The organism is Streptosporangium sp. NPDC000095 (assembly GCF_042899335.1).
Classification (GTDB): Bacteria; Actinomycetota; Actinomycetes; order Streptosporangiales; family Streptosporangiaceae; genus Streptosporangium.
The window spans coordinates 347,740-404,276 of record NZ_JBIAZS010000006.1 but is presented as its reverse complement, the minus strand read 5'-3'; the positions used below and the strand labels follow the sequence as shown (position 1 = coordinate 404,276).

The following is a 56,537-nucleotide window of genomic DNA, read 5'->3' as shown; positions in this document are numbered from 1 at the left end:
CACGCGATCTCCCGCGCCTTGGCGAGGTCGTCGTGGTTGTCTACCTCGACCCACGGGACGTCGCCGATCGGAGCGACGGCGATCTTCTCACCGCGGGCGACGAGCTCCTGGTAGCCGTCCTCGTAGTAGAGCTGCGGGTCGCGCTCGAAGGTGGCCTGGAGGGCGTCGGCGAGGCGGTCGCCGATGCCGGAGCGGATGAGCGTGGCGCCGATGTACTCACCGGCGGCGGCGGCCGGGTCCATCAACTTGGTGATCAGCCGCAGGTGGCGGTCGTCGTCGAGGGTCACCTTCATCTCCTCGTCGGCGAGCTTCTTGACGTCGTCGACCGCGAGCAGGATGTCGCTGGTCACCGGCGCGGAGAGCAGCGTCTCCTCCACCGAGACGGGGTGCACCGTGTCACCGTTGACCAGGAGCACGCCCTGGTCGAAGTAGTCGCGCGCGCACCACAGGGAGTAGGCGTTGTTCCACTCCTCGGCCTTGTCGTTGTGCACGAGGGTGAGCTTCACACCGTGCCGCCGCTCCAGCTCGGCCTTGCGCTCGTGTACCGCCTGCGCCTGGTAGCCGACGATGACCACGACGTCACGAAGATCGGCCGCCGCGAGGTTGCGCAGCGAGATGTCCATGATCGTGGTGTCGCCGTCGACCGGCACGAGCGCCTTGGGCAGCGTGTCCGTGTACGGCCGCAGGCGTCGTCCGGCCCCGGCGGCCAGCACCATTCCCAGCAACGTGCACTCCTCATTCGGGTGAGAGCCTCTCGGCGGGCACTCCTAGGCCCCAAAGATTAGTTGCCTTCACGCCCTGATCGTGTAATTGGGCGTTTGCCGGGCGTTCTCAATCGTGGGCGCCGAGGTCGGCCGCGTCCACCCCGAACCTCGGGGCGGCCAGCCAGCAGGTGACACTTTCCCAGGAGAAGAGGCACCACAGGTAGAGCGCGAGCAGGGCGAACATCAGCGTGACCTGCCCGGCGAGCCCGCCGAGGGCGATGAGCAGCATCCGGCCGTCCCAGCCGAGGCCGGATGTGGCCAGCCAGGCGGGCGGGTAGACCCGCTGCCTCAGCCGATAGACGACGTCGTAGTGGTGGAAGGCCATCGCGCCGAGCAACATGAAGATCAGCCACGGCGGCACGTCGTGCGCGAAGCCCACCGAGGCCACGAAGCCGTACTCGGTGAGGCGCAGGATCGGCGGCACCAGCCAGTCGAGCCGGCCGTCGTGCGGATGGGAGCTGCCGGGACCGGCCAGCAGCAGCGCCACCGCCGGGGCGAACACCGCGGGTCCTTCGGTGCCGGCCACGCCGACGAGGAGCAGCACCCCGGTGACGAACATCCCGACGATCGCGGGCGGCAGCGGCGGGAGTTGCCCGGCCACCATGGCGCCCATGCCCCTCGACAGCACCCCGTCGTCCCGGTAGGCGACCACGGCGCTCCGCGGCACCGGCGCCATATGCACAGAAATCATGATCGCACCTGCTTCTTCCACTTACCTGAGGGTCGCCTGACGGGAGATCCGTCCGGGTGAGGAGAGACCCGAGGCGAGATTCGTCCCGGGTGAGGAGAGACCCGAGGACGGATTCGTCCCTCGTCCGGCGGGACATCCGTCCCCGCCGGTCATCGCGCCCGCGGCCTCCGGTCATCGGCTGAGCGATCTGCCGGTCCGGCCGAAGAGGACGTAGAGGGCCGCGATCCCACCCCAGACCAGCAGCGCGACGAAGGTCACCCGGGCGTTGAAGAAGGCCGCGGTCACCGCGATCAGGGCCATCCGTTCCCCGATGGGCAACACGATGATCTTCTTGAACCAGCGGGTGGGCGACGCCTTCTCCATGGTCCGCGAGAGCCACAGGATCGGGTTGCCGCCTCCTGTCCAGGCGTCGTCCGCGGCGGCCGCCCTGCTCAGCGAGTCCGTCCTCCCCAGCGAGCCCGCCGCCCTGGTCCAGGCCGCGCCCACCCGGCTCGCGTCGGCCCGCGCGCCCGCGTACGAGAAGTCGATCATATGGCGGAGCATCTGCAGGATCATCGCGGCCACCGCGAGCGCCCAGATGCCGTCAGGGCCGCCACCCGCGACGTCCGCCCCCGCCGCGTATCCGACGGCGAGGCCCAGGTAGACGGCGTACTCCTTGACACGGTCGAAGGTGGCGTCCAGCCACGCCCCGAGCGGCGAGAAGGTGCGGGTGTAGCGGGCGAGCTGCCCGTCGACGCAGTCGAGCACGAACGACAGGTAGAGCAGGACCGCCCCCGCGATCAGCCCCGGCCTGGTGCCCTCGGAGAACCAGACCGCCGCGAGCGCGGCGAGACCGACGGATATGCCGGTGACCGCGTTCGGGGTCAGGCCGAGCCCGGCGATCGGCTTCAGCAGGTGCCTGGACCAGGAGCTCACCGCGTACGTGGCGAAGAAGCCGTCGTCGCTCTTGACCGCGGCGTCCAGCCTGGCCTCGTTCTCGTCGACCTCGGCCAGCCGGGGCACGGCCACGTCGGCGTCCGCCTGCGCGGTCATCCGGTCGGCGTGGAGGCGGCCGAGTCTCGCCGCGCGCACCTGGACGCCGGAGCGGACGAGGCCGACCAGGAGCAGGCCGGGGACCTCGCCACCGTCCATCGGGCCGAAGCCGCCCGCCTCGGCGAGCTCGGCGAGCGTCTCGGTGGTCTCGGCGAAGCCCGCGAGGTCGGGCACGCCGACCTGGAGCGCGCCCCTGAAGGTGCCGTTGGTCTCGCCCACCTCGTGGAAGGAGGTGCCCGCGGCCACCACCGACCTGCCCTCGATCCTGACCGGCGGTCGCGTCGGCCCCGGCGGCTCGTCCTTTCCGCCCACCAGCGCGCAGGTGTCGCGGGCCGGGTGCTCCACGAGCATGGCCAGCGCCTCGGTGTGCGCCACCAGGTCACCGGCGACCACCAGCACCGGCCCGACGGACGAGCGGGCCGCCTTCGCGACCCTGCGCAGGTCGTCGGCGAGCCCTTTCGGCCCCTCCGTCCCGATCATGTGGGTGCCGCCCGGCACGTGGATGATGTCACTGGAACGGGCCATCACGTGCACATCCCGTACGGGAAGCGTGGCGAGCTGGCCGGTCAGCCTGTCGAGGAGCGTCCCCGCGGAACATCGCAGGTCGGACGCCTCGGTGGTGGCGAGCACGACCGCGACCGCCTGCGAGGCGTCGGACGAGACGGTGGCGCGAGAGTCAGGCAATCCGGGCTCCTTCGTATCCGACGGGATCACCGTACGAATCGGGGAGTGCGCACTCAGCGTAGCTAGATCTTGACGGGATAGCACGGGAGCACGCCGGACGATCAGGGACACACCCATTACGCTCGCCATACCCGAACTGTCAAAGGAATCCGATCGTGGCCGAACGTGAACCGCGTCCCCGAACCGTCGGTGTGGTCCTGGCGGGCGGCGTCGGCCGACGCGTCGGCCACGACACCCCCAAACAACTGCTGGAGATAGCGGGCAGGACGATCCTCGAACACACCCTCGCCCTGTTCCAGGAGGCACCGGAGATCGACGAGATCATCGTCCTGATGGCGCCCGGCTTCACCGGCGAGGTGGAGCGGATCGTCGAGCGCAACGGCTTCACGAAGGTCGGCAGGATCCTGGAGGGCGGCGCGAGCCGCCCGGAGACCACCTGGCGGGCGCTGCAGGCCCTGGGTACGCGGGAGTGCCACGTGCTGCTGCACGACGCCGTACGGCCGCTGGCGGACAGAAGGATCATCGCCGACTGCGTCGAGGCGCTGAGGACCTTCTCGGCGGTCGAGGTGGCGATCCCGAGTTCCGACACGATCGTGGTGACCTCGCCGGGGCCGCACGGGGAGATCGTCAGTGACGTCCCCGACCGTGCCCGCCTGCGTCGCGTCCAGACCCCGCAGTGTTTTCGGCTCTCGGTGATCCGCGAGGCGTACGAGCGTGCCTTCGCCGATCCCGGCTTCGGCGACCGGCCGGCCACCGACGACTGCGGCGTGGTGCTGCGCTACCTGCCCGACGTGCCGATCCACGTGGTGCCGGGCAGCGAGCGGAACATGAAGGTCACGCACCCGGTGGACCTCTTCGTCGCCGACAGGCTCCTCAGGCTCGCCGCGAGCGAGGTTCCCTCCCGCTCGGACACCGCCCTGCGCGAGGCGCTGGAGGGCAGGACCGTGGTGGTCTTCCGCGCGGACGACGGCGCCGGCGCCGAGGTGGCGCGACTCGCCGGAGAGTACGGCGCCCGGGTGTTCCCCTTCCCCGGATCACCGGCCCCCGGCGAAGTGCGCGTGGACGACCCCCGGGCGGTGGCCGACGCGCTCGCCCGGGTCGTCAAGGAGACGGGCGGTATCGACCACGTGATCAGCGCGGCGGGCACGCCACCACAGGGCAGGCTCGACGCGGTGGACGACGCCACGATCGCCGGGACCGTGAACGCGGACCACCTCGGTCCCGTCACCGTCGCCAGGGCGGCGCTCCCCCATCTCCGCGAGACGCGGGGACAGTTGCTGTTCCACTCCCCCTCTCCCGGTGGGGACGGGGCGGGCGATGGCCTGCGCTCCTTCGCGGGAGCCGCCGTGGCCGGGCTGACCCTCGCTCTCGCCAGGGAGTGGACGGAGTACGGGATTCGGGTCAACTGCGTGGAACCCGGACGGGCCGGAGCCGCGACGCCGACGGGCCCGTCCTTCTCGCACACCGTCGCCCGCACCTCACTGGACGTGCTCGCCTCCGGCGTCACCGGTCAGGTGGTCGACTCCCGTCCTTGATCAGCCACCCGCGTGGCCGGGCTTTCCCAGCCTTCTCGGGCTGGTGAGGAAACCCCAGCCCCACGACATGTGCATGGTGACGTAGACCAGCGGCAGCCGGACGAGCGCCGGGGTGGGCAGGCCGCTGCCGGTGATCGCGGAACCGGCGAGGATCGCCGCCAGGTAGCCGCCGGGGATCAACAGCCCCGGCCAGAAGAACGGGGAGACCACCAGGCCCGCCAGGATGGCGAGCACGGCGAGCGGAGGCGCCAGGTAGCGCAGGTTGATCGTGCCCTCGTGGGTGCGGGCGACCACCCTGCGCCAGCGGCCGTAGTGGAAGTACTGCTTGGCGAGGGCCTTGAGGTTGGGCCTCGGCCGGTAGGAGACGCGCATCCGGGGCTGGAACCAGACCAGGCCGCCCGACTCGCGGATGCGGTGGTTCATCTCCCAGTCCTGGGCGCGCTGGAAGTGTTCGTCGTAGCCGCCGACCCGCTCCAGCGCGGCGCGGCGGAACACACCGAGGTAGACCGTGTCGGCCGGGCCGGCGGTGCCGCCGGTGTGGAACCGGGCGCCGCCGACACCGATCTTGGACGTCATCGCGCGGGCCACGGCCTGCTCGAAGGGAGTGACGCCCTCGGCCGCCATCACGCCGCCCACGTTGTCGGCGCCGGTCTCCTCAAGGGTCTCCACCGCGACCTGGAGGTAGTCCTCGGGGAGCATCGCGTGGCCGTCCACCCTCGCGATGATCGAGTTACCGGACGCGGCGATCGCCGCGTTGAGCGCGTTGGGAGTGCGGCCGGTCGGGTTGGGAACGACGATCACCCGAGGGTCGGCGGCGGCGATTTCGTCGGCGACTTCCTGGGTACGGTCGTGGGAGGGGCCGATCGCGAGCACGACCTCGATCGGTCCCGCGTATCGCTGCGACAGCACCTGACGCACCGCCTCCCTCAGATGGCGCTCCTCGTTCAGCACCGGGATGACGATGGAGATGGGGGGCCAGACACGTGTCTCGGAAGACGACGCCGGCGAGGGCGAGTCGGGGAACTGCTTCATGGCGTCGCTCACGCTACTGTACGAACGGGTACCTCATCGACCCAGCTGGAGCCTAGGGGGCCATGCATGCGCGACCCGGAGGAGGATTCGGGTGTGCACGTGGGCGGTGACGCCTACGGAAGCGTCCGGGTGGACCCGAGGCGTGTTCGCAGGTCGGCGAGGGGCGCCCGCACCAGGCGGCGCGGCCTGGTGATCGCCGGCGCGCTCTCCTGCCTGGTCCTGGGCAGTTCTGGAGTGACCTGGGCGTTGACCAACTACGCCACGAAGAAGATCGAGGCGGTCGACGCCGGGGTCCAGGGATCGCGGTCGAGCAGCGGCGCGATGAACATCCTGGTGGTCGGGGTCGACAAGCGTGACAACCTCACCCGCAAACAGCAGAACCAGCTCAAGCTGGGCCGCGAGACCGGCGAGCGCACCGACACCATGATGGTGATCCACGTGTCGGAGGACCACCGCAAGGTCACCGTGGTCAGCCTCCCCCGCGACACCTGGACGGCGATTCCCGGCAACGGCGAGCACAAGATCAACGCCGCCTACCAGTTCGGCGGTCCGAAGCTCACGACGCGCACGGTGCAGGCCGTCACCGGCCTGACCATCCATCACTACGTCGAGGTCAACGTGCTGGGGTTCATCGAGGTGGTCGACGCCCTCGGCGGCATCTCGGTCTGCACCCCGGTCCCGATCAACGACCCGAAGACCGCGCTCAACCTGCAGCCGGGCACATACTCCTTCGACGGCGTCAAGGCGCTCGCCTACGCCCGCACCCGCGCCACCGCCCGCTCCGACCTCGACCGCATCGACCGCCAGCAGCAGGTGATCTCCGCGTTGCTGAACCAGGCGCTCAGCGGTGAGACGCTGACCAACCCGGTCAGGCTCGCCTCGTTCGTCGACACGGCTCTCGACACGATCCGGGTGGACGACGCGCTCCGCGGGGACCTGCTCGGCCTGGCCGACCAGCTCAAGGACGTCTCCACCGACGACGTGACCTTCGCCACGGTCCCGCTCGCGGACGTCGACTACAAGACGCCGACCGGTGAGTCCGCCGTCCTCTGGGACAAAGCGGCGGCCAAGGAGTTGTTCCGCAGGATCGCCGCCGACGAGACGCTCGTCAAGCCCTCCAAGCCCCCTAAGGCCACGCCCACCCCGACGGCCTCCCCCTCGGCTCCCGCGCTGACCGTCGCGCCCTCGCGGATCGCCCTCACCGTGCTCAACGGCACCACGATCACGGGGCTGGGCGCGCAGACCAGGGCGGACCTGCAGAGGGTGGGCTTCCTGGTGCCCGAGATCCCCGGCAACACCCCGCAGAAGGACTTCGACAAGACCGTCATCCGGTACGGCCCCGGCCGCGAGGACTCGGCACACACCGTCGCCGCCGCGCTGCCCGGAGCGGACCTGCGCCCGGTGGAGAGCCTCGGTGACAAGATCGAGGTGGTCGTCGGCCGGAAACACGAGCGGGCGAAGAAGGTCACCGTGCAGGAGACCGCCGCGCCTACAGCGGTCGCCACCCCTACCGCGACCCCGACGGCAAGAACAGCGACCGACAATATCTGCAAAAAGTGAGCTACGTGCATAACAACCTTCTGCCAGGGAAGCTGAGAAGGCACGGAGGTGATGATCGTGATCTCGACATTCGACGTTCAGACGTGGCGCAGTGGCACCTGTGTGGTCGTACAGGCGGCGGGCGAGCTCGACATGGCCGTGGCTCCGCGGTTGCGCGCGGAGATCGACCACGCCCTGGAGGACGCCGGAACCCCGAACCTGGTGCTGGACCTGACGGGCGTGCCGTTCTGCGACTCGGTGGGGCTGGGGGTCATCGTGGGCACGCTCACCCGGATCAAGGAGGCCCACGGTCACCTCATGCTGGTGGTGAGCCCCGGCATGATCACACACCTGTTGACGATCACGAATCTCGACAGGCACTTCGAGACGCGAGCCACCCTGCGCGACGCGCTCGACGCCATGGCCCCGAGCCATTCCGCGGGCTGACTCCGCCCAGCTCAGGCCCGCTTTCCCACCCGGCGCAGGACCCTCTCCCGCCACTCGGGAACCGCCCTGACGACCCTTCGGGGACACGGCTACAAAGCTGTTTCCTTGAATAGCTGGCACATATCCAGGTTGGCATCTACACTTCGCTTCGAAGCTACACGATCACGGAAAGCGATGGTTCGCACCGTTAGGGAGTATCGTGGCTTCAGATCGTCCATCCCCTCCGCGCCCGCACGACGCGGCCAGGGAGGCGGCGAGCTGAGGCCAGGCGTCCGAGCGACACCCCCTGGCCGGATACGTACATTCACGTCAGCCTGCAGGGAAGTGGGCGATGAACGCACTGCAACTCACGAGCGAGCACGCCGATGGCTTCGTGGTCATCACGGTGGCCGGTGAGCTCGACCTCGCCACCAGGCCGAAACTGTCGGTCTTCACCCAGGACGTCATCGACGCCCGCCCCGGTACGGTCATCATCGACCTGTCAGGCGTCACCTTCATCGACGCCTGCGGCCTGAGCGCGCTGATCGCCATCAGGCGGCACGCGCGCGAACGGGACACACCTCTGCTCCTGGCCGGAGCCCCGCCCGTGGTTCTCAAGCTCCTGAAGCTCACGAACCTCGACGCGTCCTTCACCGTGGTCTCCCGCTCGGGAGCGATGAGCCCTCCGCCGGGCTGTCCCGAGGCCGCCTCACATCCTCAGGCGGCCTCCCCTCTCGCCGACCGGTAGAAGCCGGCCCACACCGCCGCCCAACCGGAGAGGTTTTCCGCCCGGGATCGACTACTCCTCCCGGGCCGGGCGACTCCCCGTTCACCAGGGCCGGGTCGAAGATCCGCGAGGTCCGCGGATGGTCAGGGCACTCGATGTGGGTCGGCCCGCGGTCATGTCCTCAGCCCGACGGCGGACGGCGGGGAGCGGTGGGCGCCGACATGTGGATCACCTCGATCTCGCCGTCCAGGAGAAGCGGGCCGGCCGCGTACGGAACCAGCAGCGTGTCCCCCCTCCTGAGCGACAGGTCGTCCTTCCCGCCGGTCAGCCTTCCCACGCCCGACACCGCGACCAGGACGCCGAACCCCTGGTCCAGGCGGTCGCCGCCGCGCACGCGGCGTGCGGAGAAGAACTCGTCGGCGGCCTCGGGCAGCAGTCGCGCCGGAGTGCCCCGAAGCCCGTCCAGGCGCGACGGCGTCCACGCGCCGCGGTCGACGCAGCCCAGGGCGAGGTCGTAGTCGAGGCCGAGGTGGCCGTCCGACAGGCCGAAGCCCTCGTACTCCAGCAGTACGGAGAAGTCGGTCGGCTCCTGGATCTCGACCAGCAGGATGCCGTCGCCGATCGCGTGCGGCAGTCCTGCCGGGCAGAGGATCGCGTCACCGGCCGCGACCGGGACCTTGTTGGTGGCGGCGAGCATCCGCTCGGTCTCCTGGCCCGCCACCCAACCGGCCAGTTCGCCGGCCTCCACGTCCCGGGCGAAACCCAGGTGGACGTACGCGTCGGGCCGCGCGGAGACGATCACCCATGCCTCGGTCTTCCCGTAGGGCGAGGCCAGGTGCGCGTTCGCGAAACGGCGGTCGGGGTGCACGTGCAACGGCAGCCGCTGCCCGGCGTCGAGCAGCTTCACCAGCACGCCGGTGTCGGTGCGCCCGGGACCGAGCCACCAGGCGGGGTCGGCGGCGATCGCCTCGGCCAGCACCCGGCCGTCCCGCAGGGTGGACAGCCCGGAAGGGGCGAGCCCGAACCTGCTGGTCACCGAGCCCACCCAGTCCTCGGGGCGATCGGGCAGCGCCGGTGCACCGCGGAACTCCGCGATCCGGCCTGCACCGCGGTAGAACGTCTCCGGCTGGTTGGCGGACAGTATCTCGATGGTCATCGGGCCTCCTTACGAGCCGACGCGACGGGAGACGGTCATCGTTTTTCCATACGCGCCGGCGCGGCGAGAGATCGTCGGTTCTCCGTGCGCGCCAGCGCGGCGAGAGGCCGTCGGTTCTCCGTGCGCGCCGACGCGGCGAGCGATGGTCATCGGCGCTCCTCGCGGGCCAGCGCGGCGAGAAAGCCCCCGACGAACGTGTCCCCCAGCCCGACGGTCGTGGGGTTCTGGACGTCGAGCGAGAATCCCGGGACGCAGTGGACGGTGTCGCCCATCCGCTCGTGCAACGCCCTCGCGAAGGCGACGGACTCGATCCTTCGCGGTCGTCGGCGCAGCCGGTCGACGTCCTCGCCGGTGAAGTCGTCACCGTGGCAGTAGCGGGTCGCGGCCATCACGGTGCCGGTGTCGAGGGCGTCGGCGTACTCGCCCGCGCCTTCCCCGAACGCCGCCGCCCAGTACTTCGTGTGCAGCACCAGCGTCGGCACCGGGATGAGCGCGCGGACCGCCGTGAGCGCGGCTGCGACGTCCTCCGCCGAGAGCAGGTCGACCTGGCGTCCGAGGTACGACTGCATCTCGTCCTCGTTCAGCCCGTACACGTCGATCTCGTCGAGCAGCGCGTCCCTGACCCGGTGGCTGAAGGCGGGCTCGTGGTACGCCGCGTCCTCGAAGTAGGTCACCGCCCCCGGCGGCAGCCGCCGCATGTGCGAGCGCAGCTCGACAAGCCGCCGGTCGAGCTCCGCCTCGTCCTGCATCGCGTTGAGGCCCGAGATGAGAAAAACCTCCGCCTTGGCGAGCCGGTCGCCCAGGTCGTCGGTGAGCAGCATGTCGCCGTTGGCCGGGTCGTTGACGTAGATCAGCCGGTTCGGGAACGGCGCGGTGATGTCGAGGTCACCGCTCCGGATTCGCAGGCCCTGGTCGTACTGGACGATCAGGTGGGGGTAGAAGGTGTCCTCGACGCCGCTGGAGACGTAGTCGCCGTCCGCCGGCAGCAGCCGCCGGATCGTGTCGTTCACGCTGACCAGGTGGAGCGTCGACGGCACGCCCAGCCGGCTCATCAGGATCCCGGCCCGCACCGAGGTGCCGCCCAGGGTCGCCCGGTAGGGGAAACGGGCGGCGAAGGCCTCGAGCGCCGGGGCGGAGGCGACGAAGTGCTCGCCACCACGGCCCCGGGCCACGTATCCGAGAATGGACACCACGAGGTCCCGCTCGCCGGTCACGGTGGCCGGCGGCGACGCCGGTTCGGCGGCGGCGATGCCGTAGTCGGCGACCAGCCGCTCCAGGACGCCGGCGGTGAGCGTCAACTCGTAGTCGACGCAACCGCCAAGGCCGAGAACCACACGGGAGGCGTCGGCCATGTCAGTAGAGCGAGCCCTTGCCGGCGGCGCCGAACAGGTCGATCTTGTGGGCGGCGACCACCTTCATCGCCTCGACGCACGCGGGCTGGATGCTGTTCGGCTCGCGCAGCTTTCCGTCGGCGAGCATCTCGCGCATCTTGTCGTGGTACGCGACCTTGATGTCACTGGAGATGTTGATCTTGTTGATGCCGATCCGCGCGGCCTCGGCGATCTCGTCGTCCGGGTTGCCGGAGCCGCCGTGCAGCACGAGCGGAATCGGCAGCCGGCTCTTGATCTCCTTGAGCAGGTCGAGCTTCAGCTCGGGCTTCAGGTGCGCCGGGTAGATGCCGTGGTAGGTGCCGATCGCGATGGCGAGACTGTCCGCGCCGGTGACCTCGACGAAGGTGACCGCGTCGTCCGGATCGGTGTAGATGATCGTGTCGGCGCCCTCCTCGGCCTCGCCGTCGGTCGCGCCGATCGTGCCGAGTTCGGCCTCCACGGAGATGCCGAGGGCGTGCGCGGAGTCGGCGACCCGCTTGGAGATGGCGATGTTCTCGTCGAACGGCTTCAGCGAGGCGTCGATCATCACGGAGGTGAAGCCGTACTGGATCGCCTGCAGGATCTGCTCGTAGGTGGCGCCGTGGTCCCAGTGGATCGCGACCGGGACGCTCGCGTTGTGCGAGCGCTCGATGATGCCGGTGATCATCTCGCGGCCGATGTGCCGCGCCTCGTCGGGGTGGATCCCGACGATCAGCGGCGCGTTCTTCTCCTCGCTGATCTCCACGATGCCCTTGAACATCGCCCAGTCGCTGATGTTGAACGCGGGCACGGCGAAACTGTGCTCGTTGGCGACGTCCAGAATCGCCTTGCCGGTCGTCAGCATTTCGGTATTTCTCCTTATAAATGGGGGTGTGTCTGGTTACTGGGGGGTGTTCAGCGGCCCGGAGGGATCAGGCCTTGACGGCGCCGGCGGTGAGCCCGCCGATGAACCGCCGCTGGAAGAGAAGGAAGAGGATGAGAACGGGGATGGAGCCGAGGATGCTCATCGCCATCATCTGGTTCCACTCGTAGGAGTGCTGGCCCATGAGCAGCTGGATGCCGATCGGCACCGTGCGCATGTCGTTGGTGCGGGTCAGCGTGAGCGCGAACAGATACTCGTTCCACGAGATCATGAACGTGTAGATCCCGACCGCGATCAGACCCGGCACCGAGACCGGCACCAGGATCCGCCACAGCGCGGTCCAGCCGGTACCGCCGTCCACCTTGACCGACTCGTCCAGCTCTCGCGGCAGCGTGTTCAGGTACGCGGTGATCATGATGATCGCGTACGGGAGGGTGAACACCATGTGCGTGAGGATGAGGCCGGGATAGGTGTTGTACAGGCCGAGCCCGACGACGAGCCCGAAGTACGGGATGACGAGCGTGATCGGCGGCACCGCCTGGACGCTGACGATCACCGCGTTGATGGTCCGCTGGAACGGGAACGTGAAGCGGCTGAACGCGTACCCGGCCAGGATCGCCACCAGGAGCGTGAGGACCGTCACCGCGAGGGCGACGATGTAGCTGTTGAGGAAGAACCTCAGCTGCTCGCCGCTGCCCAGGATCTCGCGGTAGGCGTCCAGCGAGAAACCCTCGGTGATCAGCTGCGGCGGGCTCTGGAAGACCTCTCCGTTCCCCTTGAACGAGGTGGAGAGCATCCACAGGACCGGCAGGACGGCGAACAGCGCGCCGAGGACGAGGCCCGTGACGACCCCGGCCTTCGCGAGGGTGTGCCGCGTCTTGACGGTCATCCTGACGCTGCTCTTGAGGGTGGCCATCTCACCGCTCCCTTTGCTGGCGTACGTAGAAGAAGGCCAGGACCATCGTGAGCAGCAGTACGACCACGGCGGCCGCGGACGCGGTCGCGAACTCGTACTCGCTGAAGGCCTGCTTGTAGGTGTAGGTGCTGAGCATCTCGGTGGTGTTCAGCGGCCCGCCGCCGGTCATCATCCAGATCAGCGCGAACTGCTGGGACGTCCAGATCAGGTCGAGCACCGCCATGCCGATGATCACCGGCCGCAGCTGCGGGAGCGTCACGTTCAGGAAGCGCCGGAGCGGGTTCGCCCCGTCCACCGCGGCCGCCTCGTACAGGTCGGCGGGGATGCCCTGCAACCCGGCGAGCAGGCTGATCATGAAGAACGGATAGCCGGACCAGATGTTGACGAAGGTGACCGCCCAGAGCGCCGTGCTCGGGTCACCGAGCCAGTTCACACCCTCCTGGATGAGGCCCAGCGTCTGCAGCACATAGTTGACCACGCCGGCCGGGTCGAGCAGCAGCCGCCAGATGACCGCGATCACCGCGATCGTGAACAACCAGGGCAGGATGTAGACGATCCGGAAGACGGCCTTCGCGACCCCGCCCAGCAGCCGCGTGTTGAGCATCATCGCGAAGGCGAGGCCGAGGACGAGGTGGGCCACGGTGCTGACCGAGATGAAGATCGCGGTGTTCTTCAGCGCGGCCAGGAAGTCCGGGTCGGTGAGCACCTTGGCGTAGTTGGCGAACCCGGCGAACACCGAGTTCTCCTGGATGATCACGTTGTCCCGGAACGAGTAGCCGACCACCATGACGATGGGGACCACCATCAGGAGCACGATCAGCAGGATCGTGGGGGACAGATAGCCGTACGGGACCAGGCGCCGGGCCGGGGTGGAGCGGTCGCGGCCGGGGGCGGCCCGCCCTGGCGGCGGCGCGCTCTCCGGCGCGGTCATGGGTTCGACTTGCGCCGATGTCATCGCTGTCTCCTTGGTCAGGCGCCGCGCCGGCGGAGCGGCGCGGCGCCCGGGCGGACTACTCGATCACCGAGGACCAGGACTCCTGGGACTTCTGGAGGGCCTCGTCGACGCTCGTCTTGCCGGTCAGCACGAGCTGGAGCTGCTCGTCGAAGCTGCGCATCAGGTCCTCGGCCTTGGGCAGGCCGACGAACTCGTTGGCCGGGTAGCCCTGCTGGTAGATCTCGAAAGCGGTCTTGAACATCGGGTCACCGCCGCTGAAGTCGGGCTCCGCGTTCTTGTTGCCGGGGAAGCCGTTCGCGATCGTGCTGAGCTTCGCGTTCGCCTCCTGGCTCATCAGGTAGGACACGAACTTGAACGCCTCGGCCTTGTGCTCGGTGGAGTCGGAGATGCCGATGCCCCATGACGCGTAGGGGATGCCGCGCTTGCCGGTGTAGCCGTCCTCGGCGGGCAGGGCCGCGATCTCGAACTTCAGGTCCGGCTTGTTCTTCTTGATCAGGTTGATGTGCGCGAGCGAGTCGATCATCATGCCGACCTGGCCGTTGGTGAACTTCTCGACCTTGTCCTGCTCTTTCATGGTGAGCGAGCCCGGCGCGATGGCGTCGGCGTCGTTCAGGCTCTTCACGAACTCGACCACGCCCTTGACCTCGGGGCTGGTCAGGTTCGGCTTGCCGTCCTGCAGCATGCTGCCGCCCGAGGCCCACAGCCAGGACATGACGTCGTTCTGGATGCCGTTGGGCACCGCGGTGTCGAGCGGGAGCGCCCAGCCCTTGGCGTTGCCGCCGGTCGCACTGATCTTCTTGGCCGCGTCCAGGAACTCGGAGCGCGTACCGGGCACCTTCTCGATGCCCGCCTTGGTGAGCAGGTCCTTGTTGACGAAGAGCGGGTAGACGAAGTTGACCACCGGGATCATGTACGTCTTGCCGTCGAGCTGCACCTGGCTGGCGAGCTGGCTGTCGTCGTAGCCCGCCTCGGTCATCAGCTTGGACATGTCGGTGATCGCGCCCTGCTTGGCGAAGTCGTTCACCCAGGCGCCGTCGAGACCGACCACGTCGGGCAGGGTCTTGGACGCCGCACCGGTGAGCAGCTGCTGCTTGGTCGAGGCGTACGGCGCACTCAGCAGCTTGATCTTGATGTTCGGGTTCTGGGCCGTGAAGTCATTGATGATCTTGTCGAAATCCTCGGCCGGAAGCTCGGCCCCCCACCACTGCGCGAACTCCAGCGTCACGGTGCTGTCCGCACCGGCGTCAGCCGAGTCGCTTGTGCTGCCCGAGCCGCACGCCGCAACGAACGCGACCATCGCGGCCGCTGTCACCGCCCCTGTCAGTCGCCTCAGCCGGGCTGCGCGAATCGTCATGGCCAGCTCCTTCCACATCTAGATCTTTCTGTTTTCTGCTGTGTGGCGGTCACGTTAGCAGCGCATTACGAACGTAAACAAGAGAAGAACAGCAGAAAGCTGCGCACTATGGCAAAGTCTCGCGCCGCACGGCGAGGCATGTGTCTCGGCCACCTTCTTCGACCTGGAGATGAACAGGGAGATGCACGGCTTCGAGGACCCCGCCCACCCTTGCAGGTTTTCGCTGTTCTATGCTGCGATGCACGCGAGCGGGGTGCGTTTGTGGCATACTGCCGCACTACCGAAGGGAGATCAGTGAGCGGCGACAGGGACGATCGGCAGCGCCACCTACCTGCCGGACGCAAGGCCCAACTGGCCGCGTACGTCTCCGACACCGGGCAGGTCACGGTGAGCGAGCTGGCAGAGCGCTTCGGCGTCTCCATCGACACCGTGCGACGCGACCTCGACCAGCTGAGCGCCGACGGCATCCTCGTGCGCACGTACGGCGGCGCCGTCAGCCTGTCCACGATCTCCCGCACCGACCGCGCCGTCGACCAGCGACTCAACGAGCAGGAGAAGGAGAAGGAGAAGATCGCGGCACTGGCCGCGGCACTCGTCCAGGACGGCTCGACCATCATGATCAACGGCGGGACGACCACCCTCGCGTTCGCCCGCAGTCTGCGCCAGCACCGCGACCTCACGGTGGCGACGAACAACCTGCTGGTGCCCGGCGCGCTGCCGCCGACGGCGATCCGCGACATCTACATCTTCGGCGGCGCGGTGCGCTCGCTCACCCTCGCCACGATCGGCCCGGTCAGCTTCCGCACCAACACCGGCACCGAGCTGGACGTCAGCTGCGACCTGGCACTCATCGGCGTCGGCGCCGTCTCCGCGGACGCCGGCTACACGACGAGCAACCTCGCCGAGGCCGCGATGATGCAGGAGATGCTCGCCCGCGCGGCCCGCGTGGCGATCCTCGCCGACTCCTCCAAGTTCGGACGCCGGCTGTTCGCCCAGGTGTCGGAGCTCGGCGCCGCCGACTACCTCATCACCGACACCATGCCGCCGCCCGACCTGAGAGACGCCCTCGCCGCGAACGAGGTGGAGCTGATCACCCCCGCGGCTCCACCGAGGCCACGAGAGGCCAGGAGCTAGCCCGTTTCCCCCATGCGAAGGAGTAACGAATGGCACGTCCGGTGTCCGCCGGTTGGACCGGAGCGGTTCTCGCCGCTCTCCTGCTGACCGGTTGCTCCTCCGACCAGTTGGGCGATCGCGGCGGCAAGGAGAACGCGGCGCCGGACAAGGTGGGCGACGTCGACTACGTCGAGGTCTTCCGCAACGCCGACAATTTCCCCAACGTCGCCCGGATCTGCGTCGAGGGCCTCGCCTTCGCCAGCACGTCGAGCGGGGCACGCGGCGAGAGCGGTGTCGCCAACCCTGCGCTGCTCCGCATCCCCGAATGGGACACCACGTGCGCAAAGCACTCGAAAACCCCGCCGGCCCCCAGGACGAGCCCTTCTCCGGGCTGACCCGGGATCTGTGACTTCCTCGGCGGGAGTTCCGATCTCGAAGCACCTCGACGCCGGGGAACGAGGCTTTCAGATCGCCCCGACGTACACCCAGTCTCCCCCGTGCCGGACGAAGCGGCTGTGCTCCTCCAGGTGGCCCTCTTCGCCGTGCTCGACGTAGTGGGCGAGGAAGCGGACGGTGCCCTCGGTGTGGAAGGCGCTGCCGCCGGTCGTCTCCGTCACCTCCAGTCGCGTCCACCGCAGCCCGCCACCGAGGTCGACGGCGGGCGGGCGCGTCGACGGGTGCCAGGTGCGCAGGAGGTAGCCGGCGTCGCCGACGCTGAAGGCGCTGAACCTCGACCGCATCAACGCCTCGGCCGTCGTCGCTGACGCCTCCCCGCGGTGCAACCGCCCGCAGCAGTCCCCGTACGGCGCGGGCAGCCCGCACGGACACGAGGCGGTGGGCGCGAAACGGACTCGGGACCGTGGATCACGTCGTGGCACGCCCTCCAGTATGCCCGCGCCCTCCACCAGGCCGGTTCCCGACGCCGGAAACCGGCCGGATCCGTTCCGCGGGCATGCCGCGTCCCGTTTCCCCGACCTGCTCCGACGGGTCGTATCGCCAACGCGGCATCGGCCTCGGAGAAGATCCCGAACGTCGCCACAGTGGGCCGCGGGCGGCGCGTACGACCGCCCGCGGCCCGGTGGGAGCTCACGTCAGTTGCGCAGGCTCCACTGCTGGTTCGTGCCGCCGTTGCACGCCCACAGAATCATCCTCGTACCGTTGGCGGTGCCGGCACCGTTGGCGTCCAGGCACAACCCGGACTGCACACCGGTGATGGTGCCGTTGGAGTTGACGTTCCACTGCTGGTTGGTCTGTCCGTTGCAGTCCCAGATCACGACCTGAGTGCCGTTCGAGGTGCCCTGGCCGTAGGCGTCCAGGCACTTGTTGCCGAACACCTGCAGCTGCTTGCCCGAGGTGTACGTCCACCGCTGGCCGGTGCCGCCGTTGCAGTCCCACAGCTGCGCCTGAGCGCCGTTGGTCGCCGTGCCGCCGTTGATGTCCACGCATCGACCCGACTGACCGCCCACGATCGTGCCGTTCTGCTGGTTGCTTCCGCCGCTTCCCTGCCTGACGAGCGATTTCGACTCGGCCGACCGGTTCCCCTGGGCGTCCACGATGTAGAGCCGATATTCACCGTTCGACGTCGGAACGGCGATGGAGGTCGCGGTTCCGCTCGCCCTGGTCATCGTGTTGCCGGCGGCGAAGGACGTCGTACCCAGGGGGGCGAGCCAGACCGACTTGCTCGCGTCGCCGGCGCTGCGGATGGGAATCGACGTCGCACCGGCGCTGACGACGGTGCTGGCGGGCAGGACGTAATCCGGCAGGGAAAGATTGCTCTGCGGAATGATGTTTCGGTACGCGTCCTCAAGTCCGGAATTCACCGCGATGCTGTACGCCTGCGACGGCCAGACGTAGTCGGAGGACACGAGGATGTCGTGGACCGTGCTGTTCGGCAGGTTCTTGTTGGAGACCTTGTTGATGGGGCCGTACGTCTGCGTGATGCTCAGATCGTGCTTGCGCCCGAAGTCGTCGGAGTTGATGAGCCACGTGATGTTCTTGTCCACGCTCAGGAGGTTGTCGCGGAAAACCATGTTCCCCGAGCCCTCGTCCGGGTGGAGTCCGTACTTGTGGCCGGACGGGACGCCCTGCATGTAGTTGTTGGTGATCGTGGTTCCCGGCTGGTTGCCCAGCGTGTAGACGGGAGCCGTGTCGCTCAGGCGCTGCACCGTGTCGATGAAGTGGTTGTAGCTGATGGTGTTGTTCTTCGCCGTGGTGGTCGGCCGGTTGGGCGCGATCGAGCCTGACGATCCGTCGAAGTTCCACCATCCCCAGCCGAGCGTCACACCGGACCACGGGGTCTTCTCGATGCGGTTGCGCTGGATGGACAGGCCGTCGGCGAAGTACGCCGAGATGGGGCTGTGCCCGTTGAACAACACGGCGCTGTCGTAGATGTAGTTGTTCTTGATCTCGATGTTCTTGGGTGCGCCTTCGACCTGGGCGGGATACTTCTCGCGGTTCGTCGAGGTGTGGTCCCCGATGTACACGTGCTGGGGATGGCCCACGGCGATGGCGGATCCGGCGATGTCGTTCGTGTAGTTTCCGATCAGCTTCGTGTTCACCACGTCGTTGACCATGTTGATTCCGTCGACGCCGGTGTGCTGCACCCGGTTGTTCTGCAGGACGAGCCCGTCGGCGTTCTCGATCTGGATGATGCCGGGCGCCATGTCGACGTTGCGGTAGTAGTAGACGTGGAAGTTCTGCCTGGCGTACGCCTGCGCGCCGAGGTTGCCCTGCTGGGCCTGCTTGAGCACCGAGCCGGCCACGTTGAACAGGTTCCAGTCGGAGTGCTGGACCGTGAGGCCGGAGAAGGTGATGTTCCGGGCGCGACTGCTCGTGGAGGTGCCGGCGACCCTGAGGAGGGTGGACACGTTGTTCGGCGCGAAAACCGTCGCGGTGGTCATGTTCTCGGAGCTCGCCTTGTAGTAGTACAGCGTCCGGCTCGTCTTGTCGAAGAAGAACTCGCCCGGCGCGTCCAGGAACTCGTAGGCGTTCATGACCTTGTGGCTGCCGTTGATCTGGGCGTTGCCGTTGAAGGCCCCCTGGGCGATGGCCGCTCCCGGCTGCTGGAACTGGACGATCCGGTTCGCCCCGTCAGAGGTGACCTGCCGGGCTCCCACGATGGCCGTGGTCCAGGTCGTCCCCGTCTCGATTTCGATGTCGTCCTGATTGGCGGCGACGGCGGGAAAATCATTCAGGTTGTACTTCACCCCCGCGCACTGCGAACCCGATTCCCACGCCCAGGACGCCTGCCCTGCCGTGATGCTGTAGGTGCCGTAGCATCCCGCGGAGTTCATCGTCTTCGAAGCCATGAACGCTCGCTTGTCGTTGACGTAGAGCGCGCGAAGCTTGTTGCTGCGATTCAGCGGGGCTTTCCAGATGTTGCCGCTGTGCTGCGTCCATCCGGTCACCTGAACGCCTCCGCTGAGGATCGGCGTCTCGTTCTGGTACGCGGCGTATATGACCCGGTAACCATTCGTGCCGGAGTCGGCCGACGTGAAGTCGACGGTGCTGCCGATCGAGTAGTTGCCCCCGCGGAGATACACGTAGATGTCGTCCGTCATGTTGGCGTTCACCGTACGGACGACGTCCCGCGCGCGCTGCAGGGTTCTGAACGGCGACGTGATGGTTCCGGGGTTGGCGTCGTTGCCGTCGGGGGCGACGTAGTAGGTCGCCTGGGCCGCCGCCGAGGCCGAGGTATTACCCACGAAGGTCGGCAGCACCGCGGCGGCGAACACCGCGAGCGCTGCTAACACCTTCCCAGTGGTGGACGAGGCTGACTTCACGCTCTGTTCCTTTCGCTGATTCCGAGCAGAGTGGTCGCCGCGTGATCACCCGTCGCCGTAGAACTCATCGGGGTGTGCCGTCGCGCGGATGTGACGCCTGTCTTGCGGTTGAGGGCATCGATCGGAGGGCTGTGCACCTTTCCGGCCCGAGGGTCGGCCCGCCCGCACGCCATGCGCGGCGATCGCCGGCAGAGCGTGGGACTCGGCAGGCTCGTCGTCGGCGAGGCCGAATGTCCTTGTCGCGGGATGAGCGGTGCCCGCCGTCTCGTGGCATCGAGCATTCGCCCCAGGCGGCTCACGGGCTCTCCGGTACGCGAAGGACGATCTCGTCGGCGCCGAAGGAACCCTGGTCGCCCACCCCGGCGCCGCGCTGACGAGGGTCATCGCCGCCGGGGCGCGAGAGCTCTCCTCATAGCGCGCCCCAAGAATCCGTGGCAGACGCAGCGTTACTATTTCGTAACGTATGACGTATGCCGACTGATGTCTGGGTGTAATGTCCCATTAACAGGGATGTCTCGCAATAGTCCACGGAGCGGGTGAGGCGCACCTTTGTCCATCCCGGCGCCACGACATCAGATGATCTTCCACGACACGGTGGACCTCTCGCGGGGCGCGGCAGAGGCCTGTCGCTCATGTGCACGATGCGACCCGGCGGACAGTGAGTCCGATCTTGCAGGTCAGGAGCCGATGTCTCCGTCGTCGCGCCGGTCGCCGACGGCTGGGCGCAGTCCTCCACACGGCGCTCGCGACGCACCGGATCCCTGCCGGATCAGCCCGCGCTCCGGGCAGAGCGGGGGAGGAAATCACTTACTTCGGCAGTGGTGAATCACCGTCGCCGATGTAACTTTCATCGGCGACGGCGATCACGTCCGCCGGTTCGCTCAATCTTGCGGTAGGTGCCGAAGGCCACCCCGCACCGACCAGACCGAAACCCGGAGGCACACGCGAAACCCGGTCCACGGGCATGGTTCGGACCGGGTTTCCGCTGGTCGACGGTCTACTTGAAGAGCTGCCGAGCCATCACCATGCGCTGGATCTGGTTGGTGCCCTCGTAGGTCTGGGTGTTCTCCGCTGCACACTCAGACAACCAGGGCGTGGGGCCTTCCTAGGAGGACGGCCCGCGCCGGACTTCAGCCAATCGGTTCTGCGCTATCACTTCGCCGCCAGCAAGGCTGCGGCGCGGGCAGGGACCGCATCGACGTCGTCAAGCGTGTGCACCGCCGCGTCAAGACCAATGAAGACTTGCTCTGCCTCTGCATACGCGAACTCTTGCTGTGCCGTCTCTGGGGGCACTACGACAATCTGGAGATCCACGTCGGAGGCTACCTCGCTGACCGAGTCCTGCGCATCGATCAGGCGGGCCTCGTCGCCTCGCCGGAGTCGCTCTATGGCGTAACCCCATGCCTTGACCCGGGTGGAGAGGTCATCGATCGAGCTGATTTGGAAGGACCATGCTTGCGTGAGCTGAATTGCGGAGCCGTTGGCGACGGCGATGTCGATGAGAGAGTTCAGCCGATCCCCGATGTAGATCCGACATTTCGGCTTCAGTAGCGATCCTGGGATCTCCGCCCGGTTGTAGGCGTCTTTCAGGTCCTGGACTGCCCTGATCCTGCTTATCGACTGCTGGCGCAGAGGCAAGGCGGGATCGATCATCATACTGTCGAAGATCATCGCTAGCGCCTCTTCGGCCCGTCTCGCGATGACGGGAGCGGGCGCGCTGAGTTGAACGGTATTGCGATGGTCTCGGCAGAGTCGATCAAGCCACGCTTCCCCGAGTGGTTCTCCTCTGTCCGCCTCCACCGCAGCCCTGGCGTCGGCGATCTCGCCTGTCACGCGGGCCATGAAGCGTTCAGATACCTCTAGAACCGGCTGCGGAGCAAACCTGCGGATCCGCTCGATGTTGGACAGGCGGCGAACGGCCCAGTCCCCGGTGACCGGATCCCCAGCGATGACCCCGACGTTCACAAATTCACCTGTCTGCGGATCGGGGAGACAGCGGATGATCGAGTACAGGTAGCGGCTCATCGATCTAACCCTCCCTCCGGATCAGGTTGCGCACCCGGCCCGCTACGACTGGAGCGCGGTATTCGAGGAACCAGCCCAGTGTGGCCAGTTCTTCATCGGTTGCTGGCCATGATGCTGGCACGCCGCACATGATGTTGACGAGAACTTCGCGGTCAATTTTCTCAAGGGCATCCGCTACCAGAGCAACCGCCTCCGCGTTTAGCCCATTCCGGACGTCTGGCAACTCGTTTGGCTCGTCCTTCGCGTCACGCAGGACCTGAGGCGAGATCTCTCCCGTGTTCGGCGGGAGATAAAGACCGTGATCATGAGAGTAGACGGTGTAGTCGTCTTCCAAGTCGTGTAGCCATTGCGGATCATCCCCGTAGCACCAGTCATAGAGCGCGTAGAGACCGACGTGCCGGCTGCGGTTGTCGTCACGCCGCCTGTGGCCGAGTCTGTCCCGCACTTCGTCGGCGTGCCGGATGGTTCGGCTCCCGCAGTTCCTCTCTCATGAAACAGGGAGGAACGGTGATCGTTCAGGGTGCGAAATCGGACGCCGGAAACCCCGTCACCGAACTCCGGTGGGCGGGGTTTCCGGCGTCGACAACTACTTCAACAGCTGCCGAGCCATCACCATGCGCTGGATCTGGTTGGTGCCCTCGTAGATCTGGGTGATCTTCGCATCGCGCATCATGCGCTCGACCGGGTAGTCGCTGGTGTAGCCGTACCCGCCCAGGAGCTGGACCGCGTCGGTGGTGATCTCCATCGCGGCGTCGGAGGCGGCGCACTTGGCGGCGCTGGAGAGGAAGGTGAGGTCCTTCTGCGGTTCGCCGTGCATGGCGAGTTCCGACTTGGCGGCGGCGGCGTAGGTGAGCTGGCGTGCGGCCTCCAGCTTCATCGCCATGTCGGCGACCATGAACTGCACGCCCTGGAAGTCGGCGACGGCCTTGCCGAACTGCCTGCGCTCCTTGACGTAGCCGATCGCGTAGTCCAGCGCGCCCTGGGCGATGCCGAGCGCCTGGGCGGCGATGGTGACGCGGGTGTGGTCCAGGGTGGCGAGGGCGGTCTTGAAACCGGTGCCCGGCTCGCCGATCATCCGGGACGCGGGGATCCGCACGTTCTCCAGGATGACCTGGCGGGTCGGGGAGCCCTTGATGCCGAGCTTGCGCTCCTTCGCCCCGAAGCTGACGCCCTCGTCGCCCTTCTCCACGACGAACGCGGAGATGCCCTTCGCCCCGACGCCCGGCTCGGTGACGGCCATCACCGTGTAGTACTCCGACACCCCGGCGTTGGTGATCCACATCTTGGCGCCGTTGAGCACGTAGTGGTCGCCGTCGAGGACCGCACGGGTCTTCATGGCGGCGGCGTCGCTGCCCGCCTCGGCCTCCGAGAGGGCGTACGAGAACATCGCGTCACCCCGCGCGACCGGCGGGAGATAGTCCCGCTTGAGCTCCTCGGAGGCCGCGAGCATCAGCGGAACGGTGCCGAGCTTGTTGACGGCGGGAATCAGCGAGGACGAGGCGCAGGCCCGCGCCACCTCCTCGATGACGATCACCGCCGCGAGGGCGTCGGCGCCGGCGCCCCCGTACTCCTCGGGGACATGCACGGCGTGCAGGTCCGCCGCGACGAGCGCCTTGTAGACGTCCCAGGGAAACTCCCCGGTCTCGTCGGCCTCGGCGGCGCGAGGGGCGATCTTCTCGTCGGCGAGAGCGCGGACCGTCTCGCGGAGCATCTCGTGCTCCTCGGGCAGTGCGTAGAGAGGGTAGCTCATGGGAAAATACTAGGACGTCCAACAAAACATGGAGCGCTCCACCCCATGTGGTATGCCCTGCGGCGTTTGCGCAGGTGGCAAAGTGGGACCACAAGGTGCCGATACCCTGTCGGCAAAGAATTGGGCAGAACGAAGGGAGCACCAGTGGCCTACCGCCTCACGATGGTGGGAACCGGATATCTCGGTGCGACGACTTCCGCGTGCATGGCCGAGTTGGGCTTCGAAGTCCTCAGCCTCGACGTTGACGCGGAGAAGATCGACCGCCTGCGGGCCGGCGATCTGCCCATCTACGAACCGGGCCTGCAGGAGATCCTGCGACGCAACCTGGCCAACGGCCGACTGCGCTTCACCACCTCGTACGAGGAGGCCGCGGCCTTCGGCGACGTGCACTTCCTGTGCCTGGGCACGCCGCAGAAACCGGGAGAGTACGCCGCGGACGTGTCCTATCTGGACGCCGCGATCGAGTCGCTCGCCCCCCACCTGGACCGAGAGTGCCTGATCGTCGGCAAGTCGACCGTCCCGGTCGGCACCGCGCAGCGCCTCGCCGACAAGCTGGCCCGGCTCGCCCCCATCGGCGCGGGCGCCGAGCTCGCGTGGAACCCCGAGTTCCTTCGTGAGGGCTTCGCGGTGAAGGACACCCTCCACCCCGACAGGATCGTGCTCGGTGTCGCCTCCGACCGGGCCGAGAAGGTCATGCGGGAGGTGTACGCCTCCATGCTGGAGATGGGCACCCCGATGGTGATCACCGACTACCCCACGGCGGAGCTGGTCAAGGTGGCCGCCAACGCCTTCCTCGCCACGAAGATCTCCTTCATCAACGCGATGGCCGAGGTCTGCGAGGCCGCCCACGCCGACGTCAAGCAGCTCTCCCTCGCGCTGTCCTTCGACGACCGCATCGGCGGCAAGTTCCTCAACCCCGGTCTCGGCTTCGGCGGCGGCTGCCTGCCCAAGGACATCCGCGCCTTCATGGCCCGGGCCGGTGAGCTCGGCGCCGACCAGGCACTGACCTTCCTGCGGGAGGTCGACGCGATCAACATGCGCCGCCGCGCCCGCATGGTCGACCTCGCCCGCGAGCTGGCCGGAGGCTCCTTCCGCGGCTGTACGGTCGCGGTGCTCGGCGCCGCGTTCAAGCCCAACTCCGACGACATCCGCGACTCGCCCGCACTGGACGTCGCCGTCAAGATCAGCGAGCAGGGTGGCCGGGTCACCGTCTACGATCCCGTCGCCCAGGAGAACGCCCGCAAGGCCCACCCCGGACTCGCCTACGGCACCTCGGCCCTGGACGCGGCCAAAAACGCCCACGTCGTGCTGTTGCTGACCGAGTGGCAGGAGTTCGTCGCGATGGATCCCGAGGAGCTGGGTTCCGTGGTGATCTCCCGCAAGATCGTTGATGGTCGTAACGCCCTCGACGCCGAGACCTGGCGGGCCTCCGGCTGGCACTACCGCGCTCTGGGCCGCCCCTGAGCACAGCGCGTCATCCCGCGCGGCCGTCCCTTTCCGCCCCTCCCCTCGTCAGGGTCGTTCCGAGGCGACCCTGACGACACGGCCGGGCGTACATCCCTTTGCCGCATCTCTCCCGGGTCGAGGCATGTCGCCCTGAAGCGAACCCGCCGGTCTCGCCAGAACGGCGTGGACGTCGCGAGGTCCGCTCACCTGGCAGGCGGAGCGGACACGTCGGCGGGTTCCCGGTTCGTGCCGGATACGGGCCGGATGGTCGTCGACTTCTCGGATATCGCGTCGGTCGCCACTGTCTCTCAGGTCACCAGTTCCAACCGCCCCAGTGATACCTACGATGCCAGCGCCTGCGGCGATGGTAGTGACGGTGATGGTGGTAGTGCCAGTGCGGGTCGTGAGCCGGCCAAGCACCCCCCGGGAACATCGTGATACCCATCGGGACACCTCTCTCGTAGTAATCCCTCGGACATGACAATTACTACGATATTCGGCATTTCATGGCAAAAAACACCAAATCGCCCCCAAGTTATCCATATAACGCTTTTGGCAGCGATTACGGCGAAGTCGCTCGCACTGCAGCAGGGCGAGCCGCCTCACAGAACCAGCTCTTCCTTTTCTTTCGACAAAAGGGTTTTTACCCTCACCGGAGAGCGGTGGCCGAAGCGTGAACCCCGAGGGTGGCGCACCTTTCACCGGGTCGAACCGGCGGGCGATCCGATCGCGGCGACGAGAGAGAAGCCCTGGAAGCGCGCAGCAAGAAGGCCCCCGTCACCGACGAGGGCCTTTTGTCCGTCCCGATCCCGTCGGGTCAGTTGTCGAACTCGCCGAGTTTCACGCCCCCGACGAAGGCGTCCCACTCCGAACGGGTGAAGAACAGCTTCGGTCCGTCGGGATTCTTGGAATCGCGCAATACGTAAAGAGAACCCGACCCGGCCTTGTGGCCCTCCTCGGGAGCGTCGACAACGGCCACCTCGACGCAGGGACCGCTGTCGTCCCCCTCCGGGGCCGCCTTGCGCCAGACGGCGTTGCTGAGGTCTGCTTCCACGTCGTCATCACCCTCGCTATGTCGGCGGTCGCCCACAACGGGCGCGGTCATTCGCGCGGATCGCCCCCGCAACGCCGACAAGCCTCCGTCACGTCCCGAGGATGATCTCAGTGACGTGCCCTCCTGTGACGGCTCCGCGAACGGGTGGCGGGCTCCACGCACACAGTATCCGGGCCGTCCGAGACACCCGCAACGACGAAGAGACCAAGCCGGAGCACCAGGAAGTCAGCGCGTCGAGACGGAACTCACGGCGGAGTCGGTGGTCTTCTGACTCTCACCCATGCCCAGGCTTCCGAACACCGCCAGCACCGCCACCGTGAGCCCGAGGACGGCGCGGATAGCGTTCCTCATGATCCCCACCTCCAAAATCCGTGGAGATCTGCTCCTTCCCTCCGAGTCCTCATATATCCGTATTGTTGTCAAGCTATTGGCCAAAAGCGGCCATATCAGGCGCCGAGCTGGGCGGCTTCGGCGCGAAGCTTCGCGCCCTTGGCATGGGCTTGGTCCTTGAGGGCGACCTGGAACGCCTCCATCTTCGCCCGCAGCCCCTCGTCGGCGGCGGCGAGGATCCGTACGGCCAGCAGGCCCGCGTTGCGGGCACCCCCGACGGCGACCGTCGCGACCGGGACCCCGGCGGGCATCTGGACGATCGAGAGCAGGGAGTCCATACCGTCGAGATACTTCAGCGGGACGGGGACGCCGATCACCGGCAGGGGGGTCACCGAGGCGAGCATGCCCGGCAGGTGGGCGGCTCCCCCGGCACCCGCGATGATCACCTTCAGACCGCGCCCGGCCGCCTCCGCGCCGTACGCGATCATCTCCTCGGGCATGCGGTGCGCGGAGACCACGTCGGCCTCGAACGCCACCCCGAACTCGGCGAGCGCCTCGGCGGCGAGTCTCATCACCGGCCAGTCGGAGTCGCTGCCCATGACGATGCCGACGGTGGTCATGCTTTCTCCCTGTGCCTCGTCGCGACCGGCCGGCCGCGCGTTCGCGTTGGTGTCCTGCCCCGCGGAGGGGGCAGCGGTCTTCTGTGTCGCCGAAACCTTCAACCGCCCGGGTCTTCCGGCGTTCGGGACCTCGGTGGTGCCGGGGTGTTCCGCCGGCACCACCCCGACGGCCCCCGACTGCCCCCGACTGCCGCCGACTGCCGCCGACGACAAGGTGTCCCGGAAGCGAGCTCAGGTGTATCTTCCCTCGGCGAGATAGACCGCGGCGTGCCTGGCACGCGCCCGGACCTCGTCAAGATCGGTCCCCATGGCGGTGACGTGGCCGATCTTGCGCCCCGGCCGCACCTCCTTGCCGTAGAAGTGGACCTTGATCCCCGGGTCGTGGGCCATCACGTGCTCGTACCGGGAGAAGATGTCGGGGTCGTCGCCGCCCAGGAGGTTCGCCATCACCACCACGGGGGCGGTCGGCGCGGGCGACCCGAGCGGAAGGTCGAGGACCGCACGCAGGTGCTGCTCGTACTGTGAGGTGCGGGCCCCGTCGATCGTCCAGTGGCCGCTGTTGTGCGGGCGCATCGCCAGCTCGTTCACCACCAGCCCCGAGGGGGTGGCGAACATCTCCACGGCGAGCAGCCCGGTCACGCCCAGCTCCTTGGCGATGGTCAGGGCGATCCGCTGGGCCACCGCGGCCCACTCGGGGTCGAGGCCGGGAGCCGGGGCGAGCACCTCGACGCAGATGCCGTCGCGCTGGACGGTCTCCACCACCGGGTAGCTGACCCCCTGCCCGTGCGGCGACCTGGCGACCAGCACGGCGAGCTCCCGCTCGAACGGCACGAACCCCTCGGCCATCAGCGGTACGCCGGAGGCGAGGACCTCGGTCGTCTCGCCCGCCGAGTGGCAGACCCAGACCCCGCGCCCGTCGTAGCCGCCCCTGACCGCCTTGAGCACGACCGGCCAGCCGTTCTCCGCGGCGAACTCCTCGACGTCGGCGACCGTCTCGACCCGCCGCCACGGCGGACAGGGAACGCCGATCGCGGTCAGCCGCTCGCGCATCACGGCCTTGTCCTGGGCGTGGACGAGCGCCTCCGCGCCGGGACGCACGGCGAAGCCGTCCTCGGCCAGGGCGCGGACGTGCTCGGTGGGCACGTGCTCGTGGTCGAACGTGACCGCGTCACACCCCTTGGCGAGATCGCGCAGGTCCGCCAGCGACCGGTAGTCGCCCAGGCGCACGTCGGCGATCACACGGGCGGCGCTCTCGTCGGGCGAGTTGGCCAGGACCCGCAGCTCGATGCCGAGGGCGATCGCCGCCTGCTGCGTCATCCGGGCCAGCTGGCCCGCTCCGATCACGCCGACGACGGGTCCGATGGGACTGGCCAAAGAAGGGCTGCTCACAGCGGTTAAGTTTACCGTCGCACGATGCGCGGCCAGGCGTCGGGCGGACGGCAGGTGGCCGGCGGACGTTGTGGCAGGGTCGTGACGGGGTGAGGTCAGTCCGCCGTGAGGGTGGCGAGGCCGCGGCGCAGGCCGGTGGTGGCGAGTTCGGCACCCTTGCCCATGATCTCGGTGGCGACGAGCACGACCTCGGTCCCGGTCAGCCTGGCGGTTCTGGTCCTGCCGGTGAAACCGCGCAGGTCGGCCTTGCCGTAGAGGGGGCGGGCCAGGGCGGAGCGCCCCTCACGGGCCCTCTGCCGGTGTTCGATCTCCAGGGCGTGGATGACCAGGGCACCGCCGCCGGGCAGCAGCAGCGCGCGCTGGGGGCCGACGAGCAGGCGGACCTCGGTGGTGAGACGGTCGGGCCGCACGCTCTGCGGGCGCCTGACCAGATCACCGAAGAGATCACGGGCCGGGTCGCCCTTGGGGAAGGTCACCCCGCTCACCCCCGCCGGGTCGGTCAGGTAGGCCAGGTAGCGCTGCGGCACAAGGCGGGCCTTCACCCCCACCGACGGGTCGTCGGCGGGCACCGCGCCCTCGGTCGGCTCGCGGACCTCGCCCCTGATCGGGATGGGGCCGGCGCCGAGCCGCCACTCGCCGCCCTCCTGGACGAAGAGGAAGTAGGCCGGGTCGGGCTCTCGGGCCAGGGCGACGAACCAGCGGTCCTCGCCGACGGTGCCCGGCAGGTACAACTCCGCCACGCTGTAGGACTTCCTGGCGGGGGCTGGGCGGCCGTTCCGGGTCGCCTCACAGGCACGACCGCCCAGCGCTCTCTCCGCCCAGGTGGTGAGCCTCTCGACCGTCGCGCAGTCCTTGTCGCGCCAGGCGTCGTCGAGCCTGCTCAGCAGCGCGAGGGCGTCGGTCGCCTCGCCGAGCTCCACCTCGGTGGACGCCTCGCGCGACGGGCCGCCGGCCTCGGGGGTGGTGACCCGCGTCTCGCTCCTCGCACCGCAGGCGGTCGTCATCGACAGGCCCAGGATCAAGGCGAGGAGTCGGCGGCGCAAGGGTGGATCCCCGGGGTAGTGGCCGTCGCGTACGGCAGTCCGTCTGGACCGACCACGGGAGGCGGAGCTGCCGAGGGCTTCCCGTGATCTACCGGGTCAGCGTAACGTCACCGCCCTCATTTATCCCGTGTTATGAGACATTTGTTGAAAAGGCACTTGCTGACGGATATCTACACCGACGAGTCAACCTCGCGCGGATCATGCCCCCTCACCGGTAACCTGACCCGAAGAGTGTTCGAGATCCTCCGAAGCGGCGGATCGGCGGCCGACCCCCGAAAGGACCGTGCAGGAAACGTGGAGTTTCTCCGACACGCCTACCGGCGGCTCGCCGACCTGGCGCGCGAGCTGGCGAAGTTCGGGACGATCGGCGCGATCGCCTTCGTGGTCGACACCGGCGGCACCAACCTGCTCAGGTTCGGTCTCGGCTGGGGACCGCTCACCTCCAAGGTGATCGCCACGATCGTCGCGGCGACCCTGGCCTACCTGGGAAACCGCTACTGGACGTTCAGGCACCGCGAGCAGAGCGGTCTCGCCCGCGAGTACTTCCTGTTCTTCGTCCTCAACGGCATCGGCCTGCTGATCTCGCTGCTGGTGATCGGCTTCGTGACCTACACCCTGGGCCTGCAGGACGTGCTGAGTTACAACATCGCCCTGCTCACCGGTACCGCCCTCGGGACCCTGTTCAGGTTCTGGTCGTACAAGAAGTGGGTCTTCCTGCCGATCTCGCCGCCCGTGGGGCAGGCGGAGCCCGTGCCCGGTAGGCCGCCCAACCGGTCGGCGGCGCCGAACAGCCAGGTCAACGGCCACATGTATCTCCTGGGCAAGTCGGCGGAAGAGAACACGCCCCCCACCGGCCCGCGCCAGTCCGGCTGATCCGCGCGTTCCCTCGCCCCGGGGTGATCGTCCGCCGCACCGGATCGGACGGCCACGAGATGGCACCCGCGGAAACGAGTCCTGCTTCGATCGGGGCGCGCCGGCCGGCCGCGGTCAGGCGGGCCCGCGGACGACGCGGTTCCTGACGGTCTCGCCCACCTGACGCAGGAAGAGCGCGAACGTCGCGGGACGCGCCTTCACGAGCTCCAGACGTCCGCCGTCCGCCGCGGCCTGTGCCCTGGCGAGGGGCAGGCCGAGCCCGGTGCCGCCGCCCCCGCTCACGTTCCGCTCGAAGACCCGCGGAACCAGGTCGTCGGTGATGCCCCTGCCCTCGTCGGCCACCTCGATCACGACGGACCTCTCCTTGGTGCAGGTGGTCACGGTCACCGTGCCGCCTCCGTGCTTCAGCGAGTTCTCCAGCAGGGTGGAGATCACCTGGCCGATGCCGCCACCGGTGCCCAGCGCCTGGAGCCCGCGCGTACCGGCCAGGCTGAGCCGCCGCCCGGCCCTGCGAAACGCGGGGCCCCACTCGATGAACTGCTGGTCGAGCAGCGTGTCGAGCTCGACGACCTCGGACTGTGCCTGACGCTGCCTTCTGGCGGTGGCCAGCAGCTCGTCGATCACGGCGGTGAGCCGTTCGGCCTGCACGATCGCGGCCTCGCCCTCCTCCTTGACGATGCCCGGCTCGTCGGCGGCGGCGACGATCTCCTCAAGTCTCATGGTCAGGCCGGTGAGCGGGGTGCGCAGCTGGTGGGAGGCGTCGGTGGCGAACTCCCGCTCCCTGGACAGGAGGTCGGAGATGCGGGTCGCGCTGCGGTCGAGCACCTCGGCCACCCGATCGAGCTCCTGGATGCCGTAGCGGTGCTTGCTCGGTCTGGCGTCGCCGGAACCGAGCCGCTCAGCGATCATCGCAAGGTCGCTGAGCGGTAAGCTCAGGCGGCGCGACTGCACTATGGCGAGCCCCACCGCGACCGCGAGGGCAGCCGCGGCGAGTCCCAGGATGAGGAACAACCACGCGCGGACCTCGCGCTCCACTCCCGTCCTGTCCCGGCTGACCGCGACGTACACGCCGTTCTCCGACTGCGCGTCCTCGGTCATCTTCTGGTTCTCGGGGGGCTCGGTGCCCACCGTTATCACCTGGGGCGGCGTCCCTTTCGCGTAAATCTGAATGTAGAGATCGGAATACTTGCGCTGCAGCTGGTGCTCGTCGACGGGCTGATCCTGGATCCGGGCGTACTCGACCTCCCCCAGCAGGCTTCTGGCGTGCGAGGAGAGCTCCTGGGTCGCCTCCTCCTCGATGAGCCGGTTGACCGCCACACCGAGGGGGATGCCGAGCAGCAACACCCCGATGACCGCGACGAGGAGGGTTGAGGAGAGCAGGCGGCGACGCATCCCCTACTCGCGCTCGAACCTGAAGCCGACTCCTCGAACGGTCGTGATGTATCGGGGCTTGGCGGCGTCGTCACCGAGTTTCCGGCGGAGCCACGAGATGTGCATGTCCAGGGTCTTGGTCGACCCCCACCAGTTGGTGTCCCACACCTCGCGCATGATCTGCTCGCGGGTGACCACCTTTCCCGCGTCCCGGACCAGGACCCTCAGCAGATCGAACTCCTTGGTGGTCAGATGCAACTCCTTGTCTCCCATCCACGCGCGACGTGAGTCGGCGTCGATGCGCACGCCCTGGACCACGGGCGTCTCGGACGTGCCGCGCCGCAGGAGCGCGCGGACGCGCGCCAGCAGCTCGGCGAGGCGGAAAGGCTTGGTGACATAGTCGTCGGCCCCGGCGTCGAGGCCCACCACCGTGTCGACCTCGTCGACACGGGCGGTGAGGATCAGCACGGGAGTCCCGTGGCCCTCGGCGCGAATGCGCCTGGCCACCTCCAGGCCGTCCATCTCGGGCAGGCCCAGATCGAGAACGATCAGGTCTATGCCACCCGACAGAGCCCGCTCCAGAGCCTGCGGGCCATCAGGGCTCACCTCTACTTGATAACCCTCGCGGCGCAGAGCTCGCGCCAGTGGCTCGGAAATCGAGGTGTCATCCTCGGCGAGTAGTACACAGGTCATGTTGCGATCGTAGGACCTTAGAGGATCGTTTCCCGGGTACAGCGCGCGGTTTGACTCGTCGTTGACCTATCCATTGACCTGGGCAAACACTGATAAATCCCGGATAGTCATCCCGCAACGGCCGAGGGCCACGGAGTAGGTCTCCCGCATTGGAAGTGCCTGGAAAGCACAGCGCCCCAAAAGGGTGCGGCGACAAAACAGAACACGCCCACCAGAGGGGATCTGGTGGGCGTGTTCATGCTTTATTACCTCAAGACGCCGAGGGCGGCTCTGCGTAGCGGGCGAGGTAGAGCTGCTCCCCGAGGCTCCCGATGAGACCCAGCTCGGTCTCCAGGTAGTCGATGTGGTGCTCCTCGTCCTCCAGGATCTCCTCGAAGAGCCGGGCCGAGGTGGTGTCGCCCTTCTCGCGCATCAGGATGATGGCGGGCTTCAGCCGGTTGACGACCTCAAGCTCGACGTCCAGGTCGGCGCGGAGCTGCTCGGCGACGGTCTGGCCGATGTGGAGGGTGCCCAGCTTCTGGTAGTTGGGCAGTCCTTCAAGGAAGAGGATGCGGTCGGTGAGCTTCTCCGCGTGGCGCATCTCGTCGATGGACTCTTCGCGGGTGTATTTGGCCAACCGGGTATACCCCCAGTTCTCCTGCATCTTGGCGTGCAGGAAGTACTGGTTGATCGCGGTCAGCTCCGCGGTCAGCTGCTCGTTGAGCAGTTCGATGATTTTCTTGTCGCCCTGCATGGCGGGCTCCTCGTGCTATGCGGTCGGCATCAAATCTTCAGACCGCTTCAGGATCGCACAGATTTTTCGCACGCAAGAAGCACAGTCGCCGCCGGCGCCCGTGGCATCGCGGATCTGGCGCGCGCTTCTGGCCCCTGCCGAGATGCAGTCGTGCACCTCGTTCTCGGTCACCGCGCGGCAGAGGCATACGTACACGGGAGTGCGACCTTTCTGGAGGCTACCATAGGTTAGGCACACCTAAACTAGCTCATTTGGTAAGCCTTGCCTATGTGAACTAGGGCACACGACCTTAATCTCTCTGTCATCGGTCCGAAGTTCCCACCCGGGCGGCAACCGGTCGACGTGCGGAAAACCTCACGACCTCAGGGCCACCTGGCGGGCGATCATCGGAAAAGGTCCGCCGGAAACCCGGGAAGGGGACCCGTGGACACGCCACCGGGACAGGGGGGCGGGAAACGCGAACGCGCCCCGGCGAAGGCCGGGACGCGTGAGCGGATCAAGTGCGGAAAGACGCGGGTCAGTGGCCCCTGGCGAGCCATTCCTCCAGGTGCCCGGCCTCCGCGCCGATGGAGGTGGACTCGCCGTGACCGGTGTGCACGGCCGTCCCCGGCGGCAGGGTGAGCAGCTTCGCCGTGATCGATTCGATGATCGTGTCGAAGGAGGAGAAGGACCTCCCCGTCGCGCCGGGGCCCCCGTTGAACAGGGTGTCGCCGGTGAAGACCGCGCCGATCTCCGCCCCGTACAGGCAGACCGCACCCGGAGCGTGGCCGGGCGTGTGCAGCACGGTCAGCTCGACTCCGCCGGCCGAGAGCACCTGCCCGTCCTTGAGCGGGGTGTACGGCAGGTCGGTGTAGACCATCTCCCACAGCACCTGGTCGGCCGGGTGGAGCAGGATCGGCGCGCCCGTCCGCTCGGCGAGGTCGGCCGCCGCGTCGATGTGGTCGTTGTGCGCGTGGGTGCAGACGATGGCCTTGACCTCGCGGCCACCCACCCTCTCGGCGATCGCGGCGGCGTCGTGGGCGGCGTCGACGATCAGCACCTCGCTCGCCGAGCCGACGATCCAGACGTTGTTGTCGACGTCCCACGTCCCGCCGTCCAGCGAGAACGTTCCCGAGGTGACGACCTTGTCGATCACAGGATCACCACCGAACGCAGGACCTCGCCGCGGTGCATCTTCGCGAAGGCGTCCTCGATGTCGCCGAGACCGATCGTCTCGGAGACGAAGCGGTCGAGGTCGAGCCGCCCCTGGAGGTAGAGGTCGATGAGCATGGGGAAGTCGCGGCTGGGCAGGCAGTCGCCGTACCAGGAGGACTTCAGCGCGCCACCTCGGCCGAAGACGTCGAGCAGCGGCAGCTCCAGCGTCATGTCCGGGGTGGGCACCCCGACCAGGACGACGGTCCCGGCCAGGTCGCGGGCGTAGAAGGCCTGCCGGTACGTCTCCGGGCGGCCGACCGCCTCGATGACCACGTCCGCGCCGTTGCCGCCGGTGAGCTCCTTGACCGTCTCGACCACGTCGGAGGTGCGGGAGTTGACCGTGTGGGTGGCGCCGAACTCCTTGGCCCAGACGAGTTTGCGGTCGTCCACGTCCACCGCGATGATCTTCGAGGCGCCCGCCAGGGCGGCGCCGAGAACGGCCGCGTCGCCGACGCCGCCGCATCCGATGACCGCCACGCTGTCACCGCGGGTCACGCCGCCGGTGTTGATCGCCGCGCCGATGCCCGCCATCACGCCGCAGCCCAGCAGCCCGGCCACCTGCGCCGGTGCCGCAGGGTCGACCTTGGTGCACTGCCCGGCCGCGACCAGGGTCTTCTCGATGAAGGCGCCGATGCCCAGGGCGGGGCTGAGCGGCGTGCCGTCCTCCAGGGTCATCTTCTGGGTGGCGTTGTGGGTGTTGAAGCAGTACCAGGGACGGCCTCGCAGGCACGCCCGACACTCGCCGCAGACGGCCCGCCAGTTCAGGATCACGAAGTCACCGGGGGCCACCTCGGTGACGCCCTCGCCGACGGCCTCGACCACTCCCGCGGCCTCGTGGCCGAGCAGGAACGGGAACTCGTCGTTGATGCCGCCCTCGCGGTAGTGCAGGTCCGTGTGGCAGACACCACAGGCCTGGACCGTCACCACGGCCTCGCCAGGGCCGGGATCCGGCACGATAACGGTCTCCAGCGAGACGGGCTCGCCCTTGCCACGCGCGACCACGCCTTGCACGGTGTACGGCATGTCCTGCACCTCATCTGTCATGGTTTCGACCTTCACGGGGCCGCTTACCGATTGAACGGACTTGGGCACCCGGCAGTCAATGATTACCAGCCCGGCGCAACACGTAGGGCTGCACCACCCCCAGGCCACGGGCCGGCCGCTGGCGGATGCGGCCGATCTCGACACCGGGCGCGCCCTTCAGCGCCTCGGCCAGCCTGTCGTCGACGACGACCGTGCCGGGGCGGGCGATGGCGGTGAGCCTGGCCGCCAGGTTGACCGTCGTACCGAAGACGTCGCCCATGATCGGCAGTACCGGACCGTACGCGAGCCCGATCCGCACCTCGGGCCCGTACCTGCGAATCGCGCCGACCAGGTCCAGGGCGATCACCGCGGCCTTCCTCGGGTCGGCCGCCGTGAAGAACACCTCGTCCCCGAGCGTCTTGACCATCCGTCCCCCGTGCTCGGCGACCACGTCCGAGGCCCGTGACTCGAAACCCTCGACCAGCTCGGCCAGGCCCCGCTCGTCCAGCTCGCGCGAGACCCGGGTGAAGGAGACCAGGTCGGCGAAGCCCACCGCGAGGGTGAGCCTGTCCGGCACGATCTCGTCGGTGATGTCGGCGAGCGTGAGCAGGCGGGTCCCCGCGGCGGCGAGCTGGGCGCGCCAGATGTGGACCAGTATCTGCTCGAAGTCGGGGAGCAGCCGGCGCGAGGTCTCCATGACCGCCGCCAGGTCCTCGTCGGTGGGGCGGCGGCCCGGGTCGAGCATCGCGCCGATCATGATCTCGGCCTGCCACTGCGCGAGCCTCGCCGTCGTCTGGCCGAGCGCCCTCGCCATTCGGATGACGGTCTGGTCGTCCAGCAGGTCGCCCTCCATCATCGCCCGGACCCGCTCCAGCACAGCCACGTCCGCGTCGGTGAAGGCCACGGCGTCGTCCGGAAGCGTGGCGAACCCCAGCGCGCGCCAGATCCGCTCGGTGAGCTCCTGCGGCACCCGGGCGAGGCTCGCCACCTGGATCCGGGTGTAGCGAGGAGACGCGCCGACGAAGAGGCGCTCGATCTGCTCGGCCGTCGGGCGTTCGGCGTGAGCCTGCTCGGCCTCCGGATGCCCGGCGCGGGCCTGCGCGGCCTCCGGACGCCCGGCGTGGGCCTGCTCGGCCGCCGGACGTCCGACGGGGACCCCCCTCTCCTCGCCGACCTCCCCCGGTTCTGGGAGATCACGCCCCACGGGTCACCGCCCGGGTTCCGAGGGCTCCCCGTCGAGCGCGTCGTCGAGCGCGCGGAACAGCTCGGCCCGGACCTCCTGGATGTGGGGGATGTCCCGCAGCGTGATCCGGCCCTGCTCGCTCGCCGACTCGACGACCAGCGTGCCGCAGCCCAGGAGCCTCTCCATGAAGGTCTGGTCGGCGCTGACCGAGTTCACCTTGACCATCGGGATGTCGTCGATGGACTTGTTCAGCACCCCGGTGCTGATGGTGAACCGGTGCGAGGTGAGGATGTAGACGGCGTTCTTCCAGCGCAGGTACGGAATGAACGACCACACCGTCAGCAGGCCGACGGCGATCACCGCCACCGCGACGCTCGCGTAGAGCCGGTACTCGAAGTCGGGCATGAAGTAAAGGGCGGCGCCGGATCCCACGCTGATCAGGATCAGCATGAGGAACGGGCCGGTGAGTCGCTTCCAGTGAGGGTGGAACGACGTGATCCGTCGCTCCCCCTCCGTCATGTGGTGATCGGGTAGACCCATGGGGCAAATCGTGACACGTGCGCATGCCCTGCGTCACGAGGTGTGAGGCCGAACATGCACGACGTCACCCGCGCTGAGCGTGTGCTCCTCCCCCTTGGAGCTGACGAGCAGGTGCCCGGCGCGGTCGACGCCGGTGGCGGTGCCGGTCAGCACCCGCTCGCCCGGCAGTTCCACCCTCACCTCCCGCCCGACCGTGGCGCTGACCGCGAGATAGGCGGCCCGCAGGCCGCACGCCTCGACGTCGCCGTCCGCCTCCGACCACTCGCGGTAGTGGGTCTCGATCTCCCGCAGCACCGCGCGCAGGATCGGGTCGCGGTCGACGCAGACGGCCTTCTCGACGGCGAGGGAGGTCGCGGTCTCCACCGGCAGTTCCTCCGGGCGCACGCTCACGTTGAGGCCGACCCCCACGATCACCGCGCTGTCGATCCGCTCGGCGAGCACCCCGGCGAGCTTGCGTTCGCCGATCAGCAGGTCGTTGGGCCACTTGAGCCGTACGTCGACCTCCGCGACCTTCCGGACGGCCGACGCGACCGCCAGGCCGACGAGCAGGGGCAGCCATCCCTGGGTGGACATGGGCGGGTCGGGCCGCAGGAGCACCGAGAACGTCAGGCCGGAACGCGGCGGAGCGCTCCAGACACGGCCGAGCCTGCCGCGCCCGGCGAACTGGGACTCGGCGACGACGACGGCTCCCTGCCGCGCGCCGTCGCGGACGGCGTGCGCGAGGTCGGCGTTGGTCGATCCGGTCCTGTCGACCACGGTGATGCCGGACCAGAGGCCCCCGGGACGGACCAGGGCGCGGGTGAGCGCCGCCTGGGAGAGCGGCGGGCGGTCAAGATCGGTGAAGGGCGAGTCGAGCACTTAGCCATCTTGCCTCCACTAACGACCCCCTGTTACCGAATTAATCCAATGACCAGGGAATACTGTTACCGAAGTCTGGGTCGGCGGGCAAGGTCAGGCCTTTGACCGGGTCGGGAAACCGTGCGGAAGGTCGCGAAAAGAAATGATGAACGCATGAGCAAACATCTCGGCGCACGGAACGCCACCGGCACGAGGGACGATCCGGGCTTCGAGGCGGTGGAGGCGGCGCGGAGACCGGGGCCCACCACCAGGGCGCGGGTCGGGCAGATGCGGGCGGGGACCCTACACGAGCGCCGGGACGACCTCGCCACCGAGGAGCCGATGGAGATCCGCATCCAGGCGGGCGAGGAGCGTCGCACGGTCGCGATCACCATGCGCACCCCCGGGCACGACTTCGAGCTGGCGGCCGGATTCCTGTACGGCGAGGGGGTCGCGGCACCGGCGGACGTCGCGTCCATCGCCTACTGCACCGACGAGGACGTGCCGCAGGAGGCGCGCTACAACACGGTGACCGTACGGCTGCACGGTCGCGTGCTGCCCGACCTGCCCTCGCTCGACCGGCACTTCGTGACGTCGAGCGCGTGCGGCGTCTGCGGCACCGCCGGCCTCGACGCCCTGCGCGGCCGCTGCTCACCGCTGCCCGACCAGGAGGACCTGCTCGTCTCCCCCGAGGTCCTGTACGACCTCCCCGACCGGCTGAGGAGCGCCCAGGGGGTCTTCGGCAAGACCGGAGGGCTGCACGCGGCCGGCCTGTTCACCCCCGACGGTGAGCTGCTCGCGGTCCGCGAGGACGTGGGGCGGCACAACGCGCTGGACAAGCTGGTCGGCTGGGCCATGATGGGCGGAAGACTGCCGCTGGGCGGGCACGTGCTCATGGTGAGCGGGCGGACCAGCTACGAGATCATGCAGAAGGCCCTCACCGCGGGCCTGCCGGTCGTCTGCGCGGTCTCCGCGCCGTCCTCCCTCGCCGTCGACCTGGCGAGGGAGTTCGGGATGACGTTGGTCGGCTTCCTGCGCGAGGAACGCTTCAACGTCTACGCGGGAGCCCACCGCATCGGCCGCTGAACCGTCCGCCCGCGCTCAGCCGGTGTTCTGCAGGCCGGCGGCGACGCCGTTGACCGACAGGAGCAGCAGCGTGGACAGGCGCTCGCGCTCGCCCTCCGACAGCCCCTCGTCCGCGCGGAGCGTGGACAGGGCGCGCAACTGCAGGTGGGAGAGGGCGTCCACGTACGGGTCGCGGAGCTGCACCGCGCGGGACAGCACCTTGCGGTCCTCCAGCAGGCGGGTGTGGCCGGTGATCTCCAGGACCAGGCGGCGCGTCAGGTCGTACTCGGTCAGGACCTGCTCGACGAAGTCGTCCCTCGCGCCGAGCGCGAGGTAGCGGGCGGCGATGTCACGGTCGGTCTTGGCGAGCGACATCTCCACGTTGTCCAGCAGCGAGGCGAACAGCGGCCACTCGCGGTAGGCGGCGCGCAGCTCGTCCAGGCCCGCCTCGGAGATCACCGCCTCCAGGCCGCTGCCCAGGCCGTACCAGCCCGGCAGGTTGACCCGGGTCTGTGCCCAGGCGAACACCCACGGGATGGCCCGCAGGTCGTCCAGGGACCTGGGCGCGCCGAGACCGCGCCGGGCCGGGCGGGACCCCAGGCGCAGCGAGCCGATCTCCTCCAGCGGGCTGACCAGGGAGAACCACTCGGGAAAGCCGGGCGCCTCGGTCAGCAGCCGGTACGCCTTCTCCGAGGCGGAGGCGACCCGTTCGGCCACACCGCGGAAGCGCCCCGCCGCCTCGGCCGTCCGGGCCTCGATGGACGGGGTGGAGGCGAGCAGCACCGCCGAGGTGACCTGCTCCATGTGGCGGCGGGCGATGGCGTCGTGGCCGTAGCGGGCGAAGATGACCTCGCCCTGCTCGGTGACCTTGAACCTGCCGCCGACCGAGCCTGGGGCCTGCGCGAGCACGGCCCTGTTGGCCGGGCCGCCGCCTCGGCCCAGGGCGCCGCCCCGGCCGTGGAACAGCGTGAGCGGCACGTCGTGCTCGGCCGACCAGGTGGCGAGCGCCTCCTGGGCCTCGTAGAGCTTCAGGGTCGCGGCGGCCGGGCCGAGTTCCTTGGCGGAGTCGGAGTAGCCGAGCATGACCTCCAGGCGCCGCTCCTCGGCGAGCCTGGCCTGTACGGCCGGGATCTGGAGCATCCCCGACAGGACGGCCGGGGCGGCGGCCAGGTCGGCGCCCGACTCGAACAGCGGGACGACGTCGAGCCTGGGTGCCCGGTCGCCCATCGCGTGCGCGGCCAGCGCGTGGACGGCGGCGATGTCGTCGGCCGAGCGGGTGAAGGAGACGACGTAGCGGCGGCAGGCGGTCACCCCGAACCGCTCCTGGATCCAGGCGATCGTGCGGATCGTGGCCAGGACCTCCTCGGTCCGCTCGGAGGTGCGCCCGGCGGCGATGTCCTCCAGTGCGGCGGCGTGGACCTGCGAGTGCTGGCGGACCTCCAGCTCGGCCAGGTGGAAGCCGAACGTCTCCACCTGCCAGATGAGGTGCTGCAGCTCTCCGTACGCCTGCCGGTTCGCCCCGGCCTCGACCAGCGAGTCCTGGGCCGTGCGCAGGTCGGCGAGCAGCTGCTCGGGCGAGCGGTAGGCCAGGTCGAGGCCGCGCTGGCGGGTGGCCGCGATGCGGGCGGCGACGAACATCAGCCACTGCCGGTGCGGCTCCCTCGGGGAGCGGGTCGCCATCTCCGAGACCACGTCGGGGTGGTCGTTCACCGCGCTCGACAGCGCGGCCCTCAGCCCCGCCGAGGCGGGGGTGTAGTCGGCGGTGAGGGTGAGCGAACGGCCGATCCTGAGCGTGGCGTTCTCCAGGGCGATCAGCACGTGCTCGGCCTGGATGAGCACCGCGTCCCTGGTCACCTTGGAGGTGACGTTCGGGTTGCCGTCGCGGTCGCCGCCGATCCAGCTGCCGTACCTGATGAAGGCGCGGGCCCGGGGCTTGGCGGTGCCGCCTCCGCCGCCGAGCGCGGCGTCCAGGGCGCGGTAGACCTGCGGGACCACCCGGAAGAGGGTCTCGTCGAAGGCCGCCATCGCGGTGCGCACCTCGTCCAGCGGGTCAAGCTTGGTGGACCTGAGCTGGGCGGTACGCCACAGCAGGTCGATCTCCTCCAGCAGCCGCCGCCGGGTCTCCGCCCGCTCGGCCGCGCCCCTGTCCGAGCTGTTGTAGGCGGTGAGCTGGCCGCTGATGCGCTGGATCGCGGTGACCACGGCGCGCCTGCGGGCCTCGGTGGGGTGCGCGGTCAGCACGGGGTGCAGGCGCAGTCCCTCGACGAGTTCGGCGACCTTGCCGTCACCGAGCTCCTGCACGGCCTGCGCCAGGGACTCGGGAAGCGGCTCCTCGCCAGTGTCGCGAACCCTGAGCGTGCGGATCCTGAAGTGCTCCTCGGCGAGGTTCGCCAGGTGGAAGTAACAGGTGAACGCGCGGGCGATCTGCACCGCGCGGTCGATCGGCCACTCGGCCACCATCGCGGTGATCTCGTCGACCGACACCTGCTTTCTGCGGGCCCCGATGACGGCCTTGCGTAGCCGTTCGACATCGGCGAGCAGGTCATCGCCGCCATGCTCGGCGATGACCTGCCCCAGGAGCTCGCCGAGCAGTCGCACGTCCGCGCGCAGCTCGTCGGGCATCTCGGTGACAGCGGAGGAACGCTCTGCCTGATGGGACACGGTGGCGGGCATGCTCGCCAGCGTACCCAGTCCGTTTTGTCGAACGGAGACCGGTCTCACCCATTGGACTAGACCACTGAGGAGGCTGCTCCCCGGCCGTTACCGGGGCCGTGCGTGACAGCCGCCGAGGACCGTTCTTCACCGTTCCGGCAGCCGTCGGGCCGCTCCCCTCCGGGCCCGCGTACGGCCCGGAGGGGAAGCGCGGGGGCGTCAGGTGGCGACGGAGGTCGCCTCCAGGAGCGCCGGATACCTGGCGAAAGCGATCTTTCCCGCGATCCTGCGGCCGCCCCAGGAGAGCAGCAGCCCGTACGGCACCGCGAGCGCGCTGACCCAGGTGAGGCCGAGCAGGACCGGCAGGACGATCGGCAGCGCGAGCAGGCCGGTGCAGATCAGCGCGCCGAACGACGCCACGAAGGCGATGCCGCCCTGGCCGGGGGCCGCGCCGGTGAAGGCGTTCAGGCGCTCGGGCACGGTGTAGGGCACCAGCACGCTGGTCAGCGCGCCCACGCCGAGCCCGGCCCCCAGCACGCCCCAGGCGGTGAGCGCGGCGGGGACCACCCACCCGACGTCCCCGGCGAGCAGCGCCGCGACCGCGGCGAGCAGGAGCAGCAGCGGGACCGCGATCGTCGCCACGGCGAGATGCCTCCCGGCGATGTCGGTACGCCAGTCGCGGTCGCTGCCGTAGGCGACGGCGTTCATCCACAGGGAACGGCCGTCGATACCGAAGGCGTTGCACCACTGGATGCTGATCATCGCCGCGCCGATGCAGGCGGGCGCGATCGCGAGGACGCCCCCGGCCGCGCCCTCGCCGTCCCCGTACATGGAGAAGGCCATCACGCCGGTGACCGCGATGGCGGCGAACCAGCCGACCCTGCCTCGCGGGTCGCGCCTGGCGTACCTGAACTCCTTGCCCACGACCGCGGCGAGCGGGCCGTCGGGCAGGACCTTCGCCAGCAGGCCACGGGAGTTGCGCACCGACGCGCCCTGGGTGGAGGCGTCGGGGGTGACCAGGGCGCGGCGCAGCGCCGTGATCCACAGCCACCCCGCCCCGGCGATCAGGAGCGCGAGCAGGGCCGCCCCGGCGAGCGCCGTCAGGCCGCCGTCGGCGATGGAGCGGGCCGCGACACCGGAGGGGGTCCAGCTCAGCGCCGAGGCCAGGGCGTGCAGCACGGCCCTGGAGTCGGCCGACACGCCGCCGTTGATCAGCAGGTTGGGCAGCTGGGCGGCCAGGACGATGAAGACCACCGAGACGGCGAGCACGTCGCGGCCCCTGCGGGTGCGCAGGATCCCCGACAGCGACGTGGTGACCAGCCGGGAGAGCATGACGCAGAGCGCGAAGTGGAGCAGCACCACGACCGCGCCCAGGAGCACCCCGCCGATCCCGGTGGCCAGACCGGCCACCGCCCCCGCCGTCACGGCGAGCGAGGCGAGCGGCCACACGCCGGTGATCGAGGCGGCGAACATGCCGGTGACGAGCTGGCCGGTCCGCAGCGGGAACAGGGCGAGGCGCGACGGGTCGAGCGTGTCGTCCACCCCGAACGCCAGCAGCGGCACGATCGCCCAGCTCACCAGGAAGACGGTGAACAGCACGGTCACGGTCTCCACGGCGACGTCGGCGGACGCGAGGCGCAGCGAGGACATCATCAGGAAGCCGACGGTGCCGAAGAGGAGCGCGGCGATCGTCGTGAAGACGAACCCCAGCAGGCGCTGGGTGCTGCCTCGCAGGTTTCCCGCGACGAGCCGCAGCTTGAGCCGCACGAACACCATGGGCCCCACCCGTACGGTCCCGGCGTTCACGAGGGGGTCGCGCCCAGCCACGACAGGCCCTCCCGTCCCGCCGGATCGCCGTCGCCCCTCGCCCCGACCAGGGCGAGGAACGCCTCGTTGAGACTGCGGCCCGCCCTCACCTCGTCCAGCGGCCCCTGGGCGACGATCCGCCCGCGGTCCATCACCGAGACCCAGTCGCACAGGCGCTCGACGAGCTCCATCACGTGGCTGGAGAAGACCACCGTCGAGCCTGAGGCGGTGTAGCGCCTGAGCACCTCGACGAGGGTGTTGGCGCTGACCGGGTCGACGCCCTCGAACGGCTCGTCGAGGAAGAGCACGTCGGGGTTGTGCAGCAGCGCCGCGGCCAGGCCGATCTTCTTGCGCATGCCGGTGGAGTAGTCGACGACGAGCTTGTCCGCCGAGCCGGTGAGGGCCATGACGTTCAGCAACTCCTCCGCCCGCCGGTCCACCTCGGCCTTGGGGATGCCGCGGAGCTGGCCGTTGTAGGAGAGCAGCTCCCTGCCCGACAGGCGCTCGAACAGGCGTAATCCTTCGGGGAGCACCCCGATGCGGGCCTTGACCGCGACCTGGTCACGCCAGACGTCGGCGCCACCGATGTGGACCGAGCCGCCGTCGGGGCGGAGCAGGCCGGTGACCATGCTGAGGGTGGTGGTCTTCCCCGCCCCGTTGGGTCCGACAAGCCCGGCGAAACCGCCCTGTGGCACGACCAGGTCGACACCTCCCACGGCGACCTGCTGCCCGAATCTCTTGACCAGCCCCCGTGTTCTTACCGCCTCCGTGATATCTGCCATGGCGCCGCCCTTCCCCCAGCTTGACCGATCAGTCCACTTCGGTTCACTCGCAGGGAGGAAACGAACGATCGCCCCCGATGGTTCGCGATGTGAGCGGACGGTTACCCTGCTGGAATGAGCGAGCCCCTGAGCGCCGAACCGCTGGATTCCGGACCCGACATCCACACGACGGCCGGCAAGCTGGCCGATCTTGAGCGCCGCCTGGGTGAGGCGGCCCACGCGGGTTCGGCACGAGCCGTCGAGAAGCAGCACGCCGCCGGGAAGATGACCGCGAGGGAGCGGGTGCTCGCCCTCCTCGACGAGGGCAGCTTCGTGGAGTTCGACGAGCTGGCCAGGCACCGGTCCACCAGTTTCGGCCTGGAGCGCCAGCGGCCGTACGGTGACGGGGTCGTGACCGGGTACGGCACGGTCGACGACCGCCCGGTGGCGGTGTTCGCCCAGGACTTCACGGTCTTCGGCGGGTCCCTGGGCGAGGTCTTCGGAGAGAAGATCGTCAAGGTGATGGACCACGCGCTGAAGACCGGTTGCCCGGTGATCGGCATCAACGACTCCGGAGGGGCGCGCATCCAGGAGGGCGTCGTCTCGCTGGGCCTGTACGCCGAGATCTTCCGGCGCAACGTCCACGCCTCCGGGGTGATCCCGCAGATCTCGCTCGTCATGGGCCCCTGCGCGGGTGGCGCCGTCTACTCGCCCGCGCTCACCGACTTCGTGCTGATGGTGTCGGAGAAGTCGCACATGTTCATCACCGGCCCCGACGTGATCAGGACGGTCACCGGCGAGGAGGTGACGTTCGAGGAGCTCGGCGGGGCGCACACGCACAACTCCCGCTCGGGTGTGGCCCACTACGAGGCGTCCGACGAGGCCGACTGCCTGGATTTCGCCAGGGCGCTGCTGTCGTACCTGCCGTCCAACAACATGGACGAGGCACCGGCGTTCGACGCCGATCCGCCGCTGGAGACCACCGACTCCGACCGCGAGCTCGACACGCTCATCCCCGACTCGGCGAACCAGCCCTACGAAATGCGGACGGTTCTCGAACACGTCCTCGACGACGGCGAATTCCTTGAGGTGCACGCGCAATTCGCGCCGAACATCCTCGTGGGTTTCGGCAGGGTCGAGGGGCGTTCCGTGGGGATCGTCGCCAACCAGCCGATGAGTTTCGCCGGAACGCTGGACATCGCGGCCTCCGAGAAAGCCGCGAGATTCGTTCGTACTTGCGATGCCTTTAACATTCCCGTACTGACATTCGTCGACGTTCCCGGATTCCTGCCGGGCACCGACCAGGAATGGAACGGGATCATCCGGCGCGGCGCCAAGCTGCTCTACGCCTACGCGGAGGCGACCGTGCCCCTGGTCACGGTCATCACCAGGAAGGCGTACGGCGGGGCGTACGACGTCATGGGGTCCAAGCACCTGGGCGCCGACATCAACCTGGCCTGGCCGACCGCGCAGATCGCGGTGATGGGCGCGCAGGGCGCGGTCAACATCCTCTACCGGCGCGAGCTGGCCGCGGCCGAGGAGCCGGACGCCGCGCGGGCCAGGTTCGTGACCGAGTACGAAGACACTCTCGCCAACCCGTATCTCGCGGCCGAACGTGGGTATGTGGACGCCGTGATCCGCCCTTCAGACACCCGCGTCCAGATCGTCAAGGCGCTACGGGCCCTGCGTGGCAAGCGCGCGACCCTGCCCCCGAAGAAGCACGGGAACATCCCGCTATGAGACACCTGAAGATCATCAAGGGGGACGCGACCCCCGAGGAGATCGCCGCGGTGGTGATCGCCATCTCGGCGCGCGCCACACCGGCGAATCCGGTGCGAAAAACCCCGCAGACCTCGAAATCCTGGAGCAATCCCTCAGATCGCATGCGAAAAGCACTTCCTGTCGGACAAGGCGCATGGCGATCCAGCGCGCTGCCGAGATAGATCCAAGGAACGGGGTGTCAAGTTGCGCGAGAGTTGGGACCATCTAAGAAATGGGCGCATATAGTCAGCCGATCAGCTAGTTCCGAGGCCTGGAGGACGACATGAGCATCCTGGACCTCACATCACATCCCATCGCCGCGAAGTACGCCGTCCTGGTCGACGTCGGCTATCTGTACGCGGCGGCCGGGGAGGTGCTCCTGGGCGCCAAGGAGCGCAAGGAATACCGGGTGGCGGCGGACGAGCTGATCCAGGCGTTGCAGAAGCACGCCGAGGAGCGCATCCACGGCGAGCTGCTCCGGATCTACTGGTACGACGCCGCCCGCGACCGGGTGCCGACCGTCGACCAGCGGGTCATCGCCCAGCTCCCCTGGGTCAAGGTGCGCCTGGGCAACCTGAACGCGCGAGGCCAGCAGAAGGGCGTGGACGCGCAGATCAGGAGCGACCTGGAGGCGCTGGCCAGGCACCACGCGGTGAGCGACACGATACTGCTCGCCGGGGACGAGGACATGGTCCCCGCCGTCGAGGCCGCCCAGGCCTACGGGGTGCGGATCCACCTGTGGGGCGTGGAGCCCCCCTACGGCACCAACCAGGCGGAACGCCTGGTCTGGGAGTCCGACACCGTCGAAATCATCAGCGCCGACTTCCTGCGCTCCTACTTCAGCCGCGCCCCCGCGCCGGTCCCCGTGCCGGTGCCCCCGATCGCCCCCTCCCCCGCCCAGGTCTTCGCCGGACGCACCGCCGCCAAGCCCAAGGCCCCCGTGGGCCAGGTCACCAAGCTGGGGCCGAGCCGCCCGCGCGTCGAGGAGGTCGGCGAGCACGTCGCCCAGAAATGGATCCTCACCCGCGGCCGCGACAACATCCGCGACCTGCTGCCGGGGCCGATCCTGCCCACGGTGATCGACACCGAGCTGCTCATCGAGGCGGAGAAGGAGCTGGGCCACTCCCTGCGCCCGTACCCCGAGGCGCGCGTCTGGCTCCGCGACGGATTCTGGGCCCGCGTCTACCGGGAGTTCGAGATCGGCGTCGGCGTCTCCTCCAAGTGACCTCCGCCGGACCGCCCGGTCCCCGGCCTGTGTCGCGACGACTGCCGCGGCCGGTTCCCGGCCCCCCGTGGACCATCCCGGCCCCGGCGCGACGGGCCGCCACGGCCAGGTCCGATTCCCGCCAGCCGTCTCCCCTGAGCCGCGGGTAGCGTCGTCACCGTGCCCGTGAGAGAACTCGACTTCGACTCCTGTTACCGCGCGGTGGCCGCGAGGGACGCCCGGTTCGACGGGCGGTTCTACACGGCGGTCACCTCCACCAACATCTACTGCCGGCCGATCTGCCCGGCACGCACCCCCTCCACCCGCAACGTGCGGTTCTACCGCCACGCGGCCTCGGCCGAGGCGGCCGGGTTCCGGCCGTGCAAGCGGTGCCGGCCCGAGCTGAGCCCCGGCGATCCCGGCTGGGACCACCGGGGCGACCTGGTCGGCCGGGCGCTCCGGCTGATCGACGAGGGGGTGGCGGACGACGGCGGGATGACCCGGCTGGCCGGGCGGCTGCACATCACCGGACGGCACCTGCACCGGCTGTTCACCGCGGAGATCGGCGTGGGCCCGCTCGCCGTGGCCAGGACCAAGCGCCTGCTGCTGGCCAAGCAGCTGCTCACCGAGACCGGGCTGCCGATCGTCGACGTGGCGTTCGCCTCGGGTTTCGGCAGCGTACGGCAGTTCAACGCGACCATGAAGGACACCTACGGCTTCACCCCCGGCGAGCTGCGGGCGACGACCGGGGCGAGGCCGGAGATACGCGGCGACGCGCTCACCCTGCGGTTGCACCGCAGGGAGCCCTACGACGCCGAGACCCTGATGCGGTTCCTGGCGGCGAGGGCGATCCCGGGGCTGGAGCACGGGGACGGCACCTCCTACCGCCGGGCCGTCCCCGGCGGAACGATCACCCTCACCCCCGTGCCGGGCCACGTACGGCTGGAGGTGAGCGTCGACGACACCCGCCACCTGGCCAGGATCGTCGCCCGCTGCCGCCGCCTCCTCGACCTCGACGCGGACCCCGAGGCGATCTCCTCCGCCCTCGGCGAGACCTCGCTGGCTCCGCTCGTCGCCGCCCGCCCCGGGCTGCGCGTGCCCGGGGCCTGGGACGGTTTCGAGATGGCCGTCCGCGCCGTGGTCGGCCAGCAGATCTCCGTCGCCGGTGCCCGTACCATCCTGGGCCGCGTCGCGGCCAGGGCCGGGCGCGCAGACGGCGACCAGGGCCTGCCCCACCTGTTCCCGACCGCGGAGGAGCTCGCCGAGGCCGATCTCGCCGGGCTGGGCCTGACCGGGCGGCGGGTGGCGACGCTGAAGGCGCTCGCCGCGCGGGTGGCGAGCGGCGAGATCGACCTGGACGGCGCGCAGGAGCCCGCGCGAGCGGTGGCCGCCCTGCTGGAGGTTCCCGGCATCGGGCCGTGGACCTGCGGTTACATCGCGCTGCGGGCACTGCGCGACCCGGACGCCTGGCCTGGCGGAGACCTCGGCCTGCGGCGGGCCATGGCCTGCCTCGGCATCCCTGAAGATCACATCGAGCGGTGGCGTCCCTGGCGGGCGTACGCCGCGCTGCACCTTTGGAGCTCGGAATGATAGAGGCACAGGTTCTCGACACCCCGGCAGGTCCGCTCGCCATGCTCGCCCGCGAGGGTGTGCTGCTGGCGGCGGGCTTCACCGCGGCGGGACCCGAGGAGATGTTCGCGCGGCTCTCCCCCGAGGTACGCGCAGAAGGACTCGTTCTCAGCGACGACCTGGGCGGGCCGGCGCGGGCGGTACGCGACTATCTGGACGGCGACCTCGCCGCCCTCGACGCGGTTCCGGTGGAACAGCCGGGCACGCCCACCCGGCAGCGGCTGCTCGCCGCCCTGCGCCAGGTGCCCGCGGGCGTCACGATCAGCTACGCCGAGCTCGCCGAGCGGGCGGGGCTGCCCAGGACCGCGGCCAGGGCCGCGGGGTCCGCGTGCGCGCGGAACCTGATCGCGCCGTTCGTCCCCTGCCACCGCATCCTGCCGTCCACCGGCGGGTACGGCGGCTACTACTACGGCACCCCGGTGAAGCAGTGGCTGCTCACCCACGAGGGGGCACCGGCCGCCGAACGGCTCAGAACCCACGAGGAGGGCCGCTGACCCGGCTATCCCCGCCGTGCTCCGCGTCTCACCGGCCGACCACCGGTCCGTGACCGGTCCTCCTCGACGCACCCCGCGCCGGGTCCCGGGACGAGCGACGGTCCTCCCGGGACCCGGTGATCGCCCCGGACGGTCAACCGGCCTTTCTCACCGTGCTCTGCACCTCGCCCACCGGGACGTCGCGGGTCACCCCCACCTCGATCGGGTCGTAGACGAAGGGCACCACGTCGTCCTCGACCTCGATGGGCCAGACCGAGGTGACCTCCAGCACGTAGACGTCACGCGGCTGGTCGATCGAGGAACGCAGATAGCGGACGCCGCAGGTGAATTCGGCGCCCTGCTGGTACGGCTTGCCGCCCGGACCGCACTCCTCCTTGACCTCCGCCCGGTCCGCGGTGGTACCCGCGTCGATCTGGATGTCCTGCAGGGTGGCGGTCACGGTGGCGCTCATGATCCCGGGCAGCGTCGCGGTCACGGACCTGGTGGTCTCGCCGACACCGCTCAGCCAGACCCAGGTCGGCAGGTTGACGTAGCTCTTGGCGTCCGGGTTGAGCTCGATCTTCGGCTCGGGGACGGTGAGCGCGGCGCGGGCGATGTCGACCAGTTCGGCCATGGTGATCCCCGCGGGCGGGGTCGTGTTGGGCGGTACGAACACGTAGGTGTCCAGCCCCATCTGGCAGCTCACCCCGTTGGGATCGGACGAGTCGTGGGCGACCGTCCACCAGCGCCCCTCCTCGCCGAGCTTCTCCACGAAAGGCTTGAGTGCCTCCTGCCGGGTCTGCGGCGCGCCCGGGTCCACCCGGGTGGTCCGCTGCTGGAAGTCCAGCATCTCTGAGGCGTTCTGGGCGGGTTCGTACCAGCATGGCCGCTTGAGCCGGTAGCCGTCGCTTTTTCCCCCGCGGCCGTTCCCGCTGATGATGATCTGGGAGTTCTTGAGACTGACCCCCGCCGTGTTCCCGTCCTGGTTGCCTCGGACCTGAACATCGGAGCCACCACCGCCGCCACCGGGATTCGGACCGAGCAGCAGCAGCCCCGCGACCACCATATTCATGATCATCGATGACATCCCTTCGAGGCGTCACTGAAAGGTTTGGCGTGCTGGAGCAGCTTGATCCGCCAGACCCCGTCGTCACCCCGCCGGAGGCCGGCGACCTGGAGGAAGGGGCGCCTGGCCCAGTCGGGCTGCTTGCGGACCGCCTTCCCGGTCTCCGCGTCCAGCAGTCGCATCCCGGTCTCGTCCACGCACGCGTTCAACTCGGCTCCCCTGCCGGTGACCGAGACGACGTTCAGCGCGTACAGCCGGGAGACCCCGCGCACCGAACGGCGCTGGTCCAGGAACGCCTTCACCCACGCGTACGCGTCCATGCTCGCCCCCTCCTGGACCGTCTCGTAGTACGCGGTGTCCTCACCTCCGGTGACGACCGAACGGAAGGACCCGGCACGGTAGTCGCGGAAAGTGTTGATCATCGCGATGGTGTCCTCGTCGGTCGTGACCGGCCACTCCACCACCACCTGGACGTCGGCGGAGACCTGGACCGTCTCCACCCTCGGCGCCGTCGGCGCCGTCGCGGCGGAGCCCGGCGCGGAGGTCTCGGCGGGAAGGTCGACGGGAGTGAACCGCTCGGCCTCCGACGGGGCGCAGGCCGTCGACAGGAGTACGACCAGCGCGATCGCGACACGCACACCGATCACGCTAGGAGCGCCCGACCACCGAAACCACTGATATGCGCGATTCGGCATGACTCTCTCCTCGTCCTCCTCGCGGCCCCCCTCACGACGACCCGTCACACCTCCCGCCCGAAGGTCGCCGGGCGCGGCACCCGCCCGCCACCGCGTGACGTCCGGCGCACGGGCCGGGTCCGCCCGGCCCGTCATGCGGTCGGGGCCGAGCGCATCCGCCACGAGGGCAGCAGCTCGTCGATGAGGGCCTCGGTCTCGGGAGCCATCCCGCCGCCGTAGGGATGGGACTCGGCCCTGCGGTGCAGGGCGTCGACCACGGCGCGCAGGCGGACGGGGTCGGCGGTGAGGTGGGTGGCCCGCAGCAGGTCACGCCAGAGCCCCTCGTCGTCCGCGGCCAGCAGCAGCCCGGCACGCACCGCCGCGACGGCCTCGTCGGTCTCGCCTCGGGCCAGGCGCGCCTCGCAGAGCCGATGCGCGGCGTCCGCGACGCCCGCGGTCACGTTGTACTCCAGGTCGTCGGCGGCGAGCCAGGCGTAGCGACCACGGGGACGGCCGTTCAGCAGCGGGCCCCGTACCAGGCCGAGTGCCCGGTCAAGGAGCTCGGGACGCCCGGCGGGGCCGGCGTGCGACCGGCGGACGAGGTCGCGGAAGAGCATCCAGTCGGTGCGCACCTCGGGACCGAGCTTGAGCCGCCCTGACTCGTCGGCGTAGAGGTTGGGCCGCCCCTGGCTGTCGGTGCCCAGCCAGGCGACGACCCTCGCGATCGTGGCGTCCCGCACCACCGACTGCACGCCCCTCGGCCAGAGGATGCCGCCGAGCACGACGGGGTGGACGCCACCGGGGTGCGTCGCCAGGTAGACGGCGAGCTCGACGGCGATCACGGCCCGTCCCTCCTCCATCGGCGGGGGGCCGACGACCTCGGCCGGACCGAGGATGCGCACCTCGACCGAGGGAGTGTGCGGTACGGGCTCCGGCTCGTCGGAAAGCGGCTCGCCCTCCAGCCGCTCGGTCGCGAGGAACAGGTCGATCAGCGCCCGGTACTGGCGCCGGGGCAGCAGCTGCGCGGCCACGTCGAAGCCGAGCGCGTCGATCTCGGCGCGGCCCCCCTCGGTGATCGTCCAGTTCCAGGTGGCGTGCGGCACGTCACCCGCGATCACGTACCCGGCCGCGGTCCGTACGCCCTTCCTCGCGAGCAGGGCGAGGCGGCGGCCCTCCTCGGGGGTCGGGGCGATCGCGGACAGCAGGTAGTGCGGCGTGGCGACCGGGTCGCCGGCGCGCCCGTGGATCCGGCCGGTGAGCACCTCACCGGCGTGATCGCGCTTACCGGCCCCCGCCTCCAGCTCGGGCAGGACCTCCGCCAGGGCGCCCACGTATCTGATCCGATCGGAGGCGATCACGGTCAGCTCCTCGCCGAAGCCGACCAGCGTGAGGCGCATCCGGTCCGACCAGCGGTTGGTGGCCAGCTCCACGGCGAGCGCGGCCAGGGCCTCGGTGGTCCGCGGGCCGTTGATGCCGATCGGCCCGTGTGCGGCCTCCAGGTCGACGAGCACCCTGCCCTCACCGCCCTCGCCGTTGGAGCCGATCGAGACCAGTCCCGGGTAGGGGGCGGGCGCGTCGGCGAGCGTCCGCTCGTCGATCATCCGGCCCTCGTGCGCGGGAAGCCGCCAGACCTGGCCGCCGTCGTGGGAGGTCCAGGGCGCGGGCGCGTCGGAGTCCGGCGGGTGGATCCACAGGTCGAGAGTCTGCGGCGACAGGTGGGCGGCGTAGATCGTGGGCGGGACGCGGTTCTGGGCGGCGAGGGACCTGCCGAGGAGCCGGAGTCCTACGTCGAGCATCCGGCTGCCGGGGGCGTCGGCACCGAGCCTGAGCGCGAGTTCGGCCTGGGCGGCGTCGTCCCTGGGCCGGGTGATCCGGCGCCCGAACGCGCGGTGCCAGAGCTGCTGCCTGCGCCTGCGTCCGAGCGCGGCGAGCAGTCCCGCCGCCGCCAGCGAGGCCCCCGCCAGGTAGTCGAGCATCCCCAGGGCGGTCTCCTGCCCGGCGTTCTGCCCGATGTCAGGGGGTTCGGCCACCGCCGCCGGGTCTCGCCGCTCCACCTGCCCGGGGTCCTGCCGCCCGCTGTCGGCCGCCGTATCGGGCACGGTGCGGGCACTGTCACGGGCGCTGTCACGGGCGCTGTCACGGGCGCTGTCACGAGCGCTGTCACGAGCACTGTCACGAGCGCCGTCCCCGCGTTCCTGCGCCGGGCCGACCTCCCGCCTCCCTTCGGCCCCGATCCTGTCCCCGGCCCTTTCTCGGGGGTCGGAGACCTCGGGCGCGGGCTCCGCGGGAAGGTCGGCGCGGCCGGGGGTGATGGTCTGGGTACGGCCGTCCAGCTCCGTCGGCTTGTCCGGATGGTCCTTGAGGGTGTCGTCACGCGGCTGGGAGGCCGGGACGATGTGGATGTTGCGCGCGTCGTCCGGCATGTCCAGGACCCAGCCGGGCCTGATCAGGTCGGCCATGTGCAGGCGGCTGCCGTCGGGCTGTTCCTTGTGCTGGTTGAGCCGGTAGATCTCCGGATACCTGCGCCCGTCGCCGAGGCACTTCTCCGCGATCTCCCACAGGCTCTCGTGGTGGCGCCCGTGCGGCGGCTGCACCACGTAGACCTTCTTCGCCTTGCGTGCGGGCGCCAGCTCGGCCCGCTCGTCGGCGGCCGGAGCGGACGGCGACGACAGGCCGGTGGAGACGATGCCGGGAGCGGTGGGCGGCAGGCTGGTCATCTTCGCGATCGGCAGGGCCACCGCCGAGACGGTGAACAGCAGCATGGCCGCCGAGACCAGCCGGTTGGCGAACATCTGCGTGCCGCCCGACAGCGGCACCCTGGCCGGCATGCCGACCCGGCGCAGCCCCGCGTAGATCTCGACCAGCACACAGACCACCAGCTGCAGCCAGGCGAGCCAGACCAGCAGCACGAGGATCGCGACGATCGTGCTCGTACCCACCTGGCTGGTCAGCAGGTCGAGGTTGAGCAGCTCGGGCGGGAGCGGCGGCCCGGCCAGCCGGAGCAGGGCGTAGGGGACCCCCGCGATGAGCGCGACCAGGACGACGAGCGCGCCGAGGCCGGCCAGCAGGTCTCCCGGTGTGCGCCTGGCCTTGATGCGCACGGGCTGTCGTGTGGGCATTCGTCTCCCTCCCCGTTCTGATTCGTCCTCGGTCAACCGGTGGGCCGGCGATTCACGGCAACTGCTCTTCCCCGACGTCCGGTCCGGCCGTGGCCTCGGCCTCCATCTCCGAACCGGGGAAGCCGAAGGCGGCCAGGAAGAACGCCTTCCAGGTGACGGAGACGCTCACGGTGACCTCACCCTGGCCGCCGCCGAGGGTGCATTCCGTGAGCTGTACGTCGCCGCCGCCGTGAGCGGAGACGATCTCCTCGGCCTGCCCGCAGGACTCCCCCTCCCCCAGCAGCCGGGCCTGGCCGGTGGAGCGCAGGTGCTCGACGTCGATCTGGTCAGCGGCGGCCCTGGCGGCCTGTTCGGCGACGTCGGCCGCCCGCAGCCGGGCGTTGATGGCGGCCCCGCCGTCGACGAGCAGCCCGGCCAGCAGGAACACCACCACCGAGAAGATCACCGTGAAGATCGACATCGACCCCCGCTCGCCGGGCGCGGCGGGAGGAGACGGGTGTGCGGGGTTCACTCCTCGACCCTCCTGAACTGCTCCAGCGGGACCACCGAGTCGCCCTTGATGTCCTTGGCCGCCCCGAAGCCCAGGAAGTCCAGGTCCAGGGAGCAGGTCACCTCGGCGTGGACCTGGCCGCCCTCCTCCCAGGTCGTACCGGACAGGCTGACCTGCGGCTCGCACTCGCCCGACAGTGCTCCGCGGGCCGCCTCGTCCGCGGCGGCCTCGGCGTCGGCCAGGGTGCGCTCGACGGAGGCGGCCCTGGCGGCGTCCCTGGCGGCGCCGTTGACCTCGCCCTGGGCCTCGACCACCCTTCCCGCACCCACCAGGAAGAGCAGGAACAGCAGGAAGACCGGGGCGAGCAGCACCGTCTCGGTGCTGAGCGACCCGCGCTCGTTCCTGTCCCCGCCGGACGTCAAGGGGATCACTCGCATCCTTCGCTCCCGTCGTCGGGACGGAAGCACTCGATGGGACCGCCGAAGCGCGCGGTGACGGTGAACGTGGTGGACGGCAGCAGCGGGACGACCTGGACCGCCGAGGCACTCACCTCGACACCCCGCTGGTCGCCCTCCTCCCAGGCGGTGACCGTGGCGCCTTCGAGGAGTTTCGGGCCGATGGTGCGGATCAGCTCCTGGGCGCGGGACTCGGCGTCCTGCTGCCAGGACTCGGAGTCGACCCTGGCGAGCCGCGCTCCCTCCCTCGCCGCGGCGTCGGCGATCTGGCGTCCGTGGAACCACAGCGCGGACTGCACGATGAGCAGGACGACGACCAGCACCACCGGCATGATGATCGCCAGTTCGACGACCGTGGCGCCGCGCTCGCCGGCACGGTCCCCGGCGCCGGGGCGCGCGCTGCCCTCCCGGTCGCGCTCGCCGTCCCTGTCCCGGGCATCCCGGTCTCCTCGGGCTCCTCGGGCTCCTCGGGTGCGGCGTCGCGCGCGCTCACGGGTCTCCAAGTTCGCCGCCCCCGCCCCCGCCGCCCCCGCCGCCGAACTGGTTGGAGATCTCGGCCTGCTTGCCCTCGACGAGGCCCTTGATGAGGGTCGCGAGTCCGAGCGCCACCCCGGCGATGATGGCCGTGATGATGACCCATTCGACGGCGGAGGCGCCCCGGGTGGGGGCGCTGCGCGCCTTCTCGATCCGGACGCTCAGAACGGCGACCGCGTAGACGATCCACGGATGGCTCAGCATGGTCAGGACCCCAACATCTTCATAGCGGCCGGAAAACTCAGAAAGATCACAAAACCCGCGCAGAGCAGGAGCTGGGCGACGAGCATCGACTGGGAACGCTCGCCCGCCTGCCCCTCGATCTCGGCGAGCTCCCGGCGCCGCATGGTCGCGGCGCGGGCGGTGAGGGAGGCGCGGACCTTGGCGCCGTCGTCGGCGACCAGCCCGAGGGCGGCGGACAGGTCGCGCAGCTCGTCCACGTTGATCTCGTCACCGAGCTGGCCGAGGGCCTGCCAGGGGGTGATGCCGACGATCCTGGCGTTGCCGAGTGCCTCGCGGATGCGGGACATCGCCCAGTTGGCCCCGTCCTCGTCGGGGCCGGGGCTGCCCACCGAGACCGCCATCATCAACGCCTCGGGTACCCCTCGCCCGCCCGCCAGGTTCATCGCGACGAGGTCGAGGAAGGAACCGACGACGTGCCGGAAGTCGCGGCGCATCCGCGCGGCGTCCCGCTTGACCTGCAGGTCGGGCAGGACGAAGAAGACTCCGGCGACCAAGAGCGCCGCCCACAGCGGGACGGTGAGGGACAGACCCCACCCCATCAGCACCAGCCAGCCCGCCAGCAG

Annotated in this window: 54 protein-coding genes (2 of these 54 only partly in view); 14 read left to right on the top strand and 40 right to left on the bottom strand. The window is 69.4% G+C overall.

What is annotated here, in order from left to right:
- From ACFY3V_RS17100 to ACFY3V_RS17090, 3 genes are all read right to left on the bottom strand, one after another.
- On the bottom strand, positions 1-725 hold the 5' portion of the coding sequence (locus ACFY3V_RS17100) for a phosphocholine cytidylyltransferase family protein (protein WP_362896364.1). Its footprint begins 10 nt before the window's first position; the window shows 725 of its 735 coding nt (coding positions 1-725); it begins with the start codon at positions 723-725; the stop codon falls past the left edge of the window.
- 106 nt (positions 726-831) lie between these two features.
- On the bottom strand, positions 832-1,455 hold the full coding sequence (locus ACFY3V_RS17095; RefSeq protein ID WP_389774178.1) for a DUF5941 domain-containing protein: 624 nt from the start codon (positions 1,453-1,455) through the stop codon (positions 832-834).
- Positions 1,456-1,626: 171 nt separating this feature from the next.
- On the bottom strand, positions 1,627-3,171 hold the full coding sequence (locus ACFY3V_RS17090) for a CDP-alcohol phosphatidyltransferase family protein (RefSeq protein ID WP_389774175.1): 1,545 nt from the start codon (positions 3,169-3,171) through the stop codon (positions 1,627-1,629).
- A 155-nt stretch (positions 3,172-3,326) separates the two neighbouring features.
- Between ACFY3V_RS17090 and ACFY3V_RS17085 the strand changes: the two genes are divergently transcribed.
- On the top strand, positions 3,327-4,706 hold the full coding sequence (locus ACFY3V_RS17085) for an SDR family oxidoreductase (RefSeq protein WP_389774172.1): 1,380 nt from the start codon (positions 3,327-3,329) through the stop codon (positions 4,704-4,706).
- Here ACFY3V_RS17085 and ACFY3V_RS17080 read toward each other — a convergent pair whose 3' ends face one another.
- A complete protein-coding gene (locus ACFY3V_RS17080) occupies positions 4,707-5,738 on the bottom strand; it encodes a glycosyltransferase family 2 protein (protein ID WP_389774259.1) in 1,032 nt (343 codons plus the stop codon).
- A 66-nt stretch (positions 5,739-5,804) separates the two neighbouring features.
- Between ACFY3V_RS17080 and ACFY3V_RS17075 the strand changes: the two genes are divergently transcribed.
- The 3 genes from ACFY3V_RS17075 to ACFY3V_RS17065 all read left to right on the top strand — a co-directional run bounded on the left by ACFY3V_RS17075 (position 5,805) and on the right by ACFY3V_RS17065 (position 8,451).
- Positions 5,805-7,298, top strand: coding sequence for an LCP family protein (locus ACFY3V_RS17075; protein WP_389774169.1), 1,494 nt, complete (start codon positions 5,805-5,807; stop codon positions 7,296-7,298).
- A 57-nt stretch (positions 7,299-7,355) separates the two neighbouring features.
- Positions 7,356-7,724 (top strand): STAS domain-containing protein, encoded by a 369-nt coding sequence (locus ACFY3V_RS17070; RefSeq protein WP_350946446.1) that lies wholly within the window; start codon positions 7,356-7,358, stop codon positions 7,722-7,724.
- 331 nt (positions 7,725-8,055) lie between these two features.
- Complete coding sequence (locus tag ACFY3V_RS17065) at positions 8,056-8,451, top strand: STAS domain-containing protein (protein WP_362896355.1); 396 nt, start codon at positions 8,056-8,058, stop codon at positions 8,449-8,451.
- Between the two features lie 160 nt (positions 8,452-8,611).
- Here ACFY3V_RS17065 and ACFY3V_RS17060 read toward each other — a convergent pair whose 3' ends face one another.
- From ACFY3V_RS17060 to ACFY3V_RS17035, 6 genes are all read right to left on the bottom strand, one after another.
- The gene (locus tag ACFY3V_RS17060) at positions 8,612-9,586 is read right to left on the bottom strand and encodes a class I mannose-6-phosphate isomerase (RefSeq protein WP_389774165.1); all 975 of its coding nucleotides are present in this window, start codon (positions 9,584-9,586) and stop codon (positions 8,612-8,614) included.
- 146 nt (positions 9,587-9,732) lie between these two features.
- Positions 9,733-10,938, bottom strand: coding sequence for an ADP-dependent glucokinase/phosphofructokinase (locus tag ACFY3V_RS17055; protein ID WP_362896351.1), 1,206 nt, complete (start codon positions 10,936-10,938; stop codon positions 9,733-9,735).
- 1 nt (position 10,939) lies between these two features.
- Complete coding sequence (locus ACFY3V_RS17050; RefSeq protein WP_389774161.1) at positions 10,940-11,800, bottom strand: ketose-bisphosphate aldolase; 861 nt, start codon at positions 11,798-11,800, stop codon at positions 10,940-10,942.
- 67 nt (positions 11,801-11,867) lie between these two features.
- A complete protein-coding gene (locus tag ACFY3V_RS17045; protein WP_389774158.1) occupies positions 11,868-12,734 on the bottom strand; it encodes a carbohydrate ABC transporter permease in 867 nt (288 codons plus the stop codon).
- 1 nt (position 12,735) lies between these two features.
- Entirely contained in the window at positions 12,736-13,689 is a 954-nt protein-coding gene (locus tag ACFY3V_RS17040) for a sugar ABC transporter permease (protein ID WP_350946440.1), read from the bottom strand.
- Between the two features lie 55 nt (positions 13,690-13,744).
- Positions 13,745-15,043, bottom strand: a complete 1,299-nt coding sequence (locus ACFY3V_RS17035; RefSeq protein WP_362896344.1) for a sugar ABC transporter substrate-binding protein — start codon at positions 15,041-15,043, stop codon at positions 13,745-13,747.
- Positions 15,044-15,337: 294 nt separating this feature from the next.
- On the opposite strand from ACFY3V_RS17035, the gene ACFY3V_RS17030 reads away from it, so the two are divergent.
- Together ACFY3V_RS17030 and ACFY3V_RS17025 are read left to right on the top strand one after the other, a co-directional pair.
- Positions 15,338-16,177, top strand: coding sequence for a DeoR/GlpR family DNA-binding transcription regulator (locus ACFY3V_RS17030; RefSeq protein ID WP_362896342.1), 840 nt, complete (start codon positions 15,338-15,340; stop codon positions 16,175-16,177).
- 29 nt (positions 16,178-16,206) lie between these two features.
- Positions 16,207-16,551 (top strand): hypothetical protein, encoded by a 345-nt coding sequence (locus tag ACFY3V_RS17025; RefSeq protein WP_362896340.1) that lies wholly within the window; start codon positions 16,207-16,209, stop codon positions 16,549-16,551.
- A 69-nt stretch (positions 16,552-16,620) separates the two neighbouring features.
- On the opposite strand, the gene ACFY3V_RS17020 is transcribed toward ACFY3V_RS17025, so the two are convergent.
- The 5 genes from ACFY3V_RS17020 to ACFY3V_RS17000 form a co-directional block, all read right to left on the bottom strand.
- The gene (locus ACFY3V_RS17020; protein WP_389774256.1) at positions 16,621-17,043 is read right to left on the bottom strand and encodes a YchJ family protein; all 423 of its coding nucleotides are present in this window, start codon (positions 17,041-17,043) and stop codon (positions 16,621-16,623) included.
- A gap of 204 nt (positions 17,044-17,247) precedes the next feature.
- Positions 17,248-19,908: a ricin-type beta-trefoil lectin domain protein gene (locus tag ACFY3V_RS17015; protein ID WP_389774153.1), complete on the bottom strand. Its 2,661-nt coding sequence runs from the start codon at positions 19,906-19,908 to the stop codon at positions 17,248-17,250.
- A gap of 1,182 nt (positions 19,909-21,090) precedes the next feature.
- The gene (locus ACFY3V_RS17010) at positions 21,091-21,963 is read right to left on the bottom strand and encodes a DUF3037 domain-containing protein (RefSeq protein ID WP_389774150.1); all 873 of its coding nucleotides are present in this window, start codon (positions 21,961-21,963) and stop codon (positions 21,091-21,093) included.
- Between the two features lie 4 nt (positions 21,964-21,967).
- Positions 21,968-22,408, bottom strand: a complete 441-nt coding sequence (locus ACFY3V_RS17005) for a hypothetical protein (protein WP_389774147.1) — start codon at positions 22,406-22,408, stop codon at positions 21,968-21,970.
- A gap of 141 nt (positions 22,409-22,549) precedes the next feature.
- The gene (locus ACFY3V_RS17000) at positions 22,550-23,713 is read right to left on the bottom strand and encodes an acyl-CoA dehydrogenase family protein (RefSeq protein ID WP_350946428.1); all 1,164 of its coding nucleotides are present in this window, start codon (positions 23,711-23,713) and stop codon (positions 22,550-22,552) included.
- Between the two features lie 162 nt (positions 23,714-23,875).
- On the opposite strand from ACFY3V_RS17000, the gene ACFY3V_RS16995 reads away from it, so the two are divergent.
- Positions 23,876-25,177: a UDP-glucose/GDP-mannose dehydrogenase family protein gene (locus ACFY3V_RS16995; RefSeq protein ID WP_350946610.1), complete on the top strand. Its 1,302-nt coding sequence runs from the start codon at positions 23,876-23,878 to the stop codon at positions 25,175-25,177.
- Between the two features lie 799 nt (positions 25,178-25,976).
- On the opposite strand, the gene ACFY3V_RS16990 is transcribed toward ACFY3V_RS16995, so the two are convergent.
- The 5 genes from ACFY3V_RS16990 to ACFY3V_RS16970 form a co-directional block, all read right to left on the bottom strand.
- Complete coding sequence (locus tag ACFY3V_RS16990) at positions 25,977-26,213, bottom strand: DUF397 domain-containing protein (RefSeq protein ID WP_350946427.1); 237 nt, start codon at positions 26,211-26,213, stop codon at positions 25,977-25,979.
- A gap of 225 nt (positions 26,214-26,438) precedes the next feature.
- The gene (locus ACFY3V_RS16985; protein WP_362502443.1) at positions 26,439-26,564 is read right to left on the bottom strand and encodes a hypothetical protein; all 126 of its coding nucleotides are present in this window, start codon (positions 26,562-26,564) and stop codon (positions 26,439-26,441) included.
- Positions 26,565-26,659: 95 nt separating this feature from the next.
- Entirely contained in the window at positions 26,660-27,163 is a 504-nt protein-coding gene (gene purE / locus ACFY3V_RS16980) for a 5-(carboxyamino)imidazole ribonucleotide mutase (RefSeq protein WP_350946425.1), read from the bottom strand.
- A gap of 231 nt (positions 27,164-27,394) precedes the next feature.
- On the bottom strand, positions 27,395-28,480 hold the full coding sequence (locus tag ACFY3V_RS16975; protein ID WP_389774253.1) for a 5-(carboxyamino)imidazole ribonucleotide synthase: 1,086 nt from the start codon (positions 28,478-28,480) through the stop codon (positions 27,395-27,397).
- Between the two features lie 167 nt (positions 28,481-28,647).
- Positions 28,648-29,595 (bottom strand): hypothetical protein, encoded by a 948-nt coding sequence (locus ACFY3V_RS16970; protein WP_362896327.1) that lies wholly within the window; start codon positions 29,593-29,595, stop codon positions 28,648-28,650.
- Between the two features lie 294 nt (positions 29,596-29,889).
- On the opposite strand from ACFY3V_RS16970, the gene ACFY3V_RS16965 reads away from it, so the two are divergent.
- Entirely contained in the window at positions 29,890-30,468 is a 579-nt protein-coding gene (locus tag ACFY3V_RS16965; RefSeq protein ID WP_362896325.1) for a GtrA family protein, read from the top strand.
- Between the two features lie 114 nt (positions 30,469-30,582).
- Here the strand turns inward: ACFY3V_RS16965 and ACFY3V_RS16960 are convergent, their stop codons facing one another.
- From ACFY3V_RS16960 to ACFY3V_RS16920, 9 genes are all read right to left on the bottom strand, one after another.
- Positions 30,583-31,860: an ATP-binding protein gene (locus ACFY3V_RS16960; RefSeq protein WP_362896323.1), complete on the bottom strand. Its 1,278-nt coding sequence runs from the start codon at positions 31,858-31,860 to the stop codon at positions 30,583-30,585.
- Between the two features lie 3 nt (positions 31,861-31,863).
- Positions 31,864-32,532, bottom strand: a complete 669-nt coding sequence (locus ACFY3V_RS16955) for a response regulator transcription factor (protein ID WP_012888073.1) — start codon at positions 32,530-32,532, stop codon at positions 31,864-31,866.
- Between the two features lie 250 nt (positions 32,533-32,782).
- The gene (gene bfr, locus ACFY3V_RS16950; protein ID WP_350946420.1) at positions 32,783-33,265 is read right to left on the bottom strand and encodes a bacterioferritin; all 483 of its coding nucleotides are present in this window, start codon (positions 33,263-33,265) and stop codon (positions 32,783-32,785) included.
- Positions 33,266-33,280: 15 nt separating this feature from the next.
- Positions 33,281-33,460, bottom strand: a complete 180-nt coding sequence (locus tag ACFY3V_RS16945; protein ID WP_350946419.1) for a (2Fe-2S)-binding protein — start codon at positions 33,458-33,460, stop codon at positions 33,281-33,283.
- Positions 33,461-33,782: 322 nt separating this feature from the next.
- Positions 33,783-34,400, bottom strand: coding sequence for an MBL fold metallo-hydrolase (locus ACFY3V_RS16940; protein WP_389774139.1), 618 nt, complete (start codon positions 34,398-34,400; stop codon positions 33,783-33,785).
- Positions 34,397-35,482 carry an S-(hydroxymethyl)mycothiol dehydrogenase gene (locus tag ACFY3V_RS16935; RefSeq protein ID WP_362896421.1) on the bottom strand — a complete coding sequence of 362 codons (1,086 nt, stop codon included), beginning with the start codon at positions 35,480-35,482 and terminating at the stop codon, positions 34,397-34,399. The genes ACFY3V_RS16940 and ACFY3V_RS16935 overlap by 4 nt, the downstream gene beginning before the upstream one ends.
- Positions 35,483-35,558: 76 nt before the next feature.
- Entirely contained in the window at positions 35,559-36,518 is a 960-nt protein-coding gene (locus ACFY3V_RS16930) for an adenylate/guanylate cyclase domain-containing protein (protein ID WP_389774248.1), read from the bottom strand.
- Positions 36,519-36,689: 171 nt separating this feature from the next.
- Complete coding sequence (locus ACFY3V_RS16925) at positions 36,690-37,205, bottom strand: PH domain-containing protein (protein WP_362896317.1); 516 nt, start codon at positions 37,203-37,205, stop codon at positions 36,690-36,692.
- A gap of 33 nt (positions 37,206-37,238) precedes the next feature.
- Complete coding sequence (locus ACFY3V_RS16920; protein WP_362896315.1) at positions 37,239-38,063, bottom strand: biotin--[acetyl-CoA-carboxylase] ligase; 825 nt, start codon at positions 38,061-38,063, stop codon at positions 37,239-37,241.
- Between the two features lie 153 nt (positions 38,064-38,216).
- Here ACFY3V_RS16920 and fdhD point away from each other — a divergent pair, with 153 nt between their 5' ends.
- Positions 38,217-39,128, top strand: coding sequence for a formate dehydrogenase accessory sulfurtransferase FdhD (fdhD, locus tag ACFY3V_RS16915; RefSeq protein WP_362896313.1), 912 nt, complete (start codon positions 38,217-38,219; stop codon positions 39,126-39,128).
- 15 nt (positions 39,129-39,143) lie between these two features.
- Here the strand turns inward: fdhD and ACFY3V_RS16910 are convergent, their stop codons facing one another.
- The 3 genes from ACFY3V_RS16910 to ACFY3V_RS16900 form a co-directional block, all read right to left on the bottom strand.
- Entirely contained in the window at positions 39,144-41,780 is a 2,637-nt protein-coding gene (locus ACFY3V_RS16910) for a phosphoenolpyruvate carboxylase (RefSeq protein ID WP_350946413.1), read from the bottom strand.
- A gap of 198 nt (positions 41,781-41,978) precedes the next feature.
- On the bottom strand, positions 41,979-43,586 hold the full coding sequence (locus ACFY3V_RS16905) for a hypothetical protein (RefSeq protein ID WP_389774134.1): 1,608 nt from the start codon (positions 43,584-43,586) through the stop codon (positions 41,979-41,981).
- Positions 43,562-44,347 carry an ABC transporter ATP-binding protein gene (locus tag ACFY3V_RS16900; protein ID WP_389774131.1) on the bottom strand — a complete coding sequence of 262 codons (786 nt, stop codon included), beginning with the start codon at positions 44,345-44,347 and terminating at the stop codon, positions 43,562-43,564. Before ACFY3V_RS16900 ends, ACFY3V_RS16905 begins: the two co-directional genes overlap by 25 nt.
- 114 nt (positions 44,348-44,461) lie before the next feature.
- On the opposite strand from ACFY3V_RS16900, the gene ACFY3V_RS16895 reads away from it, so the two are divergent.
- From ACFY3V_RS16895 to ACFY3V_RS16875, 5 genes are all read left to right on the top strand, one after another.
- Entirely contained in the window at positions 44,462-46,066 is a 1,605-nt protein-coding gene (locus ACFY3V_RS16895) for an acyl-CoA carboxylase subunit beta (protein ID WP_350946410.1), read from the top strand.
- Positions 46,063-46,269 carry an acyl-CoA carboxylase subunit epsilon gene (locus ACFY3V_RS16890; protein ID WP_362896307.1) on the top strand — a complete coding sequence of 69 codons (207 nt, stop codon included), beginning with the start codon at positions 46,063-46,065 and terminating at the stop codon, positions 46,267-46,269. Before ACFY3V_RS16895 ends, ACFY3V_RS16890 begins: the two co-directional genes overlap by 4 nt.
- A 101-nt stretch (positions 46,270-46,370) precedes the next feature.
- Positions 46,371-47,312, top strand: coding sequence for an NYN domain-containing protein (locus tag ACFY3V_RS16885; RefSeq protein WP_350946408.1), 942 nt, complete (start codon positions 46,371-46,373; stop codon positions 47,310-47,312).
- 159 nt (positions 47,313-47,471) lie between these two features.
- The gene (locus ACFY3V_RS16880; RefSeq protein ID WP_389774127.1) at positions 47,472-48,881 is read left to right on the top strand and encodes an AlkA N-terminal domain-containing protein; all 1,410 of its coding nucleotides are present in this window, start codon (positions 47,472-47,474) and stop codon (positions 48,879-48,881) included.
- Positions 48,878-49,414 carry a methylated-DNA--[protein]-cysteine S-methyltransferase gene (locus ACFY3V_RS16875; RefSeq protein WP_362896303.1) on the top strand — a complete coding sequence of 179 codons (537 nt, stop codon included), beginning with the start codon at positions 48,878-48,880 and terminating at the stop codon, positions 49,412-49,414. The genes ACFY3V_RS16880 and ACFY3V_RS16875 overlap by 4 nt, the downstream gene beginning before the upstream one ends.
- Before the next feature lie 133 nt (positions 49,415-49,547).
- Here ACFY3V_RS16875 and ACFY3V_RS16870 read toward each other — a convergent pair whose 3' ends face one another.
- From ACFY3V_RS16870 to ACFY3V_RS16835, 8 genes are all read right to left on the bottom strand, one after another.
- Positions 49,548-50,471, bottom strand: a complete 924-nt coding sequence (locus ACFY3V_RS16870; protein ID WP_389774124.1) for a hypothetical protein — start codon at positions 50,469-50,471, stop codon at positions 49,548-49,550.
- On the bottom strand, positions 50,468-51,097 hold the full coding sequence (locus tag ACFY3V_RS16865) for a hypothetical protein (protein WP_350946404.1): 630 nt from the start codon (positions 51,095-51,097) through the stop codon (positions 50,468-50,470). The genes ACFY3V_RS16870 and ACFY3V_RS16865 overlap by 4 nt, the downstream gene beginning before the upstream one ends.
- 188 nt (positions 51,098-51,285) lie before the next feature.
- Positions 51,286-54,252, bottom strand: a complete 2,967-nt coding sequence (locus ACFY3V_RS16860; RefSeq protein WP_389774121.1) for a BTAD domain-containing putative transcriptional regulator — start codon at positions 54,250-54,252, stop codon at positions 51,286-51,288.
- A 52-nt stretch (positions 54,253-54,304) separates the two neighbouring features.
- Positions 54,305-54,763, bottom strand: a complete 459-nt coding sequence (locus ACFY3V_RS16855) for a flp pilus-assembly TadE/G-like family protein (protein ID WP_350946402.1) — start codon at positions 54,761-54,763, stop codon at positions 54,305-54,307.
- Entirely contained in the window at positions 54,760-55,173 is a 414-nt protein-coding gene (locus ACFY3V_RS16850) for a TadE/TadG family type IV pilus assembly protein (RefSeq protein WP_350946401.1), read from the bottom strand. Before ACFY3V_RS16850 ends, ACFY3V_RS16855 begins: the two co-directional genes overlap by 4 nt.
- Entirely contained in the window at positions 55,170-55,700 is a 531-nt protein-coding gene (locus ACFY3V_RS16845; protein ID WP_362896297.1) for a TadE family protein, read from the bottom strand. Before ACFY3V_RS16845 ends, ACFY3V_RS16850 begins: the two co-directional genes overlap by 4 nt.
- Positions 55,687-55,935 (bottom strand): hypothetical protein, encoded by a 249-nt coding sequence (locus ACFY3V_RS16840; RefSeq protein WP_350946399.1) that lies wholly within the window; start codon positions 55,933-55,935, stop codon positions 55,687-55,689. The genes ACFY3V_RS16845 and ACFY3V_RS16840 overlap by 14 nt, the downstream gene beginning before the upstream one ends.
- A 2-nt stretch (positions 55,936-55,937) precedes the next feature.
- Positions 55,938-56,537, bottom strand: partial view of a type II secretion system protein gene (locus ACFY3V_RS16835; protein WP_362896295.1) — the 3' portion only. Its footprint extends 336 nt past the window's final position; the window shows 600 of its 936 coding nt (coding positions 337-936); the start codon falls outside the window, past its right edge; the stop codon is at positions 55,938-55,940.

Excerpts from the sequence above, each read along its gene's own strand:
- ACFY3V_RS17095 (WP_389774178.1), bottom strand. The coding sequence starts at position 1,455 with ATGATTTCTGTGCATATGGCGCCGGTGCCGCGGAGCGCCGTGGTCGCC.
- ACFY3V_RS17080 (WP_389774259.1), bottom strand. The coding sequence starts at position 5,738 with ATGAAGCAGTTCCCCGACTCGCCCTCGCCGGCGTCGTCTTCCGAGACA.
- ACFY3V_RS17075 (WP_389774169.1), top strand. The coding sequence starts at position 5,805 with ATGCGCGACCCGGAGGAGGATTCGGGTGTGCACGTGGGCGGTGACGCC.
- ACFY3V_RS17065 (WP_362896355.1), top strand. The coding sequence starts at position 8,056 with ATGAACGCACTGCAACTCACGAGCGAGCACGCCGATGGCTTCGTGGTC.
- ACFY3V_RS17060 (WP_389774165.1), bottom strand. The coding sequence starts at position 9,586 with ATGACCATCGAGATACTGTCCGCCAACCAGCCGGAGACGTTCTACCGC.
- ACFY3V_RS17055 (WP_362896351.1), bottom strand. The coding sequence starts at position 10,938 with ATGGCCGACGCCTCCCGTGTGGTTCTCGGCCTTGGCGGTTGCGTCGAC.
- ACFY3V_RS17050 (WP_389774161.1), bottom strand. The coding sequence starts at position 11,800 with ATGCTGACGACCGGCAAGGCGATTCTGGACGTCGCCAACGAGCACAGT.
- ACFY3V_RS17045 (WP_389774158.1), bottom strand. The coding sequence starts at position 12,734 with ATGGCCACCCTCAAGAGCAGCGTCAGGATGACCGTCAAGACGCGGCAC.
- ACFY3V_RS17040 (WP_350946440.1), bottom strand. The coding sequence starts at position 13,689 with ATGACATCGGCGCAAGTCGAACCCATGACCGCGCCGGAGAGCGCGCCG.
- ACFY3V_RS17035 (WP_362896344.1), bottom strand. The coding sequence starts at position 15,043 with ATGACGATTCGCGCAGCCCGGCTGAGGCGACTGACAGGGGCGGTGACA.
- ACFY3V_RS17025 (WP_362896340.1), top strand. The coding sequence starts at position 16,207 with ATGGCACGTCCGGTGTCCGCCGGTTGGACCGGAGCGGTTCTCGCCGCT.
- ACFY3V_RS17010 (WP_389774150.1), bottom strand. The coding sequence starts at position 21,963 with ATGAGCCGCTACCTGTACTCGATCATCCGCTGTCTCCCCGATCCGCAG.
- ACFY3V_RS17000 (WP_350946428.1), bottom strand. The coding sequence starts at position 23,713 with ATGAGCTACCCTCTCTACGCACTGCCCGAGGAGCACGAGATGCTCCGC.
- ACFY3V_RS16995 (WP_350946610.1), top strand. The coding sequence starts at position 23,876 with ATGGTGGGAACCGGATATCTCGGTGCGACGACTTCCGCGTGCATGGCC.
- ACFY3V_RS16985 (WP_362502443.1), bottom strand. The coding sequence starts at position 26,564 with ATGAGGAACGCTATCCGCGCCGTCCTCGGGCTCACGGTGGCGGTGCTG.
- purE (WP_350946425.1), bottom strand. The coding sequence starts at position 27,163 with ATGACCACCGTCGGCATCGTCATGGGCAGCGACTCCGACTGGCCGGTG.
- ACFY3V_RS16975 (WP_389774253.1), bottom strand. The coding sequence starts at position 28,480 with ATGACGCAGCAGGCGGCGATCGCCCTCGGCATCGAGCTGCGGGTCCTG.
- ACFY3V_RS16960 (WP_362896323.1), bottom strand. The coding sequence starts at position 31,860 with ATGCGTCGCCGCCTGCTCTCCTCAACCCTCCTCGTCGCGGTCATCGGG.
- ACFY3V_RS16955 (WP_012888073.1), bottom strand. The coding sequence starts at position 32,532 with ATGACCTGTGTACTACTCGCCGAGGATGACACCTCGATTTCCGAGCCA.
- bfr (WP_350946420.1), bottom strand. The coding sequence starts at position 33,265 with ATGCAGGGCGACAAGAAAATCATCGAACTGCTCAACGAGCAGCTGACC.
- ACFY3V_RS16935 (WP_362896421.1), bottom strand. The coding sequence starts at position 35,482 with ATGCCGTACACCGTGCAAGGCGTGGTCGCGCGTGGCAAGGGCGAGCCC.
- ACFY3V_RS16925 (WP_362896317.1), bottom strand. The coding sequence starts at position 37,205 with ATGGGTCTACCCGATCACCACATGACGGAGGGGGAGCGACGGATCACG.
- fdhD (WP_362896313.1), top strand. The coding sequence starts at position 38,217 with ATGAGCAAACATCTCGGCGCACGGAACGCCACCGGCACGAGGGACGAT.
- ACFY3V_RS16910 (WP_350946413.1), bottom strand. The coding sequence starts at position 41,780 with ATGCCCGCCACCGTGTCCCATCAGGCAGAGCGTTCCTCCGCTGTCACC.
- ACFY3V_RS16900 (WP_389774131.1), bottom strand. The coding sequence starts at position 44,347 with ATGGCAGATATCACGGAGGCGGTAAGAACACGGGGGCTGGTCAAGAGA.
- ACFY3V_RS16895 (WP_350946410.1), top strand. The coding sequence starts at position 44,462 with ATGAGCGAGCCCCTGAGCGCCGAACCGCTGGATTCCGGACCCGACATC.
- ACFY3V_RS16890 (WP_362896307.1), top strand. The coding sequence starts at position 46,063 with ATGAGACACCTGAAGATCATCAAGGGGGACGCGACCCCCGAGGAGATC.
- ACFY3V_RS16885 (WP_350946408.1), top strand. The coding sequence starts at position 46,371 with ATGAGCATCCTGGACCTCACATCACATCCCATCGCCGCGAAGTACGCC.
- ACFY3V_RS16875 (WP_362896303.1), top strand. The coding sequence starts at position 48,878 with ATGATAGAGGCACAGGTTCTCGACACCCCGGCAGGTCCGCTCGCCATG.
- ACFY3V_RS16870 (WP_389774124.1), bottom strand. The coding sequence starts at position 50,471 with ATGATCATGAATATGGTGGTCGCGGGGCTGCTGCTGCTCGGTCCGAAT.
- ACFY3V_RS16860 (WP_389774121.1), bottom strand. The coding sequence starts at position 54,252 with ATGCCCACACGACAGCCCGTGCGCATCAAGGCCAGGCGCACACCGGGA.
- ACFY3V_RS16840 (WP_350946399.1), bottom strand. The coding sequence starts at position 55,935 with ATGCTGAGCCATCCGTGGATCGTCTACGCGGTCGCCGTTCTGAGCGTC.